The 50773-nt window shown below is 67.9% G+C and carries 44 protein-coding genes and 7 pseudogenes; 21 read left to right on the plus strand and 30 right to left on the minus strand.

Annotated elements, in window-relative coordinates; translation table 11 throughout:
* The coding region (locus tag ACIRQP_RS37135) for an IS481 family transposase (RefSeq protein WP_403898716.1) at positions 1-744 on the plus strand (744 nt) is incomplete at its 5' end.
* On the opposite strand, the gene ACIRQP_RS37140 is transcribed toward ACIRQP_RS37135, so the two are convergent.
* Positions 741-1556, minus strand: a complete 816-nt coding sequence (locus ACIRQP_RS37140) for a helix-turn-helix domain-containing protein (RefSeq protein WP_403898719.1) — start codon at positions 1554-1556, stop codon at positions 741-743. The genes ACIRQP_RS37135 and ACIRQP_RS37140 overlap by 4 nt on opposite strands.
* Before the next feature lie 102 nt (positions 1557-1658).
* Between ACIRQP_RS37140 and ACIRQP_RS37145 the strand changes: the two genes are divergently transcribed.
* Positions 1659-2492: an SDR family oxidoreductase gene (locus ACIRQP_RS37145; protein ID WP_403898722.1), complete on the plus strand. Its 834-nt coding sequence runs from the start codon at positions 1659-1661 to the stop codon at positions 2490-2492.
* Positions 2493-2883: 391 nt separating this feature from the next.
* Here the strand turns inward: ACIRQP_RS37145 and ACIRQP_RS37150 are convergent, their stop codons facing one another.
* Positions 2884-3498, minus strand: a complete 615-nt coding sequence (locus tag ACIRQP_RS37150) for a hypothetical protein (protein WP_403898724.1) — start codon at positions 3496-3498, stop codon at positions 2884-2886.
* Positions 3499-4694: 1196 nt separating this feature from the next.
* Here ACIRQP_RS37150 and ACIRQP_RS37155 point away from each other — a divergent pair.
* Positions 4695-5618: a sigma factor gene (locus ACIRQP_RS37155; RefSeq protein WP_403898727.1), complete on the plus strand. Its 924-nt coding sequence runs from the start codon at positions 4695-4697 to the stop codon at positions 5616-5618.
* A 379-nt stretch (positions 5619-5997) separates the two neighbouring features.
* Here the strand turns inward: ACIRQP_RS37155 and ACIRQP_RS37160 are convergent, their stop codons facing one another.
* Positions 5998-6480, minus strand: coding sequence for a nuclear transport factor 2 family protein (locus ACIRQP_RS37160; protein WP_403898729.1), 483 nt, complete (start codon positions 6478-6480; stop codon positions 5998-6000).
* Between the two features lie 651 nt (positions 6481-7131).
* Here ACIRQP_RS37160 and ACIRQP_RS37165 point away from each other — a divergent pair.
* Positions 7132-8052 carry an RNA polymerase sigma-70 factor gene (locus tag ACIRQP_RS37165; protein ID WP_403898836.1) on the plus strand — a complete coding sequence of 307 codons (921 nt, stop codon included), beginning with the start codon at positions 7132-7134 and terminating at the stop codon, positions 8050-8052.
* 501 nt (positions 8053-8553) lie between these two features.
* Here the strand turns inward: ACIRQP_RS37165 and ACIRQP_RS37170 are convergent.
* On the minus strand, positions 8554-9132 hold the full coding sequence (locus tag ACIRQP_RS37170; RefSeq protein WP_403898732.1) for a TetR/AcrR family transcriptional regulator: 579 nt from the start codon (positions 9130-9132) through the stop codon (positions 8554-8556).
* Positions 9133-9217: 85 nt separating this feature from the next.
* Here ACIRQP_RS37170 and ACIRQP_RS37175 point away from each other — a divergent pair, with 85 nt between their 5' ends.
* Together ACIRQP_RS37175 and ACIRQP_RS37180 are read left to right on the plus strand one after the other, a co-directional pair.
* Positions 9218-10099, plus strand: a complete 882-nt coding sequence (locus ACIRQP_RS37175; RefSeq protein ID WP_403898735.1) for an SDR family oxidoreductase — start codon at positions 9218-9220, stop codon at positions 10097-10099.
* Positions 10100-10442: 343 nt separating this feature from the next.
* Positions 10443-10637 (plus strand): annotated as a pseudogene (locus ACIRQP_RS37180) (cytochrome b N-terminal domain-containing protein); the annotation flags it as partial.
* 275 nt (positions 10638-10912) lie between these two features.
* On the opposite strand, the gene ACIRQP_RS37185 reads toward ACIRQP_RS37180, so the two are convergent.
* The 3 genes from ACIRQP_RS37185 to ACIRQP_RS37195 all read right to left on the minus strand — a co-directional run bounded on the left by ACIRQP_RS37185 (position 10913) and on the right by ACIRQP_RS37195 (position 14535).
* A complete protein-coding gene (locus tag ACIRQP_RS37185) occupies positions 10913-11512 on the minus strand; it encodes a YceI family protein (protein ID WP_403898738.1) in 600 nt (199 codons plus the stop codon).
* A 249-nt stretch (positions 11513-11761) separates the two neighbouring features.
* Positions 11762-12508 carry an SDR family oxidoreductase gene (locus tag ACIRQP_RS37190; RefSeq protein WP_403898741.1) on the minus strand — a complete coding sequence of 249 codons (747 nt, stop codon included), beginning with the start codon at positions 12506-12508 and terminating at the stop codon, positions 11762-11764.
* Between the two features lie 326 nt (positions 12509-12834).
* Positions 12835-14535, minus strand: coding sequence for an L-aspartate oxidase (locus ACIRQP_RS37195; protein WP_403898743.1), 1701 nt, complete (start codon positions 14533-14535; stop codon positions 12835-12837).
* Positions 14536-15183: 648 nt separating this feature from the next.
* Between ACIRQP_RS37195 and fdxA the strand changes: the two are divergent.
* Positions 15184-15569: pseudogene (gene fdxA / locus ACIRQP_RS37200) on the plus strand (ferredoxin).
* Between the two features lie 11 nt (positions 15570-15580).
* Here the strand turns inward: fdxA and ACIRQP_RS37205 are convergent.
* Together ACIRQP_RS37205 and ACIRQP_RS37210 are read right to left on the minus strand one after the other, a co-directional pair.
* Positions 15581-16078, minus strand: coding sequence for an Ohr family peroxiredoxin (locus ACIRQP_RS37205; RefSeq protein WP_403898746.1), 498 nt, complete (start codon positions 16076-16078; stop codon positions 15581-15583).
* Between the two features lie 261 nt (positions 16079-16339).
* Positions 16340-17236, minus strand: a complete 897-nt coding sequence (locus ACIRQP_RS37210; protein WP_403898749.1) for an RNA polymerase sigma-70 factor — start codon at positions 17234-17236, stop codon at positions 16340-16342.
* A gap of 643 nt (positions 17237-17879) precedes the next feature.
* Between ACIRQP_RS37210 and ACIRQP_RS37215 the strand changes: the two genes are divergently transcribed.
* Entirely contained in the window at positions 17880-18266 is a 387-nt protein-coding gene (locus tag ACIRQP_RS37215; protein WP_403898839.1) for a cupin domain-containing protein, read from the plus strand.
* Between the two features lie 69 nt (positions 18267-18335).
* Positions 18336-18977: a DUF5134 domain-containing protein gene (locus tag ACIRQP_RS37220; RefSeq protein ID WP_403898752.1), complete on the plus strand. Its 642-nt coding sequence runs from the start codon at positions 18336-18338 to the stop codon at positions 18975-18977.
* 137 nt (positions 18978-19114) lie between these two features.
* Here ACIRQP_RS37220 and ACIRQP_RS37225 read toward each other — a convergent pair whose 3' ends face one another.
* The 6 genes from ACIRQP_RS37225 to ACIRQP_RS37250 all read right to left on the minus strand — a co-directional run bounded on the left by ACIRQP_RS37225 (position 19115) and on the right by ACIRQP_RS37250 (position 24247).
* Positions 19115-20506, minus strand: coding sequence for an aldehyde dehydrogenase family protein (locus ACIRQP_RS37225; protein ID WP_403898755.1), 1392 nt, complete (start codon positions 20504-20506; stop codon positions 19115-19117).
* Positions 20506-21606: a phenazine antibiotic biosynthesis protein gene (locus tag ACIRQP_RS37230; RefSeq protein WP_403898758.1), complete on the minus strand. Its 1101-nt coding sequence runs from the start codon at positions 21604-21606 to the stop codon at positions 20506-20508. Before ACIRQP_RS37230 ends, ACIRQP_RS37225 begins: the two co-directional genes overlap by 1 nt.
* A gap of 135 nt (positions 21607-21741) precedes the next feature.
* Positions 21742-22224 carry a cupin domain-containing protein gene (locus ACIRQP_RS37235; RefSeq protein WP_403898761.1) on the minus strand — a complete coding sequence of 161 codons (483 nt, stop codon included), beginning with the start codon at positions 22222-22224 and terminating at the stop codon, positions 21742-21744.
* 135 nt (positions 22225-22359) lie between these two features.
* Positions 22360-22557, minus strand: coding sequence for a hypothetical protein (locus ACIRQP_RS37240; RefSeq protein WP_403898764.1), 198 nt, complete (start codon positions 22555-22557; stop codon positions 22360-22362).
* Positions 22558-22638: 81 nt separating this feature from the next.
* Positions 22639-23403, minus strand: coding sequence for an SDR family NAD(P)-dependent oxidoreductase (locus tag ACIRQP_RS37245; protein ID WP_403898767.1), 765 nt, complete (start codon positions 23401-23403; stop codon positions 22639-22641).
* Positions 23404-23773: 370 nt separating this feature from the next.
* Positions 23774-24247 (minus strand): carboxymuconolactone decarboxylase family protein, encoded by a 474-nt coding sequence (locus tag ACIRQP_RS37250; RefSeq protein ID WP_403898770.1) that lies wholly within the window; start codon positions 24245-24247, stop codon positions 23774-23776.
* Between the two features lie 163 nt (positions 24248-24410).
* Here ACIRQP_RS37250 and ACIRQP_RS37255 point away from each other — a divergent pair, with 163 nt between their 5' ends.
* Positions 24411-24761 (plus strand): ArsR/SmtB family transcription factor, encoded by a 351-nt coding sequence (locus ACIRQP_RS37255; protein WP_403898773.1) that lies wholly within the window; start codon positions 24411-24413, stop codon positions 24759-24761.
* Positions 24762-25233: 472 nt separating this feature from the next.
* Entirely contained in the window at positions 25234-25974 is a 741-nt protein-coding gene (locus tag ACIRQP_RS37260; protein ID WP_403898776.1) for an alpha/beta fold hydrolase, read from the plus strand.
* A gap of 269 nt (positions 25975-26243) precedes the next feature.
* Here the strand turns inward: ACIRQP_RS37260 and ACIRQP_RS37265 are convergent, their stop codons facing one another.
* The 3 genes from ACIRQP_RS37265 to ACIRQP_RS37275 form a co-directional block, all read right to left on the minus strand.
* A complete protein-coding gene (locus ACIRQP_RS37265) occupies positions 26244-27083 on the minus strand; it encodes a helix-turn-helix transcriptional regulator (RefSeq protein WP_403898779.1) in 840 nt (279 codons plus the stop codon).
* 301 nt (positions 27084-27384) lie between these two features.
* Positions 27385-28818, minus strand: coding sequence for an aldehyde dehydrogenase family protein (locus ACIRQP_RS37270; protein ID WP_403898782.1), 1434 nt, complete (start codon positions 28816-28818; stop codon positions 27385-27387).
* A 502-nt stretch (positions 28819-29320) separates the two neighbouring features.
* A complete protein-coding gene (locus ACIRQP_RS37275; protein WP_403898785.1) occupies positions 29321-30022 on the minus strand; it encodes an NAD(P)-dependent oxidoreductase in 702 nt (233 codons plus the stop codon).
* A 111-nt stretch (positions 30023-30133) separates the two neighbouring features.
* Between ACIRQP_RS37275 and ACIRQP_RS37280 the strand changes: the two genes are divergently transcribed.
* Positions 30134-30853: a TetR/AcrR family transcriptional regulator gene (locus ACIRQP_RS37280; protein ID WP_403898788.1), complete on the plus strand. Its 720-nt coding sequence runs from the start codon at positions 30134-30136 to the stop codon at positions 30851-30853.
* Positions 30854-31347: 494 nt separating this feature from the next.
* Positions 31348-31857: pseudogene (locus ACIRQP_RS37285) on the plus strand (amidohydrolase); the annotation flags it as partial.
* Between the two features lie 129 nt (positions 31858-31986).
* On the opposite strand, the gene ACIRQP_RS37290 reads toward ACIRQP_RS37285, so the two are convergent.
* A complete protein-coding gene (locus tag ACIRQP_RS37290) occupies positions 31987-32385 on the minus strand; it encodes a VOC family protein (protein ID WP_403898791.1) in 399 nt (132 codons plus the stop codon).
* Positions 32386-32475: 90 nt separating this feature from the next.
* On the opposite strand from ACIRQP_RS37290, the gene ACIRQP_RS37295 reads away from it, so the two are divergent.
* From ACIRQP_RS37295 to ACIRQP_RS37305, 3 genes are all read left to right on the plus strand, one after another.
* Positions 32476-33465: a helix-turn-helix transcriptional regulator gene (locus ACIRQP_RS37295; RefSeq protein WP_403898794.1), complete on the plus strand. Its 990-nt coding sequence runs from the start codon at positions 32476-32478 to the stop codon at positions 33463-33465.
* Between the two features lie 400 nt (positions 33466-33865).
* Positions 33866-34411, plus strand: a complete 546-nt coding sequence (locus tag ACIRQP_RS37300; protein WP_403898797.1) for an AAA family ATPase — start codon at positions 33866-33868, stop codon at positions 34409-34411.
* Positions 34412-34975: 564 nt separating this feature from the next.
* A complete protein-coding gene (locus ACIRQP_RS37305; RefSeq protein ID WP_403898800.1) occupies positions 34976-35569 on the plus strand; it encodes an AAA family ATPase in 594 nt (197 codons plus the stop codon).
* Between the two features lie 232 nt (positions 35570-35801).
* Here the strand turns inward: ACIRQP_RS37305 and ACIRQP_RS37310 are convergent, their stop codons facing one another.
* Entirely contained in the window at positions 35802-35999 is a 198-nt protein-coding gene (locus ACIRQP_RS37310) for a hypothetical protein (RefSeq protein WP_403898803.1), read from the minus strand.
* A 420-nt stretch (positions 36000-36419) separates the two neighbouring features.
* Here ACIRQP_RS37310 and ACIRQP_RS37315 point away from each other — a divergent pair, with 420 nt between their 5' ends.
* Positions 36420-37289, plus strand: a complete 870-nt coding sequence (locus tag ACIRQP_RS37315; protein WP_403898806.1) for an alpha/beta fold hydrolase — start codon at positions 36420-36422, stop codon at positions 37287-37289.
* 103 nt (positions 37290-37392) lie between these two features.
* Here ACIRQP_RS37315 and ACIRQP_RS37320 read toward each other — a convergent pair.
* Positions 37393-37642, minus strand: a pseudogene (locus ACIRQP_RS37320) (transposase); the annotation flags it as partial.
* A gap of 177 nt (positions 37643-37819) precedes the next feature.
* On the minus strand, positions 37820-38428 hold the full coding sequence (locus tag ACIRQP_RS37325) for an alpha/beta fold hydrolase (RefSeq protein ID WP_403898809.1): 609 nt from the start codon (positions 38426-38428) through the stop codon (positions 37820-37822).
* Between the two features lie 399 nt (positions 38429-38827).
* Between ACIRQP_RS37325 and ACIRQP_RS37330 the strand changes: the two genes are divergently transcribed.
* Positions 38828-41686 carry an AfsR/SARP family transcriptional regulator gene (locus ACIRQP_RS37330; RefSeq protein WP_403898812.1) on the plus strand — a complete coding sequence of 953 codons (2859 nt, stop codon included), beginning with the start codon at positions 38828-38830 and terminating at the stop codon, positions 41684-41686.
* 158 nt (positions 41687-41844) lie between these two features.
* Here the strand turns inward: ACIRQP_RS37330 and ACIRQP_RS37335 are convergent, their stop codons facing one another.
* From ACIRQP_RS37335 to ACIRQP_RS37350, 4 genes are read right to left on the minus strand one after another with little or no spacing between them, the layout of a single operon-like run.
* A complete protein-coding gene (locus ACIRQP_RS37335; protein ID WP_403898815.1) occupies positions 41845-42729 on the minus strand; it encodes a JmjC domain-containing protein in 885 nt (294 codons plus the stop codon).
* Positions 42726-43166, minus strand: a complete 441-nt coding sequence (locus ACIRQP_RS37340; protein ID WP_403898818.1) for a lasso peptide biosynthesis B2 protein — start codon at positions 43164-43166, stop codon at positions 42726-42728. The genes ACIRQP_RS37335 and ACIRQP_RS37340 overlap by 4 nt, the downstream gene beginning before the upstream one ends.
* A complete protein-coding gene (locus ACIRQP_RS37345; protein ID WP_403898821.1) occupies positions 43163-43423 on the minus strand; it encodes a lasso peptide biosynthesis PqqD family chaperone in 261 nt (86 codons plus the stop codon). Before ACIRQP_RS37345 ends, ACIRQP_RS37340 begins: the two co-directional genes overlap by 4 nt.
* Positions 43424-43446: 23 nt before the next feature.
* A complete protein-coding gene (locus tag ACIRQP_RS37350) occupies positions 43447-44823 on the minus strand; it encodes an asparagine synthase-related protein (protein WP_403898824.1) in 1377 nt (458 codons plus the stop codon).
* On the opposite strand from ACIRQP_RS37350, the pseudogene ACIRQP_RS37355 reads away from it, so the two are divergent.
* Together ACIRQP_RS37355 and ACIRQP_RS37360 are read left to right on the plus strand one after the other, a co-directional pair.
* Positions 44822-45652: pseudogene (locus tag ACIRQP_RS37355) on the plus strand (hypothetical protein). The gene ACIRQP_RS37350 and the pseudogene ACIRQP_RS37355 overlap by 2 nt on opposite strands.
* 134 nt (positions 45653-45786) lie before the next feature.
* Positions 45787-46248: a pyridoxamine 5'-phosphate oxidase family protein gene (locus ACIRQP_RS37360; protein WP_403898827.1), complete on the plus strand. Its 462-nt coding sequence runs from the start codon at positions 45787-45789 to the stop codon at positions 46246-46248.
* Between the two features lie 218 nt (positions 46249-46466).
* On the opposite strand, the pseudogene ACIRQP_RS37365 reads toward ACIRQP_RS37360, so the two are convergent.
* The 4 genes and pseudogenes from ACIRQP_RS37365 to ACIRQP_RS37380 form a co-directional block, all read right to left on the minus strand.
* Positions 46467-47170 (minus strand): annotated as a pseudogene (locus tag ACIRQP_RS37365) (transposase); the annotation flags it as partial.
* Between the two features lie 25 nt (positions 47171-47195).
* Positions 47196-47633, minus strand: a complete 438-nt coding sequence (locus tag ACIRQP_RS37370; RefSeq protein ID WP_403898842.1) for a VOC family protein — start codon at positions 47631-47633, stop codon at positions 47196-47198.
* Between the two features lie 60 nt (positions 47634-47693).
* A pseudogene (locus ACIRQP_RS37375) lies at positions 47694-47966 on the minus strand (IS1380 family transposase); the annotation flags it as partial.
* Between the two features lie 770 nt (positions 47967-48736).
* Positions 48737-49480: an SDR family oxidoreductase gene (locus ACIRQP_RS37380; protein WP_403898830.1), complete on the minus strand. Its 744-nt coding sequence runs from the start codon at positions 49478-49480 to the stop codon at positions 48737-48739.
* A 213-nt stretch (positions 49481-49693) separates the two neighbouring features.
* Between ACIRQP_RS37380 and ACIRQP_RS37385 the strand changes: the two genes are divergently transcribed.
* On the plus strand, positions 49694-50563 hold the full coding sequence (locus ACIRQP_RS37385; protein ID WP_403898833.1) for a helix-turn-helix domain-containing protein: 870 nt from the start codon (positions 49694-49696) through the stop codon (positions 50561-50563).
* Positions 50564-50773 lie beyond the last annotated feature (210 nt).

A 50773-nucleotide genomic window follows, 5' to 3' on the forward strand; every position in this document is an offset into this window, starting at 1 on the left:
CCGACCCGCACCGAACGCCGGATCATCAAGGTCCGCGTGCCGCGCCGGTGGGGACCGGCCCGCATCGCCTACCTCCTCGGGCTGAACCCCGCGACCGTCCACCGCGTCCTGACCCGCTACCGGCTCGCCCGCCTGACCCATCTGGACCGTGTCACCGGCCGCGTCATACGCCGCTACGAACGTGAGCGCCCCGGCGAACTGGTCCACGTCGACATCAAGAAACTCGGCAACATCCCCGACGGCGGAGGCCACAAAACCCTCGGACGCCAGGCCGGCCGCAAGACCCGGTCCGGAGCCGGCTACAGCTACCTCCACAACGCCGTCGACGACCACTCCCGCCTCGCCTACAGCGAGATCCTCACCGACGAGAAGAAGGAGACCGCCACCGGATTCTGGCACCGCGCCCACGCGTTCTTCACCCAGGCCGGGATCACCGTCGAACGCGTCCTGACCGACAACGGCGCCTGCTACAAATCCCACCCCTGGCGCGACACCCTCGCCGCGGCCGGGATCACCCACAAACGAACCCGGCCCTACCGGCCCCAGACCAACGGGAAAGTGGAGAGGTTCAACCGCACCCTCCTCGACGAATGGGCCTACGCACAGCCCTACCGGAGCGAGACAGAGCGACGCGAGGCATACCCCGCCTGGCTCCACAACTACAATCACCACCGCGGACACACCGCACTCAAGGGCCAACCACCCGCCAGCCGCGTCCCCAACCTCACGGGTCAGTACACCTAGTCCGCTGTGACCAGCGAGGCCAGCGTCGCTAGGGCATCGGCCGAGCGAGTACCGGGTTCGGCGTGCAGGAACAGCGCTTCCAGCCCGTCGGCACCGACTACGGAGAACTTCTCGACCAGCAACTCCAGGTCGCCGACCCGCGGATGCCGTATCAGGAAGTTCCCACCGCGGGCCGTGCGTACGTCGTGGCGCGCCCACAGCTGCCGAAACCTGTCGCTCTTGAGCGACAGCTCGCCGATCAGCGCGTGCAGGCGCTCGTCCTCGGTTTCCGTGCCGATCTGGGCGCGCAAGTGGGCCACCGCGATGGCCGTATACCGCTCCCAGTCGGGCTGGTAGTCCTGGGCCGCCGGGTCGGTGAACAGCGCCCTCAGCCGGTTCACGCCCGGCACCATGCCTGGCGACAGCTCCTGAGCCAGCGGGTTGGCGGCCAGTACATCGCTGTACTTGTTGAGGACGATGGCGGGCACGTTGGTCGTCCGGAGCAGCAGGACGAGGCCCGGGGGCACGCGCTCTTCTCGCCGGGCGGGGTGACGATGAGTCCTCGGGCCGGCGAGCGCCATCAGGTACGCGGTGCTCTCCGCGTCCAGCTGGAGCACCCCGGCGATCGCCTCGATCACCTGGTCTGAGGGGCTGCGGTCGCGGCCCTGCTCGAGGCGCACGTAGTACTCGGCGCTGATCCCGGTCAGCATGGCCACCTCCTCGCGGCGCAGCCCGGGCACCCTGCGCAGGCCGTTCCCGGGTGGCAGGCCCACTTCCGCGGGCGTGACCAGCTCACGCCGCGCGCGCAGGAAATCCCCGAGGTCGTTGTGCATGGGGCAACGATATGGCGCAGCGACGGCCGGATGGGTATCCCTCCTACTACCAGGAACACCAGGGGCTGCCGGGCGGCACTTGTGCTCGCGAAGATCGGGAGTATGACAACTCGCACATGGTTCATCACCGGGGTCAACAGCGGTTTCGGGCGGGAACTGGCCGAGCAGCTTCTCGCACGCGGCGACCGGGTCGCCGGGACGGTCCGACGAGAGGGCTCGGTCGATGATCTCCGGGCCCTGTACGGCGACCGCTTCTGGCTCGGCCACCTCGACATCACCGACCTGCCGAGGATCCGCGAGGTCGTGGACGCCGCCTTCGCCGACCTCGACCGTCTGGACGTCGTGGTCATCAACGCCGGCTACGGACTCTTCGGCGCGGCCGAGGAATTCACCGACGAGCAGGTCCAGCATCAGATCGCCACCAATCTCCTCGGCTCGATCCAGACGGTCCGGGCGGCGCTGCCCCACCTGCGCGCCCAGGGCGGTGGCCGATTGATCCAGCTCTCCTCGGTCGCCGGTCTCGCGGCGCACGCGGGCGCCTCGCTCTACCACGCGAGCAAGTGGGGCGTCGAGGGCTTCATGGAGGCCCTCGCCCAGGAAGTGGCCCCGTTCGGCGTCGAGGTGACGTTGATCGAGCCGGGCGGCGCAAGCACCGCGTTCGCCCGCGGCAGCCTGCAGCTCAGCGAGCCGCTGTCCGCCTACGACGAGACGCCGGCCGCGTTCGTGCGCCAATTCAAGGAAACCCCCGTCCCACTTCGCGGTGACCCGGCGAAGATCGCGGCTCGCATCATCGACAGCGCGGCGCAGCAGCCCGCCCCGCTGAGGCTGGTGCTGGGCAGCGACTCGTACCAGGCGGTCACCACCGCCCTGCGCAACCGCCTCGCCCAGGTGGAGTCCCAGCAGGCCACCGCCGCAGGGACCGACGCCGGTTCCTAGGAGCTGTCATCAAGTGGTCTTGGGCAGTGGATCATGACGGGGCGATACGTCGTCATGAACTGTCCGATGCGGAACGGGAGTTCGTCCGTCCGTTGCTGCCAAAGGACGGACGACGCCGCGCGAGGAGGCGGGCGAGGCTACCGCATTATCGGTACGCCTGGAGGACCGTGTGGTCGGAACGAGTGAATTTGGCATGCTGAACACAACGTTCACGACATTGTGTTCGACACGGTTCCCGTGACAGATGTCCGAACGTGTTGGTACCTGCGGCCCAGAGCCGAGCAGGTGTGGCGTTCCGGGCACCGCCCTTCCCCCGTGGGCGGTCCCCTGAGCGGATTGCCCGTCCGGGCATGCGGCGTCGGAAAGGCCACCGTCCTGGAAGTGGCGCTCTTCAGGACTTCCGGGCGCGGTACAGACCCCGGCCCGTTCTGCGGATCCGGGAGGTGCCGACCAGGCGGTCGAGGGTGCTCCTGACCGCGTTGATGCTGCTGCTGTCGGTGTCCCGGCCGAGCGCTGCCGCGACATCGCGAGCGCGCACGTCGACGTTGCCGACTCCGGCGAAGTACTCCAGGATCTGTTCGGTGAGTTCGCCGTACTTCCTTTGCCTGTCGGCGTCGGCGTGGGATCCCGGCGCCGGGCTGTCCTTGGCAGGCGCCGCCGCGGAAGCGGACTCCTGTACGTCCGACCGGCTTGCCGTCTGCCGGGCCCGGAGCCCTGTCGTGTCCGATGAGCCCGCCGACTCGAAGGACGGCAGCTCCGCCTGCGGCGCCACGTCTGCTGGAGCCGGACCCCGAGGCGCCCCTGCGGCGTCGTTCGATGTGGGGCCGGACTGGGACATCACTGCCTGGAGGGCACTGAGAGCTCGCTGGACGGAATCGAGATGGGCAACGATCGCGGCCAGCTCCCTCTCCAGCGCCTGCTTCTGGATTGCCAGGCGGGCCAGATCTTCCCGGAGACTCTCAGCGGCGATCTCAATGTTATGTGCTGTGTGGGTTACAGAGACCATGTGTTCCTCTCGTCCTCAACCCTTGTTCTCGCGTCCTCGCCCGGCTTACCCGCGATGTCGTTCGGCCCGCGGGCCGAGCAGACACCACTGAACATCATATGCAGGAGCGTGTTCCACTCGGAGAAGGGCCAGGTTGACCACATGTGGCTCTGACGATGAACTTTGTTCATTCCATTGTCGCCACTGGCCAGAGGGAAACGCAACGGGTTAGAGGCAGCGTGCACACAGGAGCGGGCGAGGCATCTCCGCCGGGCGCCGGCCATGTCACCGCCGGCGGGCAGGGCAGGGCGCCCGACTCGTCAAGGGCGGCAGGTGATGGAGCCGTTGAGCTACGTGAGGCATGCGTCGACTGAGTCGGAAGCGGCACTGTGATGGCTCGGAGAGCCGACGTGGGCTCCACGCTTTTCCGCCTCCGCGGCCCGGTCACTGACGGTGGTCCGGGAAAGGGCTTGTATCCATTCGCCGGGATGCCCGAAGAAAGTGTGATACGGCCTCGCGTCCTTCGGCCGGAGGCGAGAGATCCCGGTGCTCTCGCTCTCCCGCCGGTGTTCTCGGCGCCTTGCCGTAGTACGCGCTCCTGTTCCGGTGGCGCGCAACGCCATGGCGAAGGCGAAGCCGTTCGTTGCCCTGGCGGATGAGAGCGCAGCAGGGTCGGGAGCCGATATGAGGGACACGGCACCTGCAGACAATCTTCACCGAGGAGCCGTCTGAAACCAGCTGACCCGGGAGCAGAAGTGCTCCGGACCCGGCGACGGAGGGACGGAGGGACGGACCAGTGTCCGCGAGAGCAATGTCACAACGTCCGCGATTGTCCGGTCTAGCTGACGAGACGATAGAAATCGAGGACACCGTGCGCGAGATCCTGTGCCATCGGATGTATCTGCCCAGCAGAGTCCGAGAAGGGACCAGGCAGGGGAGCTGCACCTTGCAGCCACCATTGCGCCCGCCCGTAGGCGACATGGCCGCTCTCTCACCCCTGCTGCCGAGGGGTGTTCACAAGCTTGCTCGAAGCCCTGTCTTCAGCGGTGAGCGGGACCACCGGTGCGGCGTCTTCGTACACGGAGGAAGCGTCTTCTCGGCACGTGCCTTCGCACTGCCGCTGAGGAACGGTGTCGGCCATGATGCGGGGACCGGCCATCTGAAGGACCGCCGCAACGAGTGTGTTGCGGGGTGCCGTTGGAGAGGGAGGCTGCGGTATGGAGCATGCCGATGACGCGGTGCCGATCGCGGACCTGCTGGAGGAGCGACGGCATCTGCTGGATGTCGCCTACTGGATGCTGGGCAGCGGTGATGCGGCCGAGAGCGTGATTGATGAGACCTACCGGCGGTGGTATGAGCTGTCGGAGTCGGCGCGGGCGCAGATCACGGACCCGCGGGCCTGGCTGGCGAAGGTCGCGGGCGGCATCTGTCTGGACCGACTGGCCCTCCCCGACCGAGGGAAGCCCTTGGCGGCCGGTAAGGAGGCCGGTGAGGTCGACGCGGGGCAGTACCGGATGCTGGAGCAGGAGATCAGTGCGGTACTGCTCAAAGCGTTGGATTCGTTGTCTCCGGCTGAGCGGGCGGCGTTCGTGCTCAACGACGTCTTCGGGATGGCGCCGGGTGCGGTGGCCGACATCGTGGGACAGCCGGAGCGGGAGTGCGCCGATCTGGCCGAGCGTGCCCGCCGGAGTCTGCGGGCCCGCCGCTCGCGGCCCACGACACCGCGGCAGCACGACGCGGTGGCCCGCGCGGTACGGCAGGCATGCGCGGCCGAGGACGCCGAGCGGCTGGCGTCCCTGCTGGCACCCGACGCCACAGCCTTCTTCGACGGCGGCGGCAAGGTCCGGGCCCTGGCCAGGCCCGTGCAGGGCAACGAACAGGTCGCCCGCAGCCTCCTGACCCTGCTGGCCCGGCGCCCGAGCACCACCGTGCACACCCACTCCGTCAACGGACGCACCGGCCTCGTCGTCCGGTACGACCATCAGGTCGCCGCGGTCATCAGCCTCGACATCGCCGGCCCGCAGGTCGTCCAGGTCTGGGCCATCCTCAACCCTGACAAACTGCGCTCCTGGAATCGCCTCGGCGCCCCGCCAGACCCGCCGACGGGACACAGCAATCCAGCAAAGACATACGGCGAATGAGACCCGACATTCACACGTTGTGAGGAGGTGGGGCTGACTCCGCTCGGCGTAGGCACCTACGCTCGGCGTGGGCACCTACGTATCTCCGGTACACCACGACCGTGAGTCTTGGAACGCCTTACGCAGCGACCGGTACACCGGTGCTGGCTCGGCGCGCCCCTTCACCAGGGAAGGTCCCCGGACAGCGGCGGTGCCGGGTTGGATCGCCCAGCCTGGCCGTTTGCGGCGGGCGCCCTTGGCGGCCACTGCCCGGTGCCTCAACGTGGAAGCGGTCGTGGGCCGGCGGCCTCGACTGGTGCCGCATTGAGGAAATGGACGGTGGTGTCAGCCAGGGTGAAGGACGGGCGTTCGTGATGGTGAGGGGGCACACAGCTGGGAGTCACTTCGATCCCGGGATCGTAGCCGCAGGGCCGCCGAGCTCGGTGCACGCCTCGGCTATCGACACGCTGTTCTCGTAGAGGTGGTGGCGGGTGATCCGCCCCTCTTCGACGGTGAGCCGCAGCGCGAAGGGGCCCGCGAAGGACCTGCCGGTCGCGCGGACAGTGCCCGAGAGGTGCCCCATCAGCACGGCGTCTGTGCCGTCGACCAGGAAGGTGTCAACGCTCGCGCGGGCGTCCTCGGGCACGGTGTGCTCGGTCAACTCCGAGAATTGGGCGGCACATTCGGCGGCGGTGGAGCGCGGCCGAATCCACGGGACGGCGGGGTTCTCGGCGAGCAGCCAGTCGACCTCGTCGGCGAACAGCGTGGTGAGGCGCTCGGTGTCCCCGGCCATACGGGCGGCAAGGAACTCCTGGACCACGGCGCGGGTGTCCTGCGCCGGTCCGGCGGGACCCGCGTTGGCGGCGGGAAACGTGGCGGTCATGAAGCTCTCCTCGGGTGGCCGGATCGGGTGTGCTTGATCCTGCCGGGGCGGCGGAAAGCGGTCGATTACCTCTCGGGTAATGAACGAAGGACCCTCCGCGGAAACCGGTTCCGGCGGGCAGCCCGGCGGTATCGCCGTCGTCACGGTCCCGCACGCGCTCATCGCGCCGCGTGGCCGCGAATAACGGCCGTTGCGGCCGGCCTTCCGCCGAGGCAAGCGGGCGCGTGCCGGTGGACAATCGCAACGCGCCACTGGTCGGACTGCGTGCCCGCTCGGTACCAAACACTCTCAAATCGCCGTCTCAAGGCCCCGGCCGGAGGGGCTTATGGACATGTTCACTTCCTCATGGGAGCGCTGGGCGGAGAGTGACACGTCACAATCTCGACTTCCTATACGTGTCAACAACAACTCGGCACGGCAGACCTGTCACAGAACGGGGGCGGTCGTGGTCAATGAAGCAGACGCGATGGGAGCAGCCGTGAATTCTCAGTGGTCACCGCTCGTGGGCGGCCCGGGCCGCCCGCCCCGGAACACCCGTCGGTCGGTACACCCCTGTCCCAAAGCCCTTGCCTGAGCGGCTGTTCAGCCGATGGCCGCATGATCGCGCCACTCAACTGCATCCATGTCCGCAGGAACGGAGACAGCAGGCTCGTGCATCCCGAGTCATCCCTCACGGAAGGCACCCTGGACGATGCCGTTTCTGTCTTCGTGGAGCTCCGACCACGTCTTTTCGGCATCGCCTACCGCGTACTGGGAAGCACGGTCGAGGCCGAGGACGTGGTCCAGGAAGTGTGGCTGCGCTGGCAGAAGACCGACCGTTCAGCAGTGGTGAGCCCCGCGGCGTTTCTGTCGACTGCCACCACCCGGCTTGCCATAAACGTGGCCCAGTCCGCCCGGGTCCGCCGCGAGACCTACATCGGCCCATGGCTGCCCGAACCCATCGACACCAGCAGCGATCCTGAGGCCGGCGCCCAGCGCGCCGAGGCACTGGAACTCGCGCTGCTCCTCGTGCTGGAAAAGCTGACCCCCACCGAGCGGGCCGCATACGTCCTGAGAGAGGCGTTCGACTACGCCTATGCCGATATCGCCGGCATGCTCCAACTCAGCCTTGTCAACGTCCGGAAGATCGTGAGCCGGGCCCGCAGGCATCTGATGGCCGAGCAGCGGGAGAACGTGGACGTGACGGAGCACCGGCGACTGCTGGAAGCTTTCGTCTCGGCGGCCCGGACGGGAGACATCGCCTCCTTGGAGGCACTCCTCACCCCGGACGCCGTCAGCCTTTCCGACGGTAACGGCATGCGCGGCGCCGCTCGCGTTCCTGTTCTCGGCCGCGCACGCGTGGCGAACCTGTCGACCGCCTACCCAAGGTTCTGGGGTGCGGTGGAGGTCCGGCCCGTCGAAGCCAACGGTCGCAGTGGAGTGATGCTCTACCGGGACGGCCGGCCCTCGATCTTCATGACGATTGCAGCCTCACGCGAGGGCATTCGCAGGGTGATGTGGGTGTTCAATCCGAGTAAAATCACTGCCTACTTCAACTCTCGCTCCCGGTACGCGACCGCGCCCGGCGCCTGAAGGAGCGTTCCCCAAGACGCCGCCGACGAGTGCGATCCTCCCGCAGGAGAACGGGAGGCAAGGCCGTCTCACTCCAGAGACGTGTCTGGATGGATCTCACCCCCCGCAGCCGTGTCCGTGACCATGGCCACGCCGCCTCGGCCCTGTGCTCGTATGGCTACGGTCAGGTGGCGTGTAGCGCTGAGTGACGGCCCTGGTTCGTCGTTCCCCGTGCCGGTCGTCTCATTGAGGTGAGCGAGTGATGGCGGGTGGGGTGGAGGAGCGCGGGTGTCGCGCGACCGGCTGGCGGCCGCGGTGGCGGCCCGCTGCCGTAACGACCGCATCGAGCCCCCGGCGCCGGGGTAGGTGTGGTGATGCCGACGTCGTGGTCATCGACGGTTGTCGGCCGCTGCCGCCACGCGGACAGCAGCAAGCGGTTCGACGCCCGTGAGCGTCCATAGGTGAGCCCGACGAGCGATTGGTCGATGCGCAAGCAGCCGATGAGCGGGTGAGGTTGTGCGGTCAGCCCAGCGATGCGCTCGCCGCACGCAGCTCGTCCAGGGCCGCCAGGGCGTACCGGGCGAGCTCGTCGTTGGCGCCACGGTCGCCCTCGGACCATTCGGCGTACCCCCGTTTGAAGGCGAGGACGCCCAGCTCGCCCGCGAGAGCCGCGGTCGGATCGGGTACGCCGCGGGCGACCAGAGCGGTTGTCATCGCGGCCGCGAGGCTGACGCTCTTGAGGGCGTCACGCGCTTGAAGCTCGGCGCTGGCGGCGACGGCGGCCTTCAGGCGAGGGGCGAGCTCTCGACTCATGGAGCCCATCGCGCTCGAGGCGCGCTCGAGACCGGCGGCGACCGCTTCGAGCGGGCCGGCGTTACCGGGCGCCTCGGCGATCCCCTCGGCCAGCAGCCGACTCAGCGTCTCCTGTCCGGCCACCAGCAGCTCGCGCTTATCGGGGAAGTGCCGGAAGAAAGTGCTTTTGGTTACCCCGGCACGCTCGGCGATCTGCGCGACCGTCGTGGCGTCGTACCCCTGCTCGGTGAACAGGTCGACAGCAGCCACGACGAGGCGTTCGCGCGCCCCTGGTTCCCACCGACTCATGGGTCCATCATATGCGATGGGACTCTTGTCCCGTCACCCTGGTAGAGTGATGGGACAAGAGTCCCATCACTTGTAGGAGAGTTCCATGCGCGTCTTTGTCACCGGTGGCACCGGTCTGATCGGTTCCGCCGTCGTCGCCGAACTGCTCGGCAACGGCCACACCGTCCTCGCGCTCGCCCGCTCCGACGCGTCCGCACTGGTCGCCGAGGCGGCCGGCGCCGCGCCGCTCCGGGGAGGTCTCACCGATCTGGACATCCTTCGCGACGGCGTTGCTCAGGCCGACGGCGTGATCCACCTGGCATTCGCCAACGACTTCAGCACCCCCGATGCCCTCGCGAGGGCGGTCGCCGAGGAAAGTGCCGCCCTCGCGACCCTCGGCGAGGAACTCATGGGCAGCGACCGCGCCTTCGTCACCGTCTCGAGTACGCCCTATACGCCGGGCCGCGTCTCCACCGAGGCCGACCCGCTGTCGACCGACGGGCCGGTCGGTGGTCGCGGTCGCGCGGTCACGGCGGTCCTGGGCTTGGCCGCGCGCGGGGTCCGGAGCACGGCCGTACGCTTGCCGCGCACGGTTCACAACCAGGGCACGGGCGGGTTCGCCGGTTTGCTGACCGGCATCGCACGCCGGACCGGAGTGTCCGGCTACCCGGGCGACGGCGCACAGCGTTGGCCGGCCGTGCACGCGCTCGACGCGGCTGTCCTCTTCCGGCTCGCCCTGGAGCAGGCTGAAGCCGGTACCTCTTGGCACGCCGTGGCCGACGAGGGAGACACGGTGCGTGACATCGCCGCGGTCATCGGCCGACGGCTGGGCCTGCCGGTCGAGCCGGTGCCATCGGAGACCTATGGCCCTCTCGGCCCGATCTTCGCGACCGACCAGCCCTCGTCCAGCACCCACACCCGGCAGGCGCTCAGCTGGGAGCCGAAGCACCCGCGCCTTCTGGAAGACCTCGAGAACATCCAGCCCTGACCGAACCGGGCCACTCGCACCAGACCCACACCATCCACGGGTCCGAGTCCCTGACCCTGCGACGCCAGGTCGAGCACATCGGCGAGGCCATCGACCGCCACATCCGGATTGAACACGTCTCCGACAAGCAGGCTCGCGCGGAAGTCGGCAGGACAACGCATCCGATCGTGGCCGAGGCGATCGTGAGTCAGTGGGCCGCCGCCAACGGTGTCCCGGCCGTGACCTCGTCATCGTCGAAAAGATCGCCGGCGCGCCGACGCACACCTACGCCCAGTGGGCCGTCGACCACGCCGACGGCTTCCGCTGAACTTGTCGTTCAACCTGCAGTGGTCGGTGGCGACCCGAGGCCCGTGGCGGTCTGCTGATCCGACAGGTCCACCACTGGGCGGCACTGATCTTCGTCGCAGCCACGTTCGTGCACATGATGCGGGTCTTCTTCACGGGAGCGTTCCGCAAGCCGCGAGAATCCAACGGGGTCTTCGGCTTCCTGCTGCTGATCCTCGGCATGCTCCGCGGCCTGACCGGATACGACCTGCCGGGCGGCCCCGACACGGGGGATTCGGCGCAGCGCGTCGGACACGGACCGCATCCGCTCGTCGAGCTGTGCGAGCTCCTGGCGCAGGTTGGCGGCACGGTTCCCGAGCTCGGTGGCCTGGGCGGTCAGAGACCGTACGGTGGCCGCGACCGTAAGGAGAGTTTCAGGGATGGGGGTTGAGTTCATCACTCGTCCTGCGTCGGTGGAGGCGGAAGAGGTCAGACGGGCGCGTCGGACACCACTGAGAGACGTTCGACGCGTGGGCATTTGTCCCGTTGTCAGGCGGCCGCCGCCTGGTTGACCTGGACTGCGGAGATGTCGAGGATCAACGTCACCTTGTCGCTGACGAAGACGCCGCCTGTTTCCAGCGCGGTGTTCCAGGTGAGTCCCCAGTCGGAACGCTTCAGGGTGGCCCTGCCTTCGAAACCGACCCTGTTCAGGCCGTAGGCGTCCCGGCCGGCTCCGCCGATCTCGATGTCGATCTCGATGGGCAGTCCGATGTCCTTGATCTTGAGGTTGCCGACCAGGCGGAACTCGTCGTCACCGACGGGGACGATCTTGGTGGAGCGGAAGGTCATCAGGGGAAACGTCGAGGAGTCGAAGTAGTCGGGGCCTTTGAGGCGTGCGTCCCGGTCGGTGATCCCCGTGTCCAGGCTCTCGGTCTGGACGCTCACATGTGCCTCGGACCAGGCCGACTGGGACCCATTGAGCTTCAGCAGACCTCCGAAGGAGTCGAAAATGCCACGCACATCGGAGATCACGGCGCGTCGGACGGAGAAACCGATCATGCTGTGGACCGGGTCAATGGTGTAGACACCGGTCAGTTCCTCGTACGGGCTGACGCCGGAAACAGTGGTCTCGTTCTGTTTTTTGAGCATGGCGAGCCGCTTCCTTCGTGTTGGGGATGTCGAATGGGACGAGAATCCGGCACCGCGCGGACGGACGGCTGAAATAGCAGGACACTGCTCCCTCGGGCTCTGCTGGTGAGGGCACATGGACGCCGGATATCTGACGCGAACCCGGCTCGCCGTTCCGCGGTACGCAAGGTCGCCGCGGTATTTTCGGGCGGCGGGGGAGGGAATGGCCGAGGCGGGGTGGCCCTGACGACAGGGCCACCCTGTAGGGACTCAGTCCTGCTGTGCGAGCCAGTCGGTGAAATGGGTCCCGGCGATGTGCGCGTCGGGGCCGGGAAGGAGCGTGGTCTCCTGCAGCTCGGCGCCGAAGTACGTGGCGTACGGATCCGCCACGACCGTGCGCGGGTCGTTCTTGGCCGCGAGGCCCTCGCGGATGAGTTCGTTCAGCTGGAACGTGTCGGGGCCGGCCACCTCCACCACACCGTTGACGGGGGTGCCGACCGCCGTGCGGCCCACGGCGGCGGCCACGTCGTCGGAGTAGATGGGCTGGATCTTCGCGGGGGCCAGACGTACGGTGTGGCCGTCGGTCGCCGATGCCGCGATGCCCTTCATGAACTCGAAGAACTGCGTGGCGTGGACGATGGAGTACGGAATTCCGGAGTCCTTGATCAGCTCCTCCTGCACCTGCTTGGCGCGGAAGTAGCCGCTCTCCTGGAGCCGTTCGGTGCCGACCACGGAGAGCGCGACGTGGTGGGTCACACCGGCGTCCGCCTCGGCCTTGAGGAGGTTGGTGGTCGAGGTACGGAAGAACTCCATGACGGCATCGTCCTCGAACGAGGGGGAGTTGGACACGTCGACCACGACCGAGGCACCCTCCAGAACCTCGGCAAGGCCCTCACCCGTCAGCGTGTTGACGCCGGTGTTGGGCGCGGCCGGCACCGCCTCGTGGCCGTGCTCGTAGAGCTTGGCGACCAGCTTCGAGCCGATGAGTCCGGTACCACCGATCACTACAACCTTCATGATGGGAAAGCCTCTCCTGGGTATTTTTCTGGTTCGTCTGATGCCCGCGGTCGGTCTGATCGGCCCGCTCGCTTGCACCGGTCGATTTCGTCTGTACTAGGGAAGACAGGATGGTCACGGGGTTTGTGACAGGGGGCCCGGGTGAATCTCGGGAATTTTCATTCACGAGACGGGCGGGTTTCCGCGCCACGCCATGACGGTGCACCGCGCGGTGCGGTGAGGGGAATTACCCGCAGGAAACGCGGGCAGGGAACGGCGGGCGGGAAACGTGGGCAGGAAACGCGGGCAGGGAAGACGCCTGTCGGCGGAGAGCGAGGGCCGGAAGATTACTCGGCGAGCTTGCCCTCGGTGGAGACTTCCTCCATCAGGGAGGCGATCTCGTCCGGGATGGGAGGAATGCTCTCACGCGTGATACCCGTCGCCGGCGACCACACCAGATTGACCTGCAAAGCCGGGTCAAGGTCCGGATAGTCGCTGCGATTGTGGCAGCCGCGGGTCTCACGGCGTTCGAGTCCCGCTTCCAGAGTGGCCCGAGCCGCCAGGGCGGCGGACTTGAGGTCGAAGGCGTGCGCGAGATCCTGGTATCCGGCGATGTCGGGATGGATCCCGACGTTCTCCATCCGCTTCTCGATCACCTCCAGTTCCGCCAGCCCGGCGCGCAGCCCCTCCTCGTCGCGTACCACGCCCGCGTGCTCGGTCATGGTGTTGCGGATGGCACGTTGCAGCGCACGCACGTTCTCAGGGCCGTCTGCTGCGAGCAGTTCGTCGACCTCCGCACGGGCCCCGGCCACCGCCGACGCCGAGCGCGGCTGCGCGGTCAGCGACTCCGAGTGGGCGGCGGCTGCCTGCCCGGTGATCCTGCCGTAGACGAGCAACTCGATGAGACTGTTGCCGCCGAGCCGGTTGGCGCCGTGCAGGCCGCTCGCCGCCTCCCCGATAGCATACAGGCCGCGTACGTCGGTGCTGTGGTCCTCCGGCCGGACCCAGACCCCGCCCATCGAGTAGTGCGCCGTGGGCGCGACCTCGATCGGTTCACGGGTGATGTCCAGCATCTGCAGGTCCAGAAGCGTCTGGTACACCCGGGGAAGGCGGTTCATGATCGTCTGCCGGGGGAGGTGGGATACATCGAGCCACACCCCGCCGTTGGGCGTGCCGCGGCCTCCCTTGATCTCCGTGTAGGAGGCGAGGGCCACCCGGTCGCGGGTGGACAGTTCCATGCGCGCGGGGTCGTAGCGGTTCATGAACCGCTCGCCGAGGGCGTTGCGCAGGATGCCGCCCTCGCCTCGCGCGGCCTCGCTGACGAGCGTGCCGGCCGCGTTCTCCGGCTCGATGATGCCCGAGGGGTGGAACTGGACCAGCTCGGGGTCGCGCAGGCGGGCACCGGCCTCCACGGCCAGCCGGAAGGAGTCACCGGTGTTCTCGTCGCGCCGTGACGACGTGCGTCGCCAGATGCGGGTGTGGCCGCCCGCCGCGAGGATGACGGCGTCCGCGTGGATGAGGTAGCGCGTTCCGTCTCTCAGGTCGAAGCCGTAGGCCCCGAACACGGCGCCGTCGTGCGTCAGGAGCCGGGTGATGTACACGCTGTCGAGCATGGGGATGTCCAACTGGCTTGCGCGCCGGATGAGCGTGCGCTGGATCTCCAGGCCGGTGTAGTCGCCGGCGAAGGCGGTGCGCCGGAACTTGTGCGCGCCGAAGAAGCGCTGGGAGATACGGCCGTCCTCCTCCCGGGCGAAGGCCATGCCGTAGCGCTCGAGGTCGTCGATGCCCAGGGCGGCTCCCCGGGTGACCATTTCGGCGGTGCGGGGATCGCCGAGCAGGTAGCTCTCCTTGAGTGTGTCAGCGGCGTGCTGCTGCCAGCTGTCCTCGGGATCCATCGTGGCCAGGGCCGCGTTGATGCCGCCGGCGGCGAGGGACGTGTGGGTGTCCTCCTTGGGGCGCTTGCCGACGGCGAGGACGTCGGTACCGGCCTCGGCCAGCTCGATCGCCGCCCGCAGGCCGGCACCGCCCGTACCGATTACCAGCACCATGGTGGAAAGACGTTTTTCGGTGGCAACCACGATTGCTCCGATCGCTTGGATGGTCACTGACTCTGACCGGACCCTCGGGGTGTTTGTGACACTCCCGCTGCCGACTGCCGTCCCCGGAACCGCCTGTGGGGAACCATGTCTCCGGCCGACAGCGGGCGGACCTGCGGATGTGCGCGCGTTGGGCTGAGGCCAGGGGAGAAGACTGTCCAGAGGAACGGTGGGGACGGTGGGGTCGGCGAGGAGGGTGTCGTTGGTGTCCGCCCCGGGTTCGATCAGGGCACGGACCGTGTCGATGACATCCCACACGTTGACGTTCCTCCCCGCGACGACGCGGTTCTCCGACATCAGACGCTTGTCGGTGGCGATGCCGTTCCGCACGTCTGGGCCGTGATCCTCGTGGAGGCCGGAGTTCCTCGTCTCCGGTGTCACGTGTGCGAGCAAGGCTGGGACAGTCACTCAACAGACCGTGTGATCAGGTGACTTGTGACGTCCGCGGCGGAGCGAGGTAGCGGGCCACCCCCGTAGGCTCCGGTGGAAGGCTGCTGTCACAACCTCACAGGCCTCCTGGTCATAACGGCTAGCCGTACGGACGGGCTGCACCGCGCATCTCTCGGTGCACGACTCCGTTGACGGCGAAGGAGAATGAAGATGACGTACGTCATTGCGCAGCCCTGCGTCGACATCAAGGACAGGGCCTGTGTGACGGAATGCCCGGTGGACTGCATCTACGAGGGAGAACGCACGCTCTACATCAACCCCTCGGAGTGCGTCGACTGTCACGCGTGCGAACCGGTCTGCCCCGTGGAGGCCATCTTCCATGAGGACGAACTCCCGCCGCACTGGGCTACACATCCGTCAACGCCGAGTACTTCGGGCAGCGTTCCCCCGGGCGGGACGGAGAACCGACGGCCGGCCGCGGCGACCACCCTCTCGTCGCCGGACTGCCACCCCAGACCTCGGACAAGAAGGACATCGCCGTGTTCGCCATCCGCAAGGAGGAGGCGGCCGACGCCGACCTGTGGTTCCCGTCCTGACCGGACAGCTCTTAGGAAGCCAGCGCGATCGTCGTCGGCGTTCCGCGCCAAGCCATCCTCGTGTAGGGACACAGAGAGTCGGCCTTCTCCAGCAACGGCGTGGCTTCCTCCGGAGTGACTCCCGGCCACTTCACCACCAGATCGATGCGCAGCAGATAGCCGCCGTCCTCCGGGTCCCGCCCGAAGGCCACGGTCGCCTCCACAGAGATCGCGGCGGGGTCGAGAGCCGCCTGCCGCGCCACCAGGCTCAGGGTTCCGTGGAAGCAGGCGGCGAACCCGGCGGCGAACAACTGCTCAGGGTTGGTACCGTGGCCGTCCCCTCCGAGTTCCGCGGGCATGCGCAGGTCGAGGTCCAGGACCCCGTCGGACGACTGTGCTCTCCCGGATGCCCGCCCGTGCGCGGCCACACCGCCACTGACGGTCACGGTCGTCGTGTAGATGGCGGAGAAGGACTCCCCGTCGAAATCCTTCTCGGTGGAGAGATTGGGCAACGGGATCTGCTCGGTCACAGCATGACTCCGGCGTCGTCGCGGTACGTGCGCCGGCTGGCACCCGACAGCACGTACACAAAGGAGGAGGAAGGGACAGTGCCCGCCGGTGGAGGCATCTTCCCTCGGTGGGCAAGGCCGTACACCCATCGGCAGGCAGGCGGCACTGTGCCGCTCACGACAACGTCACCTTGTTCCGTCCTTCGGTCTGCAGAATCCGGGGTTCCGGGCAACTGGTAGACCGACGAGTCATCGCTCCTGTGACACGTATCCGGTGACGCTTCAGCCGTCCAGGGACGCCACATAGGGCGACAGCTTGGCCGGACTCATCACCCACATGATCCGGTCGATCCCCTCCGTGGACACATCGAGGCACAGCAGGGCGACAGCGTTCCCGCCGGACGAGACGAGAACGGCCGGCCGTCCGTTGGCCTCGACCCACCGCAGGTCCGACTGGGGCCAGAAACGTGGCGCGAACGCCGCCAGGTACTTGGAGACGTGGAGACGTCCGACGACCGGGATCTTGGATGCGCCGCGCACCCCTCCGCCGTCGGAGTAGCTGACGACGTCCGCGGTGAGCACCTCTTCGAGCACCGTCAGATTGCCCGTCTGCGCGGCGCTGAGGAACACCTCCAGAAGGCGCCGGTGTTCGGCCGGACTGGTGCGCTCACGGCGCTCGGCGGCCAGGTGCTTGCGCGCCCGGCTCACCAACTGGCGGGTGTTGGCCTCACTCGTTTCCAGGATGTCCGCGACCTGCCTGTACGGGTAGTCGAAGGCCTCCCGGAGGACGTACGCGGCCCGCTCCACCGGGTTCAGCTTTTCCAGGAGCAGGAGCACCGCCAGCTCGACCGCCTCGGCCCGCTCCGCCCCCACCTGCGGGTCCGCACTGGTGTTGACCGGCTCGGGAAGCCACGGACCGACGTACGACTCCCGCCGTACCCGTGCGGACTGGGCGACGTTGATGGCCAGACGTGTGGTGACCGTGGTCAGGAATGCCGCCGGTTCGAGAACGTCCGCACGGTCCGTGTTCTGCCACCGCAGCCACGAGTCCTGAACGATGTCCTCGGCCTCCACAGCGCTGCCGAGCACCCGGTACGCGATACCGAAGAGCTGCGGACGTACCGCGAGGAAGTCCCTCGTTGCCTGGTCAAGGGAGTTGGCGTCGGCACCAGCGTGCATGGTCGTTCCTTCCGGCCTCGTCGCCTTCATGCTACAAGCCGTCTGAGCAGGGTGCGTCCGCGACCGGGTAGAGATCGGCCGCCGGGTCCCACGGTGGGAATACATGTGCACACTCGTTGTCCACGCGCCGCCTGCTGGGGCGTCACCGGCCACAGACGACCGGGAGCGATCCCAGGGGCACCCTGTGTCCGCAGCTCAGCCTGTGGCGGTCTGGTGCAGGGGGTACCCCCGTGCCGTTCAGGCCACGGGGGAGCATCCTACGGCGCATGGTCGGCGTTGTGGATGGCCCGGCCGTACGTGGACGACTCCGACAACGCGGCGAGGTGCCGTGCCAGGCATCGCGGGCCAGCGAAGGTCGGCTGGACAGGGCCCAGGACAGGGCTCATGCCGCTGTTGTGGTGCTGACCCGCCCAGCATCCGCGTGGCCGGGGCGGCCAGGCAGGGCGGCCATGGTCACCTGTGTCACAGAACCACAAGGCGCTCGGTCAACACTGTCAAACGGTCACGGGATCGCGACCGGGCCTCTGGCGGACAGTGTGCCCGCCCCATGACATGGTGGACCTACGGAAGGTGCGACACAGTGACGGACAAGGATTCAGCGCACGTGCACGGAGCCGATCAGCACGATGCGTCGGAGAGCTGGATGACGGCGGTGAAGGTGCTGCAGGACGCCTCGCCGATCACCATCCCCGAGGGCGCCTCGGCGATGACCATTCACGTCGAGTGGGAGCCCGGCGACCCGGGCACTCCTCCGCACCGCCACTCGGGGCCGGCGTTCGGATACGTCATCGAGGGCGCCGTCCGTTTCGAGCTCGAAGGCGAGCCCGAGCGTGTGGTCGAGGTCGGCGGCACGTTCTGGGAGCCGGGCGGTGACGTGATCCACTACCAGGACGGCAACGCGCTGACGGACGCACGGACCCGGTTCGTGGTGACCATGATGTGTGCGCCGGGCAAGCCCATGCTCGAACTGGTCGACAAGGCGGACCTGGAGAAGCGGGCCCACCTGCGCGCCCCCCGGCCGACCGACTGATCTGCCGCCTGCACGAACACGCCGGTTCCGAACGGAGCCCGTTCGCTCCGTGGGAGGACGCGACAAGGCATGAGTGTCCCTGACGTCCTGTACGTCATGCTGACGGCGCTGTTCGCGGCCGCGGCCCTGCGCGGGCTGCGGCACGGCGTCCTGTCACCACGTTCCGGATGGCGCAGCCGTATCGACCATCTCCTGCACGCCGTCATGGCTCTGGCCATGGCGGCGATGCCTTGGGGCTGGGGGCTGCCGGAGACGGCGCAGACCACGTTCTTTGCGGCCGCCGCACTGTGGTTCCCACTGACCGCTGTCCGCCGCCGCCACGAGTCCAGGCTGGCCGCGACCGCCGGGAGGCTGCCCTACGCGGTCGGCATGGCCGCGATGGCCTGGATGGTCCGGATGCCCCACGCCACGGCGGGCCCTTCGACCCAGACCCAGGCCGGAGGGCTCCCGGCGGCGCACCAGGCCCCGCATCTCGCCCGGTCCGTGGGGGAGTCGAGGGCCGGGGACGTGGTCACCGCGGCGCTGGCGCTGTGCCTGCTCGCGTGCGCGCTCCGGTCGCTGACGCGTGACATGCCCATCCTGCGATCGACCACGGAGACCGTGGACACCGCGGATACCGTGGACCTCTCGACTCCCAGTGAGTCCTACCGGCACTTCTGGGACGGATTCATGGCTCTGGGAACGGTGGTCATGCTGCTCATGCCCCACTGACCGCCGCGGCCACCGGGATCGCGCAGGCGCCGGGTGGGGAACACCTCACAGACACACCGTGCGATCCATCGCAGAACATTGCCACCTGGCAACTGTGTACAGCGCCGTGCGCCGGGAGACCTCGGCCTCCCCATCTGTCACAGCGCGCCGATGACGGCCTTGCTGCGCATCAGAAAATCCGACAGGTAGCTGTCGTGGGGCACACCCGGCGCCATCCAGTAGGTCGGGTGATCACCGATGTACAGATTGGCGATGCTGGGCTCCGCCAGCAGCGCGTCCAGCAGCTCCCCGTTGCGTGTCAGCGCCGACAGGACGAGTGTGTCACGCAACGGAGCGATGCCGTCCGCCCGACTCCAGGGCGCCACCCACACACAGGGGAAGGGGAGTTCGGCCCGCAGTTGCCCGGCGTCGGCACTGTCGACCTGATGGACGGCAGGTCGCAGCACGGCACTGCCGTCACCGAGATCGTCGACGATCCCGTCCCCGCCGAGCCAGGCCCGCGTCCCGGCCGACACCGCCCCCAGATGAGCGCTGAGAGCGACCGCCCGGTCCAACGGGCACACCGGCAGCACCGCCCGCTCATCCTGCGGAGGCAGGCTGGGCAGGACGGACAGACGCGCTGCGACAGCCTCGGCGACGGGCGCCGGATCCCCCTCGACGAGGACCGCTGTGGTGTTGACGCACGCCGTACCTCCCTCGTCACCGATGGAGCCCACGATCGTGTCGAGGTGATCACGCCAGTCGGTGTCCGCGGTGATCAGAATCTTCGTGCGTCCCGGTCCTTGTGGAAGGACCCGTGGGTCGTGCGCGTACCGGGCGACCACATCGTCGCCTCCGTACACCACGGCCCGGTCGGCGCCGCGCACCACCGTGTCAGCGGCCCGGTGGTCGGTGGGCAGCAGCACCAACTGGTCCTCGCCTACGCCGGCCCGGCGCAGCGCTCCGACGAGCCGGTACGGGGTGAACGGCTCACGCCTCGACGGCCGGACGGCTACGCGGTAGCCCAACGCCAGCGCCTCCAGCCACAGTCGGTGCACGCCGGGATGGTTGCCGGAGGCGTTGACGGCGAACACCTCGCCGCACCGCGCCCAGACGCCATGTCCGCCGCGTACGGCCACGTCCCGCAGGTCGGAGACCGAGCCCTGCGGCCTGCCCCGCTCGGCGGAGGCGCGGGCAAGAGCAACGAACCGTGCCGTTCCCTGCGTGGCGGCGCGCACGACCGTCAAGGGAGTGCCCGAGGCCCGGCTCACCAGGTGCTCGTACTCCCGCACGCCCAGGCCGCCGATGGTGCCGGAGGCGAAGGCGTCGCCCGCCGCCGCCAGCAGGGCGTCGAGGCCGGCCGTCGGCACCGGGTCGGCCTTCCGAAGGGCGGCCATCGCCCGCGCGACGTACACCGGTGGCACAAGACTCAGCCGCGCCACCTCGGCGCCGGACACGTCCGGCACCACGCCTGGAACCCGCGTCCGGTACGCTCCCCGGGGACCCAGCGCATCCAGGTACACCGGACCGGCTGCCTGCGTGGCCGCCATCAGTAGACGCCCTCGATCACCTTTTCGCCCTGGACGGTGGGCACCGGTGCGACATCCGCGACGGCATCACCGGCGTGACCATCGGCCGGTGGGACGCGCTGTGCGGTGTCACGTTCCGCGTTGTGTGGTATCAGCATGGACTTGCTGACGTGGCTGACCACGACCTGGCCCCGCTCCCCGACCTCCACGGGCTCTCCGGTGTGGGGATCGACGACCGACAGGAAGACGTACGGGGAGACCGGGTCGAACACGCACGGCTCCGACGCGGTCAGTCCGACGCGTTCCATGAGCGCGGTGAGCATCATCGTGTTGCCGTACATGCCGATGACCGGTACGTCGGGGAAGACATCGGTGCTCAGCAGATGGCGTGTGTCGGGATCCATGTGCGTACCACCCCAGATGATCGCCTTGACCTTGCCGTTGATCGTGTCGAGGAGGTCGTCCTCACGCGCGAAGCGTTCCAGGAGCGCGGTGGTGGCGGCGAGGACGCCGATGTCCTGACCGAGCAGGATGCGCCGACACTGCTCGACCAGATGGTCGGTGTAGGCCTCGACCTCGTCGGCCTTGCCCGCGGCGATCAGCTTCTTCACCCACCGGGGGTCCATGTCGATGCTCAGACCGGGGCCGCCGAGCGAGGCCGCCGCACGTTGCAGCACATCTCCCACGAGGTGCGGACCGGTGGGGGCGACGGTCAGCCACTGGGCGCCGAGGGGCAGTTCGTGGGCCCGGAGGCGACGGTCCACCTGTTCCGTGCTGTGCCGCATCCAGTCGTCGAGCTGCACGACACGCTTGGGTGCGCCGGTCGTTCCGCCGCTGTCGAAGACGTTCAACAGCCTGGGCCGGGAGCCGTAGCCCTGAGGGATCAGATCGGCCACCGGCACGTCCCGTAGTTCGTCCGTCATGTCGGGGAAAAGCACCAGGTCCGCCACACCCCTGACGTCCTGCCGGGGATCGAAGTCGAGCTGCTCGGCCCGGTTGAGCCAGTACCGGGACCCGGTCGCTGGATCGAAGTGCCACTGCATCGCCGCTCTGACGAACTCATCCGGATCCACGCCGTCCGACGGGCCGGCATCCAAAACGGTCGAAGGCTCGTACGGCATGGGGGATGTCCCTTCTCGAAGCCGCGGGGGCCGGTGTCGGCGTGCCGGACAGAGGCCGGGCACGCGGGGGGTGTCGAACGGCCCGGTACATGAACTACGGCCGGGCCGGCACTTTGCCGGTGACAGCGACCCGGATCACTCCACGAAGTAGGAGTCATGCTTGTCGAAGAACTTGGCGCGTTCCTCGTCCGTGGCATCCGCCAGTTGCGACACCTGCTCGAAGTACTCCTCACGCGGCGCGCCCGGCGTGAACAGCAGCAGCATCTCGGCCGGGGCGTCGGAGTCGTTGCGGAAGGCGTGCAGACCACCCTGCGGCACGTGCAGGAAGTCACCCTTGCGCGCATCGATCCACTGCGCGCCGTCGAAGAGGCGAACGGTCCCGTCGAGGATGTAGAAGGACTCCGAGATGGTTTTGTGGAAATGTGTCTTGGGGCCGCCCGCCTTCGCCCTCATCTCGACTCGGTAGAGTCCGAACTCGCCCCGGGTGGTGGTCGTGGTCGCCAGGTAGTGGATGGCGTCCCTGCCGGCTTCGCCGAGGTTGGGCGGGGTGCTCTCCGGACGGAAATCAGCGCTGACCTCACCGCTGTCTCCCCAGTACACCTGATTCGGATACGACATGTTCACCATTCCTTGTCTCTTGTGCTTCCTCGAAGAAAAGACCGAGGAGCGCGGACGCGTGTGACATCCGGGCCGGCCGGGAGGCGCCGGATCGGGGCCCTTCCCGGTTTGGTTATTGGCTGAACAATGCGAACGCTACAGCCGGTTCTCCGCCGAACCGCGCGCTGTGCCCATGGGGGCTCGCGTCAGGAAACGGTGTACGTACGTCTCGGCGTCCCCGTCGGTCAACGCCTCGATGTACGCGCGATGCCGCAGCGGCGACCGCACCGCCTGCTCGAAGCCCCGGTCCGCATGTACCGCGTGTGTGGGCTGGGGCGAGTTGACGACAGCCATCCACGCCCACCCACGCCGAGCCCTCTCCGCCCGCTTCCGGTCCGGTGCCGGGCGGTTCAGGCGGCCGTGCTTCCGGTGGGTTCAGGAGAGTTCGAGCCCTCCGTCGATCGTGAGGATTTGTCCGGTGACGTGCGCGCCCTGTGGGTCGGCGATGCGCAGGATCCAGTCCGCGACGTCCTTGGGGTCGCCGAGTCGGCCTGTGGGGATGCGCTCGCGCTCATTGGCGCGGATCTGGGTGATGGTGTCGTCGGGCAGGCCTGCCGCGGTCAGGACGTCGGTCTCGGTGGGGCCGGGCGCGATGGCGTTCACCCGTACTCCTTCGGGGGCGAGTTCGAGTGCCCAGCTGCGGGTCAGCTGTTCCAGGGCGCTCTTGGTGGCGGCGTAGTGCGCTCCACCGGCCAGGGGGCGGTGGCCGTAGGTGCTCGACACGTTGACGATGGAACCGGAGGAGTCCCGCAGGTGCGGCAGAGCCGCGTGAGCGAGCAAGCTCGGTGCCGTCACGTTGAGTTCGAACAGGTTGGTGATCACGGCGCGGTCCGTCTCTGCCAGGGGCATCAAGGCGGTGACGCCGGCGTTGTTCACCAGCAGGTCGAGCCGGCCCCACCGCTCCACAGCGGTGGAGACGATCCTGTCGGCGGCGTCCTCCTCGCAGATGTCGGACGACAGGACCGCGATCTTGGCGTGTGCGCGAGCGGTCTCCTCCAGAGCCTCCTGCCGCCGCCCCACGGCGAGGACGCTCGCCCCCGACGTCGCCAGGGCGATTGCGGTGGCCCGGCCGATGCCCGATCCCGCGCCCGTGACGATGGCGACGCGGTCCGAGAAGTGCAGGGTTGTAGAGCTGGGCATGACGTTCCTTTCGTTGTTGTTCGATGTTCGTTCTTCAACGAACATCGAACAACGTAACAGACGTCTGCGCGGCTCCATGAAAGTAAAACGTGTGCCATGGTGTGTGAGGGACTTGGTAAGGTGTGTTAGCCGCTACGCCTGACACGCGGGCGAGCGGGCAGGTCGCGCGACGACGGAGTCCGCGGTCGCGCTGTCACGGCTTGTGCCGCGCATGACGCCGGCGGTGCGGCGGGCGGGCTTGATGCCCGAGAAATCCCTCCGGCGTCGGAGGGAGGGCGTGACCGGCCGGGCCGGAAGTCCGTCTCCCCGCCGCCGGCCGGGGAGGGGTGACGCGGAGACGGACGGCACGTGTCCGGCTGTGCCGGAAGGCTCAGCCGAACTGGCCGGGCTGATAGTCCCCGGCGGGCTGCTGGTTGATCACGTTGATGCGGTTGTAGGCATTGATGACGGCGATGAGCGAGATCAGTGCGGCCAACTGGTCCTCGTCGAAGTGCTTGGCGGCGTTCGCCCAGGCCTCGTCGGTGACCCCGCCGGCGGCGTCGGCGAGCCGGGTGCCCTGCTCCGCCAGCTCCAGTGCGGCGCGTTCGGCGTCGGTGAAGGCCGTGGCCTCCCGCCAGGCCGCCACCAGGTTGAGGCGCTGCTGGGTCTCTCCCGCGTGGGCGGCGTCCTTGGTGTGCATGTCGGTGCAGAAGCCGCAGCCGTTGATCTGGCTCGCGCGGATCTTCACCAGTTCCTGTGTCGTGTGCGGCAGCGTTGAGTCCGAAACCACCTTGTTAGCCGAATTGATGTGCTTCAGAACCTTGGCACCAAACGCATTGCCGAAATAGTTGAGACGCGCGTCCATGGTGTGCTCTCCTCGCCGTAGTGCGGATACACACTACTGACCGGGATGACCCGGTGAACTGTGACAGGGCAGGTGCCGTGACGTGCATCACATCGAATGGATGGCCATCCGTCCGTGAGAGTGCAAGTTCGTGAGTTACCGAACAAGCGGTAATATCATCCCCATGCCGGATCACTCATCACTGCACGCGGAGAGCGAGATCACGCTGCCGCGTCTGCTGGGAGCGCTGAGCGACCCGACACGGCTCGGCATCGTCCGAGTGCTGTCCGACGGCGCCGAACTCGGCTGGGGCCAGTTCCGTGCCCCTGTCGCCAAGTCCACTCTGAGCCATCACCTCAAGGTGCTGCGAGAGGCGGGCGTCACGCAGACCCGCCAAGAGGGCACTCGCTGCTTCGTGGCCCTGCGTCGCGCCGGCTTGGAGGCCCGTTTCCCCGGCCTGCTGCCGGCACTGCTGTCGGCGGCCGTCGCCGACGGCGTCGGCGGGCACGTGACGGCGAGCACCGAGGAGGACTGACCGGGCCCGCCCCCGGCCCGTGCCCAGGAACGCATCGGCGGTGCCACCCGCACTTCGACGTGACAACGAACAAGTTGGGCTTACTTCGGCACGAGTTCCTGATGGTGGATCACCGCTTGGGCACCAGCGTCCGCGCAGGGCGCGGCACGATCCGTCTGACGCTGGACCATGGACCGGCCGGCCGCGACAGAACCAGGCGTGCACCGTGCGCGAGGTGTGACCAGCATGTGACATCGTCAGAACACAGTGTGTCAGAATGCCATTTCAGGCGGTACCGTTCAGGCGGTACCGTCTAGGGGACGCCCCGCACACGGTTGCACGAGTCCGTGGTGCACGTGCTGGAACGGACCGGGCGCTGAACGCCGGGAGCGGGTACGCCACTCATGTGCGGTTCCGCTCGGCTGACTCAATCGGGAGATCCGCCGTCCCCGGCCTCCGGCGCGCGACCTCTGACGACAAAGGACCTCGATTCATGCCTGCGATCCTGATTCACGGTGTTCCCGACACCCACCATGTGTGGGACGGCGTCCGTCGGCATCTGACCCGGACCGACGTGGAAGCCTGGGACCTGCCCGGGTTCGGCGTGCCGCGGCCGGACGGCTTCGGCTCCACCAAGGAGGAATACGTCCACTGGCTCATCGAGCGGCTGGAGCGGGTCGGTGAACCCGTGGACCTGGTCGGCCACGACTGGGGCTGCATCCTCACCGCTCGCGTCGCCTCCCTGCGGCCCGATCTGGTCCGCACCTGGGCCGGTGGCAACGGGCCGGTCAGCGCCGCGTATGTGTGGCATCCGCTCGCGAAGATCTGGCAGGACCCGATCGAGGGCGACCGCTTCATGAGTGAACTGGAACCGGAATCGTTCACCGATGATGTGGTGGCGGGTTTCGATGTCCCCGTTGACCTGGCCAGGGAGATGGTCAGCGGCGTGGACGAGCCCATGAAGGACAGCATCCTCAGGCTCTACCGCTCCGCCCTGACCATGGGGGCGGAGTGGGAGCCGGCGCTGTCGCAGGTGTCCGCGCCGTGTCTGGTGTTCTGGGGCGTGCTCGATCCCGCCTGCCAGATCGAGTTCGGTGAGAAGCTCGCAGCCTCACTGCGTGCTCCGGAGGTCGTGAGGCTCGACTGCAACCATTGGCCAGTACTGCAGAGGCCCGCCGAGGTCGCCACGGCCATCGAAACACACTGGAGCAGGCACGCGGGTGCAGTCAGGTGAGAGGCGAGGCAATGAGTGATTCGCTCTCGTGTCCGACGGGCGCGTGTGACACGTCGGCCCGGTGAGATCGTAGGCGGACAGCCCCCGTTGGCGCAGCTGCCAGGAGAGACAACGGCAGGTGCCGCCATACCGGTGGGCTGTGGCACCTCGACGGATGGTTCCGGTCGCCGCTCCGCGGACAACCGGCTGACCGGACGTTGGGTAACCCTCCTTATGCGGAGGGGTCCGTGACCACCGACGTTCTGTGCTGACCAGCGGATACGCAGCCATCAGGTCTGAAGAGACTGGCCGAGGACGGACAGGAGTTGGAGGCTGGTGTGGCTCTCGGTGCCCGGTACCGCGGTGTAGACCAGGAGCCGCTGGGACTGGTCCGGGTCGACGAGCGTCTGGCAGTCCAGTTCCAGCGTCCCCACCTGCGGGTGCCGGAAGCGTTTGGAGGCGCAGTAGGGCCCCAGCACCGGGCGCTCACGCCACAGCCCGGCGAACTCGGGGCTTTCCTCAAGCAGCGCGTCGACGAGTTCGGCGGCACGCGAGTCGCCGCCGTCGTGGGTGTAGGTGCCGTGGAGGTCCGCCACCATCAGACGGCTCTGCTCGGCGTGGTCGCTCTCGGGGCGGACCAGACGGGAGGCGGGATCCGTGAACCAGCGGTAGTGCGCGCTGCGCGCCGGCCCGGTGCAGGCTGTCTCGTCACCCAGCAGCGCCACCGCCGGGCGCGTCTGCTTCAGCGTCTCGCCCAGGTGGTTCATCACCTGCGCGGGAGTGTCCTCCAGCCGGTCCAGGATGCGCATGATCCCCGGGTTGATGTGGTCGCCGCGCCGCACCCTGCGGGGCAGGGCGTGCCCGGCGAGCTGGAACAGATGGTCCCTCTCCTCCAGCGACAGATGCAGACCGCGGGCGATCGCGGCGAGCATCTGCTCCGATGGGTGGGGCCCTCGTGGCTGCTCGAGCCGGCTGTAGTAATCGACCGACATGTCGCACAGCGCCGCCACCTCCTCGCGGCGCAGCCCGCCGGTACGCCTGCGGCGCCCGCGGAGCAGCCCGACGTCCTCCGGCTGAAGGGCCTCACGGCGCGCCCGCAGAAAGGCCGCCAGGCCTGCTCGGTCCGCCATAGCTGTCCTTTCTCTCGGCTGGTGATGTTCCGCGACAGGATCTGTCGGTCCTGGACGGTTCCCGCGATACTTGATGACGCGCCCTGCTGGGAGGGATGCCGCCGCGTCGGCCGGGGCCGTCGCTCAGGACCGCGATTGCTGGAGCGACGCGGGCCGACCGCTGATTCCCCGGGGGAGTGTGCTGTCCAGCACCATACGTGCACGGGCGGCCGCGGACGAGGGGGACGTCCACGGCCGCCCTGGGCCCGGAAAGCCCGGACGGGGTTCCGGGCCGCTTTCCGGGGTCCGGCGGCGTGGTGGGTCAGCGGGTGATCGCCTTGGTCTCCAGGAACTCCTCGATGCCGGCGCGGCCCATCTCCCGTCCGTTGCCGGACTGCTTGTAACCACCGAACGGGGCCTGGAAGTTGTGATTGCCACCGTTGACGTCGACCTGGCCGACGCGCAGGCGCCGGGCGATCGCCATGGCGTGTTCCTCGTCACCGGTGATGGCACCGCTGAGGCCGTAGACGGTGCCGTTGGCGATCCCCACGGCGTGGTCGTCGTCGGTGTAGGGGATCACGACCAGGACGGGGCCGAAGATCTCCTCCTGGGCGATGACGGATCCGGGGTCGACGTCCGAGAAGATCGTGGGCTTGACGTAGGCGCCGGTCTCGAAGCCCTCCGGCCTGCCCGGGCCGCCGACCACGAGCGTGGCGCCGTCGGCGATACCGCGCCGAATGTAGCTGTCCACACGCTGGCGCTGAGCCTCCGAGGCGACCGGACCGATCCGCGTGGTCTCGTCGGCGGGGTCGCCGACCGTGTACTCCGCGGCGGCGGCGCGCAGCTTCTCGATCACGGTCTTCTGAAGGTCCTCAGGCACGAGCATGCGGACGTAGGCGCCGCAGGCCTGACCGCCGTTGGCCCAGGCGTAGGCCAGTCCGCGCTGGACGGCGAAGTCGAGGTCGGCCTCGGGCAGGACGATGTGGGCCGCCTTGCCACCCAGCTCGAGCGCGACCCGCTTGACCGTGTCGGAGGCGGCGACGGAGACGCTCTTGCCGGCGCGGGTGGACCCGGTGAAGGAGATCATGTCGATCTTCGGGTGCCGGGAAATGGCCTCGCCGACGACCGGGCCGCTGCCCTGCACGACGTTGAACACACCGTTCGGCAGACCGGCCTCGGTGGCTATCTCGGCGAACATCCGGGCGCTCAGGGGAGAGATCTCCGACGGCTTGAGCACCACGGAATTGCCCGCCAGCATCGCCGGGACGACCTTGGTCACCAGCTGCTGGAGCGGGAAGTTCCACGGGGTGATGGCGCCCACTACGCCGATCGGCTCATGGATGACGAGCGAGTTCTCGATCACCTCCGTCCACTCGTACTTCTCGGCCGCGGTGATCGCGGCGAGTGTGGACGCCACGGGGAATCCGGCCTGCGCCTGCCGCGAGAAGCCGATCGGGGCGCCCATCTCCAGCGTGATGGTGGCCGCGAGCTCCTCGGAGTGCTTCTGCATCCCCTCGGCCAGGCGCCGCATGACGGCGATGCGCTCCTCGGGCGACGTCGACGACCAACCAGGAAAGGCGGCGAGCGCGGCGTCCACCGCGTTGTCCACGTCCTCGACCGTGCCCTCGTGCACGGAAGCGATCACGGACTCGTCGGCCGGGTTCACGACGTCGATCAGCGGCCCGGAACCCGCGACGGCGCGGCCATCGATCCAGTGGGACGGAGTGGGAAAGGGAACCTCATGATGTGCGTTCATGTCGTCAAGGGAACATCAGCCGGCGCATGGCATCCATGTTCCGCCATGCCCATGATCTGGCTCACTCCGCCGCCCTGCATCGCCGGTCCGTGCGCAGTGCCGCACCGACAACGCATAGAGCCTCCACTGATCCCGGATCGGTTCACCCCCACTTCGTGTTCGGTCCGATGCGCGGGAGCGATCAGCCCCTACCGGCTTGGCCCACGAGGCCGTTGTGAAGGATCAAGTGCGACCTGATCTCCGCCGCAAGCCAGGCATCGCACTGGTGCTCGCCCGACAGACGGCCTGCTGATCAGCCACCAGCCACCGGAGATACGAACCCAGTCGCGTACGAGTCCATCGTGCACCGCCGCGTATGGACTTATGTGCTCAGCCGTTTGTCGCGCAGATAGGTGCAGTTGGGGTCCCCGGTAGCAGGACAGGCACAGGTCCGGGCGATCATGGAGTCGCGAGGCTCTGTGATCACCCGGGAGACCTGTGCCTTTTGGTCCGCCGGCGTCGGTCAGTAGCCGATTGTGAAGCGGCGTTGGACGAAGCGCGGCAGCTCCGCCTCGTCGACGAGGGCGACGGCGGCGTCCTCTATGGAGATCCGGCTGCGCCCGTCCGCGTCGAGGACCGGCTGGTCGCCGCCGATCCTGAACCGGCCCGTACGCTCACCTGGCGCGATGTCCTCCGCAGGGCTGAAGTAGGTCCACAGCCGGTTGGATGTGCGCAGCACGTTCAGGGCGTCCCGGTGGCCGCGCACCGCGGCGGCGTACTCCTTCGGCAGGCCGATCGCATCCAGGGCCTCGTGCAGGAGTTCGTCGGAGTCTGCCCGTACGACTCCGGGTTGGATCTCCAGGCTGCCGGCGCCGCCGATGACGATGAGCCGGGTCCGTGGGTGGCTCTCCAGCGCCTTGAGGAGTGCTCGCGCGGCGGTGACGTACACCGTGGGATCGGCGATCGAGCGGGCCACAGTGTCGGCGATGTCTTTGGCGGCGTTGCCGGGCTGGAATCCGCTGATCAGCACGTCCAGGCCGGGTATGCCGGCGGCGACACTGTCGACGTCGAGAACGTCGACGCTCTTCCAGACAATGTTCTTCCTGTCCTCCTCTATCCGCGTGGCGTCACGGCTGAAGGCCGTGACGTGGTGCCCCCGTTCGAGAGCTTCGGTGACTACGCGACTGCCGATACCGCCCGTGGCCCCGATGACTCCAATGTGCATGGCTCCCCTTGGTAGCTGCTCATATTGCCGTCTCTTCACGGCGCGCAATAACTATACGCCGTGCAGTTTCAATACGGACGAAAATATAGTGACGCTGTACAGTGAGCGGTCATGGGAAGCGAGGGAACTATCAAGGGCCGCCGTGAGCGACTGCGGGCGGAGACAACCGCCGAAATCAAGAAGGTCGCGCTGGAGCTGATGGCCTCGGGCGGGCCCGACGCGATCACGCTGCGAGCCATCGCGCGCGAGATGGGCATGACGGCCAACGCCATCTACGGCTACTTCGCCACCCGCGACGACCTGGTCACCACGCTGATCAACAACGTCTACACCTCACTGGCCGACACTGTGGACGCCGCCTGGGACGCCGCCCCCGTCCAGGACCCGGCCGCCCGGATCGAGGCATGGGCCCACGCCTTCAGGAACTGGGCACTGGCCAACCCGGAGGGCTTCCGCCTCATCTACGGCGACCCTGTCCCCGGCTACCGGTCCCCTGAGGGCGGCGCCGCCCCGGAAGCCGCCCACCGTGTCTGCACCGGCATCACCGCACTCGCGGCCGTGGCCTGGAGCCACGCTGAATCCCGTTACAGGGACAGCGACTTCGTGTGGTCTGACTTCGACCCCGGTCTGCTGGACAAGGTCCGTCCGGCCTTCCCCGACCTGCCTCCGGCCGCCGTGGCCCTTGCCCTGCGTATCTGGAGCCACTTGCACGGCCTGGTGTCCTTGGAGATCTACGGCCACCTGCAGACCCAGGCCCTCAGCCCGGAAAAGCTCTTCCGTGAAGAACTGACCCAGCTCATCCGCTCCTTGGGCATCACACCGCAGAGCTGATGGCCCGAGCGAGGGGCTACCTGGAGGGCCGCTGACTGACCCGCGCAGGCAAATCAACCATCGCCGGTGCATCGATCGGCTTGCCTGTCCTGGTCAGAGCCCATGCCCGGATCCTGACGATGGACCCGTTGATCGGGGCGATGGCCGGCGCGGATGTGCCCCCTCCGGCCACACTTGTGTCCCGGCCGGAGCGGGTCCGGGCGCTGGTCGTGGCCGGTCGGCCCGTGGTGTGAGCCGGTACCGACGCCCCGGGCCGGGCCACCGCCCCCGAGGCGGGCATGCCGGCCGCCGCGGACCTGACCGGCAGCCCGCGGGTCGGCGGCTGGATCGGATACAGGACCAACACCCTGATAGCGACAGTGCGAGCTCGGTGAAAGCCATAGAGGCACCTCGAGGTCGGCGCGACGACGGGCCAGATCCTGGGTGTGTCACACCTGGGGAAACGGCGACCTGGTTGCCGAAGGGGGCGCGGCCGAGGCTGGTGTTCGAGCAGCCTCGGCCGCCTGCGACAGCTCACCACCTCCCTCCGGCCCGAGGACATGTACATCGGCACCAGGCTGGCCGCCCTGACCGCGATCGACAGCGGTATCACGACGATGCTCGACTTCTCCCACAACTCCCGTACCCGCGAGCACTCCAATGCCGCGATCGAGGCCCTGGTCAGCACCGGCATCCGTGGTGTGCACGCCTCGATGGGGCCGCACTTCGGCGACTGGGACCGGCAGTGGCCCGGCGATCTGACCCGAATCAAGGAGCAGTACTCGCTCACCGCGGGCAAGAAGGCCGACCTGCTGGTCATCCGGGCCGAGGATCTCAACAACATGCCGCTCAACGACCCGATCGGCACCGTCGTGCTGGGCTCCGACGCCCGCAACATCAGCGCGGTATTCATCAATGGCGAGCCCCGAAAGTGGAACGGCCAGGTCCTGGACGTCGACCTGGCCGCCCTGCGCAGTGAGGTGCACGCCTCGCGCAGGTACGTGCTGAACACCCCGGCAGCCTGAGCCACTCCGCTGCCTGGGCAGCCCCTTCACCGTCCCCCCGGCTGTCCCTTGGCGCCCCTGGGCTGCTCAGACGCGTTCATCGGGAGCCCTGGGATCACAGGGCTCCCGCGCGGGCGGCTGTGTCTGGCGTCAACGAGCGAACTTCTCGATGGCGGCCGGGGTGACCGGGGTAAAGAAGTTGACGAGGTTGCCGTCGGGGTCGCGGAAGAGCAGCGACCGGTTGCCCCAGGGCATCGTGGTGGGCTCGTTGACGAAGTCGGTGACAAAGCCGGTCAGGTTCCCGTGCAGGCGGTCCACGTCGTCGACGAGGAATTCGATGATCACGCTGTGGTTGTCCGCCGGGCGGGCGGAACCCGGAGCGAACAGTGGGACGGTCCGGGTGCCGGCGATCGCGAGGGTGGCGTTGGGGGTATTGAGTTCGGCGAAGTCCTCGGTGGCCCAGGTCGCCGGCACCCCTGTGGCCTTCTCGTAGAACTCGACGAGGCGCGCGACGTCGCTGGTGATGATGCGGATCGAGACGAAGTCCATGGTGTTCTCCCAGGTTGATGGAGCCGTACCTCCGCAGGCTAGGTCAAATAGTGGACAGAATCTGTCCCGTATTCGAGTAGACTCTGAAATATGTCTCGACCTACCGGGCGCGTGCTGACTCTCTTGGAACTGCTGCAGTCGGGCGGCATCCGGACGGTGGCTGAACTCGCCGACCAGCTCGGCGTCGACGGGCGGACCGTGCGGCGGTATGTGGACCAGCTGATCGACCTCGACGTGCCGGTGGAGGCGGTGCGGGGCCGCTACGGCGGATACCGGCTCGCCTCCGGATACCGCTTGCCTCCGCTCATGCTCAGCGACGACGAGGCGCTCGCTGTGCTGCTCGGCCTGGTCGCAGGCCGCCGAGGAGGGCTGATGACGACGGCGGATACGGCGAGCGAGACGGCTGCGGCCAAGATTCGCAGGGTGCTGCCCGAGCGCTTGGCCCGCAGGCTCGACACGGTCCTGGAATCCCTCGCATTCACAGCTCCGCCCGGCCAGTTCGCAAACCCGGACGCTGAGGTACTGCTCACCGTCGCCGATGCGGTACGCCACCGACGACCGGTCTCGATCAGATACACCGACCGCGACGGCCGACGCAGCGAACGCCCGCTGCACGCGTACGGGATCGTCGCCCATTCGGGCCGGTGGTACGTCACGGGCATGGACCCCGAGATCGGCGAGGACCGGACCTTCCGGCTCGATCGCATCGCGGGCGCGAGGACCCTCCCCGGCTCATTCGAGGCGCCCGCCGGACTTGATCCGGCACAGCGTATGTTGTCAGGGTTCGCCACGGCTGAGTACCGGTATGAGGTGACCTTGCGGATCCACGGAACGGCCGATCAGATCCGCGCCCGCCTTCCGGCCGGCGTTGCGAGCCTGGAGGAGCCTGCGCCCGCGGCAGGCGCGGATCCGGCGACCGAGCGTTGGCTGCGAGTCGAGCTGCGGGCGGAAAACCTCGACTGGTTGCCGCCGGTACTCGCCTCACTTGACCGGCCGTTCGTCATCGAGCGCCCCGATGAACTGCGCAACCTCGTCACCGCTCTCGCCGACCGCCTCGCGTCCTCCGCCCGTCAAACCTGACAGCAGGGACCCAATGTCGGGGCAGCGGGGGCAGCGGCGAAACAGATCCCGTTCAGGGTCGAGTAGCCGCTGTCCTGCCCCAGACTCATGCGCGGTACGGAACCCTACCGGGAAACCTGAGCACCACCCGGTGGCGAGGTCGATTGTGGGGGCGATGAACACCCCTGATCACGGTAGAGGCCGGGCCGCCGCCCGTGCGAGAGGTGAACGGCCAACTCTGCGGAAAAGTAGGGGGTTGAGACTGCTAGAGGGTCGTTGATCGGGTAAGCGGTGTTCCCCGTCGTGGAGCGCTGGTGATGCACCAGTCATCACTCGTTGTAATTCCCGGTCCCGGCGCCGGCTGGTGATCATGCGGGCATAGCGTGGGGGTGCTGCCAGCGGCTGAGGATGGGAGAACTGTGTGATTGTCTGGGTGAACGGTGCCTTCGGCAGTGGGAAGACGACTCTGGCCGAGGAGTTGCACCGGCGCTGGCCTGAAGCCTTGATGTACGACCCTGAGCAGGTTGGTTATGTGCTGAGGGAGATCGTGGATGTGCCGACCGGCAACTTCCAGGACCTGCGGCTGTGGCGGCGACAGGTGGTCACCCTTGCTGTGGGCCTGCTGGAGGAGTACGAACGTCCGATCTTGGCCCCGATGACGCTGGTCAACCCGCAGTACGTAAGCGAGATCTTTGGCGCGTTGGATGAAGCGGATGTGGTCGTTCACCACTTCTTCCTCAAGGTCCCTCCCGAGGTCTTGGCACAGCGGATCGACGCTCGCACTGTCGCGCCGCATGATCCTGAGCGTGACGAGGCTGCTCGGCGGTGGTGCAAGGCTCAGATCGCGGAATGTATGGCTGCGGCGGATGCCTTGCCCGTCGACACCGTCTTCTTGGACGGTGAACGGCCACGAGGTGAACTGGCGCACGAAGTACTGACGCGCGTCGGCGTGAGCTTGGGCTCGTAGACGTCTCTGTTGACTCACCGGGTGTGGTCTCCGGGGTGCGTATCGGCTCCAGGGGATCCCGCTTCCGTGGCTATGCGGGTCGCGCTCTTGTTGTGGTAGCCGAGAGCCTGGGCGACCACGGGCGGTGGGGCTTGAAGGACGAGCCGCCGCATGGCCGCTGTCCGGCCGTGCCCGGACGGGATACCGATGGCTTTCACGGGATGACGGAGGCTGCCTGACGCGATCGGCCGACCAGCGCGACGACCAGGGAATAGCCGTACGCCCGTGATTGTGGCTGGTGTGCTGTCCGGTCGCTGCTCCCGCACCCGCGGGGCGGTGGCCTGCGGGGTGCCGGTGCGTGCGCTACGCCGCTCGTCCCACTCCTGGATCACTGTGCAGGCAGCGCCGCCCCGCAGCCGGACACATGCTCCGCGGCGTCTGCTACGGATCGAGACGGGCGCCATCAGCATCCTCGCCGTTGATGGCGCTCCTGAAAATCCCCACTACTCGCTCAGGGATTCCCAGATCTGCTCGCGTAGTTTCCTCACCTTGAGCTGTCCGGCCTGCCGGCGAACCCTCGTGGAAATGCGGTTGCCGACCAACACGCGTCCTGCAACGCTGCCGGTCATGATCGATGCTGAGAGGTCGAGCTGCCTGATCGTGACGGGGATGCCGGGGGCGGGGAAGTCAACGGTGACCAGGCTGGTCGCCGGCCGGCTACCACGCTCCGCCCGGATCGACGGCTACTTCATCAGCACACTGATTGTCAGTGGTCGCGTCTGGGCTCTTGGCGAGCCTGCCGACGAGGCGGCGCGGCAGGTGGAGCTGTGCAACCGCAATCTGTGCACGCTGGCGAACAACATTTCCGACGCCGGCTTCACACCCGTGATCGACTCGGTGATCCCCGACCGCGAGCAGCTGAACTTCTTCGTCTCTCTCCTGCCGGCTCGGCAGGTCTTCTTCGTCGTTCTGGCACCGGGCATCGAGGTGTGCCGGTACCGCAACACCATCCGTGATCCACGGGAGCGTTTCGACTTCGACGGCTACGAAGCCCTGGATGCCGACATGAAGCGTGAGCTCGGCGATGTCGGCTGGTGGTTCGACACCGCGGACCTCACTCCCGAGCAGACCGCCGATCGCATCCTTCACGAAGCTCCCCACCGAGCCCTGATGAGCTGACTGCCGGCTGGACGGTCCGGCCACTCGTTCACACTCAAATCGAGTGGCCGGCCTGAGCGCACGTGGGGATTTTGAGAGATCCTCATCACTGTCTGGGGCAGAAGTACCTCAGACCTCCTGCACGCATCGGACGGCTTCCCGGCCGTCCCTCGTACGGGAGAGCCTCGCGAATGATTACGCCCGCCCTGTGGAGCAGAGCTGGCGCGGGCAGGGCCCGAGCAGGACCTGGGGGTCAGTCAGGCAGCGGGACACGGATGACGGGGTCGAAGGGATGCTTGTTAAAGCCGGTGCGCAGATTGCGGCAGCCCGATTTCGTGCACATGAAGAACGCTTCGACGTTCTTCTGACCGGTGAGGTTCCTGAGCCAGACCTTCTCGGAATCGGTGATGGGGCGGTGCTCTTCGTCCGAGCCACAGGTGTAGCAGTACATCGCGTGAGGTTGCACGACACCTCCTGAAAAGCAGGCGGACAGGTCAACCAAAACCGTATGAAGGCTGGTTGGGCGATGACAGTAGGTAACCGGCCGTCCCCTGGCCGACGGATATGTCGCAACTTCACTGGAAGTGAATGAAGCCGCACGGCCCAGGGGGCACACTGGTGCCGCTCGTGCAGCAGGTCCGGTTCGTGTGAGCAGCAGCCGCGAGGCCGCCGGCGCCCGTGCACTCGCCTCGCCCGTTGTAGGCGAGTACCGGTAGTTGAGGCGCTGGGCGCTGTGGAAAACCCGTGCGGCGAATTTTATTCGAGGTTCCGGTTCCGCGGGGGCCGGCGGCTGAGGCAGACCGGGCGGCGCCATGGAGCGCCGCGGGCGTAGGGACCGATGAGTTCTCGATGGGGAAAGGGTCTACACCGTATGACTACTCAGATACTCGAGACTCCCGAGGTCGATCTCGCCTACGACGTCCATGGCCCGCTGCCGACCAGCGACGGACGTCCACCGCTGGTCATGATCGGCCAGCCCATGGACGCCAGCGGCTTCGTTGCGCTCACGTCGTACTTCCCCGAGCGCACCGTGATCACCTACGACCCGCGCGGCCTCGGCCGCAGCACCCGCAAGGACGGCCGGGTCGACCATGCGCCCACGACCCAGGCTGCCGATGTGCGTGCCGTCATCGAGGCGCTCGGCGTGGGCCCGGTCGAGATGTTCGCGAGCAGCGGCGGTGCGGTGACCGCGCTCGCCCTCGTGGCGGCATACCCCGATGTCGTGACCACCCTGGTGGCGCACGAGCCGCCGCTCATTCCGCTGCTCCCCGATGCCCTGGCTGCTGAGCGCGCCCGGGCCGGTGTCCGGGACGCGTACGAGGGGAAGGGTTGGGGTGCCGGCATGGCGGCCTTCATCGTGATGACGTCGTGGCAGGGTGAGTTCACCGACGACTACTTCGCCCAGCCCGCGCCGGATCCTGCCGCGTTCGGCATGCCGACCGAGGATGACGGCTCCCGTGACGATCCGCTGCTCTCCGACCGGTCCTGGGCGGTCAGCGGCTACCGGCCCGACGCCGACGCGCTGACCGCGGCGCCGACACGGGTCGTGATCGCGGTGGGCGAGGAGTCCGGGGACGCGTTCACCGGACGCACCTCGGTGGCGACAGCCAAGCTGCTCGGCCGGCGGGCGACGGTGTTCCCGAGCCACCACGGCGGCTTCCTCGACGGCGAGTCCGGCTATGCCGGGCAGCCCGAGGCCTTCGCGCGCAAGCTGCGCGAGGTCCTCGACGATGTCAATTGACGCGACGATGCCAATCGAGTCGCGGTGAAACGGCCGCTCCGGACCGGCGGCACCGGAAGTGTGTCCGTCCGGCTTCTGAGGCGAAACTGTCCAGATAAACGGTGAACAACCGGTCCGGCGAGCATGGCGCGTCCGACCACGGCCACGGCGAGACGTCCACCGCCAGGACCAGTCGCCCGTCCGGGTACCGGGGCAGCGGCAGGCCGGCCGGCACCTGCCGCAGTCGGTCGGCTTCGATCCGGCCCTGGTTGAGGCCGTCGTACATCGCCCCGTGCCCACGCCGGTGCTCAGGCGGCAATGTCAGCTCCACCGGCGAGTGCACCACACGCCGGCGCACACAGCACCGCGTCCGCCGCCCTCGATCCGCGTCAGCGGAAGAGCGAGCCGGAGTGCGAGTGATTCAAGTGCCGACAGAGGGCGGGGATCGTCGGTCCCCCCGAGGAGCTCCGCTCGCGTGGGCAGGTGCGCGCGCAGCTCGGCAATGTGTTCATCGAGCGGGTCCGCGCGTCCTTCCCTGCCAAGTTCGCCGTTCATAGCCCAGTTGATGGGGCGACGACGCCGGCCTCCTGGGCTGCCCAGTGCCACCCGCGTTCGGGATCGGCGTGGTCGGTGAACCAGGCCAGCGTGAGCAGCTCGACCTCCTGCTCCTCCGTGCGGTGCGGCAACTCCTCCAATGCGCGGAGCCGCTCCTGCTGCGCCGCGGACATGCGGCGGTCGCGCTCCGCTCGGTCCCCGGTGCGCCAATCACCGACGAACGGCCCGCACGTCAGGAGCATTGCGGCAACTCGGTCGGAGTGCTTCAGGCGGAACCGGCTCGCCAGGTCGGTGCCGCAGGAGTGTCCGATCAACACGGCCTTGGGCACGTCCCATGCGTCGAGCAACTCGGCGAGATCGTCGACATGCCGGGCGAAGGAATGGCGGCCCCACCACGGGGATCGGCCCGTGCCACGCTGGTCGTACCGGTACACGGGCGCGAGGTCCGCGACCATGGGAGCGACATCGCCCAGATAGTCCGGCAGACCCGGACCGCCATGGAGTATGACCACGGGCGGCTGCCGAGCCGCGTCCCCCAGCACCATCCAACGTAACTGCGCCTCGTCGGTCATCGACGTGAGGCCCTGCGTCTCCACCAAGGTCACAGCGGAGAACCTACCGATGTCAGCGAGGCTCCGCCAAAGGTCAAAGAGCAAGTGTACGTCCAGCAGTCCGGGCGTCACCGCAGCTCAGAAGGGGTGTGAATGATGTAACCGGACGTCAGGCCCAGGATAGCCAGGCAGTGAAAGTCCGGTCCGGGGAGACGCCAGGGTCCTCGGTAGTCGATGAGCCGGTTCGGTGCGCATATGCGGAGCCATTGACCAGCCGAGCACCCGGCGTGAGCAGATGTCCAGGAGGGCGGCGACCCGCGTCGGATCGAGGCCCGGCGACGGACGCTGCGCCGACAGCGACCTCGTCACTGCCGCAGCGGAGTGTCCGGTTCTTGAATTGCAGGTGGCGGATTTGTGGCAGGATGCGGGCGCGACGTGCGAGGGGGCGCGGTGATGATCGGATTCGGTGTGCTGGGGGAGATTCAGGCGCACAGTGACGGCGTTGCCGTGGACCTTGGTCCGGCCCGGCAGCGCACTGTGCTCGCGGCGCTGCTGGTGGACATCAACCGTACTGTGCCGGTAGACAGGCTGGTCGATCGGGTGTGGGGCATCCGTCCGCCGCAGCGTGGCAGGTCGACGTTGTACAGCTATCTTTCCCGGCTGCGGCAGGCGCTTGACACGATGGCGGATGAGACGTGCGCAGACAGGGCGTCCATCGCGCGGCGGCCCGCGGGATACGCGTTTCTCGCCGAACCGGCGGTCGTGGACGTGCACGTCTTCGGCGATCTGGTCGGACAGGCCAGAGCGGCGGACGACGGCCGAGCGGCCGCTCTGTTCGAGCGAGCACTCGGGCTGTGGCGCGGTGAGCCGTTCGCCGGAGTGGACACACCGTGGTTCAACTCGCTGAGGGAGTCGCTGCTCGGGGAGAGGCACGCCTGCCGACTCGACCGTAACGACGTCCAGTTACGCCGCGGGCACCATGCCTCGCTGCTGACCGAGCTCGCTGCCTGTCACGACGCGCATCCGCTGGACGAGCGGCTGGCCGCCCAGTTCATGCTGGCACTCTACCGAAGCGGCCGCACGGCAGACGCACTGCGCTGTTTCGAGCAGGTTCGGCGCGCGCTGGCCGAGGAGCTGGGGAGCGACCCGGGCCTTGAGTTAGGGCGACTGCATCAGCGGCTCCTGGCCAATGACCCGGCGCTCGGCGTGCCCGGCGCCACCGCGGCACCGGCGGCCGGGGCCGCGTCCACCTCCGGCATTCCAACGTCACGGGACCGCGCGCTCCCACGCCAACTGCCCGCCGCCCCCATGTGGTTCACCGGGCGACAGCTTGAGCTCGCTGAACTCGACGAGGCCCTGGGGCAGGCAGGGCAGCCCGGTGGGGCGGTGGCAGTGTGCGCCGTCAGCGGTATCGGCGGCATCGGGAAGACCTCGCTCGCCATGTACTGGGCGCACCGGAACACCGACCGGTTCCCGGACGGGCAGCTCTATGTGGATCTTCGCGGTTTTGCTCCCTCGGGAGAGCCGCTGGCGCCTGCCGCCGCGGTCCGGGTATTCCTCGACGCACTCGGCGTGGATCCGGGCTCGGTGCCGGTGGACCAGCAGGCGCTGGCCGGGCTCTATCGCAGCCTGGTCGCTGAGCGACGCATGCTGATCGTCCTGGACAACGCTGAGGACGCCGCACAGGTGGCTGCGCTGTTACCGGGCGGCGCCGGATGTGCGGTCCTGGTCACCAGCCGTCGCCGGCTGACCGGGCTCGCTGTCACCCACAGGGCGCGCCTCCTGCCGCTGGACGCGCTCACAGCGTCCGAGTCCTGGAAGCTGCTGGGCCGTCACCTGGGCGAGGACAGACTGGCCGTCGATCCCGAGGCCGTCACCGCCGTGCTGGAGCATTGCGCGGGGCTGCCCCTGGCCATCAGCGTCGTCGGAGCCCGCGCGGCCACCAGGACCGGCTCCCCGTTGACCGTGCTCGCCGAGGAACTCCAGGACCAGTCGGCGCGGCTGGACGCTCTGGATGCGGGTGATCTTTCGGCCAGCGTCCGGGCGGTGTGCCTCGTGTCGTACCGTGCCCTCAGCGACGGGGCCGCAGAGGCCTTCCGGCTTCTTGGGGCGGCGCCGGGCCCGGAGATCGGTCTGGCTGCGGCCGGAAGCCTCCTCGGTCGTTCACCGGCTGCAACCCGGGCAGCCCTGCGGGCGCTGGAGACGGTCCATCTGGTGCAGCAACCCGCGGCCCACCGGTACCGCATGCATGACCTGATCCGCCTATACGCTGCCGAGCGGGCCGCCGTGGACCAGAAGGAGGAGTCCCGCGACCAGGCGCTGCGACGCGTCCTGGACTTCTACCTTCACACCGCCTACGCCGGTGATCGAATTCTTACTCCGCTTCAGCATCACGGCTTGGAACTCGAACCGCCCCTGGACGGCGTGACCCCCCAGGCGCCGGCCGACCAGATGGCCGTCATGTCGTGGTTCCGCGCCGAGCACGCTTGCCTGCTCGCCGCCCAGGGCTTCGCCGACCGGCAGAGATGGGACGTCCTGGTGTGGCAGCTGGCCCGGGTTGTGGACGGCTTTCTCTGGCGGCAAGGGCGGCTCCACGACCATCTGGCCCTGTGGCGCACGGGTCTGGCCGCGGCCGAACGCCTCGGTGAAGGGACCGTCCGCGCCTGGGCGCACCGCCGTCTGGCTCATGCCTGCGCCCGGTCCGGCAACCACGACGCCGCCCTCCAGCACGCCAACTTGGCGCTCGTGGCGGCCGAGGATGCCGGTGATCTCTCCGAGCAGGCGCGCATCCACGACGTCGTCGCCTGGTCGTGGGCCCGGCAGGGTGACGACCGACAGGCCCTGACCCATGTCCGTCACACCTTGCGGCTCCAGCGCATGGGCCACGACCCGCTGGCGCGGGCGAACGCGCTCAACGCCGTCGGCTGGTACGAGGCCCGCCTCGGGGACTACGGGCAGGCCCTGGCTCACTGCAAGGAGGGCCTGGAGATCCACGAGCGGCAAGGTTTCCGCGACGGGGAGGCCTGCACCCTCGACAGCCTCGGCTTCATCGCCCACGCGGCGGCCCGTCACGACGAAGCACTCGTCTACTACCGCAGCGCCCGTGCGCTCTTCCACGACCTCGGCAATCTCTACGAGGAGGCCAACACCCTCGCCAACCTCGGCGATGTCCATCTGGCCCTCGCTCAGCCTGACGAGGCCCGCCACAACTGGCGCCAGGCCGTCAGCCTCTACCACTCCCAGCATCGCGCGGAGGACGCCCGCCGCCTCCAGGACAAGCTCGCCCGCAGTGTGAGTCGACGTGACGGCTGATCAACGTCACGACTGATCAATGTCTGATCGGGAGCAAGGTGATCAGTGGTCTGCGGAGCTGGGAAGCTGTTTTGTTGCCGCGCGATGCACCACGCGCGCCCGCGGGCCGTATCTACCGACGGGCCTTTGCCTCGGCGCATGCCCGGGGGTCGCTCCGATCAGTCGAGAGGCGGCTGCCCGGCCTCCATGGCGTCTTTCTCCACCATCTCGAGCAACTCGTCGATATCGAGTTCATGCACGGCCGAAGCGAGCTCGCGTGCCACCATTGCTGCTCGCGTCCTTCGCTCTGTGACCGGGCCTTCCTCGAGCCTGGCTTTGACGCCCTGTGAGGCGCGTTCGAACATCGCGAGCGTGAGGTCCTTGGTCTGCGGTTCCTGGATGATGAACGACACATGGGTACTCGACTCGTTGGTCGCCCGTGCCGTGTGGGCGACCCCCGGGGGCATGTAGAGCGCCTCACCGCGACCGAGGGTGACATGAGCGATGTCGGTGTCGGGACCGTCGGTGACGAGGGCGCCGGAGGTCCACCAGTGCGACGGGGCGTTCTTCTCCACCCGCCATTCCTTCGAGCCGGCGATTTGCACGGCGACCACGTGCTGGCCGTCCCGGTGCCAGCCGAGTCCGGGGTTGCGCGCCGGTGTGTGGAACACGGTTGTGCCGCAGGAGGCGCGCAACGCCGCTGAGATGCGCGCGGCGGTCGCGCTGAGCGGGTCGATCAACTGGTGGGCCTGGTAGACCATTACGGTGGCCCCATGGGTCACCAGGGACCGGGCCTTGGCCCGGTCCAGAAGCCCAGCGTCCGGGTTCGACGACGGCGCCCCTGCGATGATCACCTCACGGTCCGGAAGTTGTCTGCCGTTCAGGGCGAAGGAGATGTTCGGTGGTCGCAGCGCCCTTTCTTCCAGCAGCCGGTCGATCGTGATGTGGTCGAGGGAGGTGAGGAAGGACGGGCTGACGGACAGTGGACTCGTCCGTTTCCCCCAGGCTGTTGTGATGTCCGTACTGTCGGCTGTGAGCAGGTCGAACCCGTACGAGATCGTCATTCCGACGGCTCCTTCCTCGATCGCGGTCGAATGACGACCATTCTGTGGAAGCAATCGATCTGCTCCGTGTCCTCGTCTATCGGTATGCCGTCCACCTGGACCCAGGCATGAGCAGTGAAAGGCTCCGTGCGTACTCCCACGCACCATTCGGGCCAGGTGCCGCAGATGCGGCACAGCAGCGCGGTGGCTACCGACCGTTGCAGACACCACGGTCCCGTGCACATCACGCTGACAAAGAGGACGGCATTGCGGGCCCGGTGGGCTTCGTCCGCGCGACTCGCACGCGCGCCGCGACGCAAGGATTTGAGCAGTGCGAACTGACGCTCGGGTGACAGTTTCGCGATGCCCCGGGCCAGCAGGACCGCGGCTCTCGCCAGCGGGCGGATCCACAGTGGCGGCGGTGAAATCGCCCGCTCGTTGACCATCGAGATGCTCATCGGGCGAGCAGCTTCGCTGCCTGGAGCCGGCCCACCAACGTGTGGACGTCCGACAAGGTCTGATCGGACGCGTCGGGATACTTCTCCTGTAGTCGGCTCGCTACCGACTCCACGGTCTCGCCGCTCAGCAGCAGACGAACAATCTCCGACCCTGTGCCGTTCAGCTGCCAGTACCGTCCGGTCCGTTTGTTGAGGAACACCATTCCATCCTCGGTCTCGGTCATCGTGACGAAGGGGGAGAGGGCTATGCCTTTCATCCAGAGCCTCCTGGTTCGTTGTGTCAATGCGCCTGCGGGCTGCTTTTCGCCGGCAGGGAACGGAGCCATGCCTCGCAGGCCATCGTCTTTTCGAGCGTGCCCATATGCATGGGGTCCGGCATCGTGCTCGAGAGAGCGCGGCGGAAGCCCTCGCGACCGATCAGCCCCAGGTCGACAAGGAGCGACTCCTCACACATCTCCCGCATCTTTGCGAGGTTGCGCTTCCGGCCGGCGTAGACGTCCACAGTGAAATGGCTCTTGGTGGTCCGGTCGAGAACATAATCCGGCACCGTTCCACGCAGGGCGGCCGCCAGGACGGGTTTGTGGCGGCCAACGACGTACCGGTCCGCCATCCGGACGGACAGCGCCGTCTCCACGACCCGATCATCGAGGAACGGAGCTTCGAAACTCACACCGAAGCGCTCCCCGAGCGTGTTCGCAAAGCGAATGATCCCACCGTTGACGCGGATACAGCGCAGGATCTCGTGCTGCGTGGGGATCGACGACATCGGTTGGGGATCCGTTCCCGCCGTACGGGTTATCGCTTCCCGGACCAGTGCGGCAGCTTCCCGGGAAGCCCACGGAGGAAGCCGTGGGGCAGGCTCCCAACCCACCTCCGACTCGACGTCCGGCGGACAGAGCAGTTCGTCCCCGGAGCGATGCAGCCACTGGGCGTAGGGCGGAAAGGCCCGGACGACGCGCAAGGTCGTGGCAAGGGACCAGCGTCGCCGGGCGCGCGCCGCGCGGACCATGCCCAGGGATCCGAGCAGACTCCGCTGGGCCAGGGCGTTCACATAGGTCGTTCCGGTAGCTGCCAGTTCGTCACTGCCGTGGCCCTGAAGGTGCCTGGTGACCCCATGCGAGGCCATGATCCGGGCGACATCTTCCATATGGCTCGCCATGGCGATGAACGGAGGCGGTTCGTCCATCGCCAGATCATCGCGGTCCGGCGATTCGTAATACGGCGAGGCCGTGTCCTTGTCGAGGACGATGTGCTCGGCGGCGGGCAGATCCGCCGCGGCCCGGCCGGCAATGGAATCGTCGCAATTCCGCGGGTCCATGAGCTGGCGTCGTATGGTCACCAGCCTAGGGCCCTGCTCGGCGGCGAGAAAACAAAGACTTGTCGAGTCCATTCCGCCGGAGAGATCGGCACCGATGGCCGAGGATGCGCCCGCTCGCGCCGCGACCGCCGCAACCAGCGCCTTGCGCAACTCGGGAGCGGCCAGATCCGTCGGCAGCTCCGGGGCCGGAGGATCCCACCACCGGATCGGCTCGGCGGTCCCGTTGGGATGCACAGACAAGTAGTGGGCAAAGGGAAGGAGGTCAACCTCCCGCCACACACTGCGCTCGCTCAACGGCCACGGCGGCGTGCGTTGGCGGGAGGCGTTCGAGGTGGCCATGGGCCGGATCGCGGGTCGGTTCGCGCAGGTCGAACCCCGCCTGCGGGCTGGGCGGTTGGTGCTGGGCTTGCTGTCCGACCTGCCGCGCAAGAACTGCTGGACGATCGCGGAGTGGGTCGGGGAATCGACACCGCGTCGGCTGGGTCACGGGTGACGAGGTCTATGGCGGCAACCCGAAACTGTGATCCGCGCTGGAAAACCGCGGCATCGGCTATGTTCTCGCGGTGGCCCGCTCAGCCGAAATGACCACCGGCGCAGGCACGTTCCGCGCTGATGTGCTGGTGAAGAAGGTGCCGAAGAGGGCCTGGCAGAAGCTTTCGGCCGGATGCGGCGCGAAGGGACAGCGGTTCTACGACTGGGCCGTCATCGACCTCGTCGAGGTGTCACTGGGCCACCATCAGCTCCTGGTCCGTCGCAAGCGCACCATCGGTGAACTCGCCTATTACCGCTGTCACTCCACCACCTCGGCATCCCTGACCACCCTGATCAAGGTCGCAGGTTCCAAATGGTGGGTGGAGGAAACCTTCCAAAGTGAGAAGGGGCCGACCGGACTGGATGAGCACCAGGTCCGCCGCTACCCTTCCTGGGCCCGCTGGGTAACCCTCGCAATGCTGGCCCACGCCTTCCGCGCCGTCGTCCGCGCCGACGACCACGCACACCGCCCCACGCCGGGCGACCTGACCCCGCTGACCTGCAACGAGATCCAGCGCCTGTTCATCAGTGTTGTTGCCGGCCCGTTCACGGCCCGGCCCACCGGCTCAGCTGGTCCGCCTGGCGACGCAGCCATCAGGCGCGATCACGAGCCGGCCATTACCGGAGACACGTGTGACTGAGCACTTCCGCTGCCCACCCTGAGCACCGAAGTTGGTCGCCCCGAGCCAAAAGCTGAGGGGTTCATCGGTCGCTGGGAGTAGGCCCTGCGCCTCAGGCGCGCTTGGTGCCTGCTGGCTAGGGTCGGTCCTCATGGAGACCACAGGAATCGTTCGTCGCCAGACGGCGGAGCGTATACGCGACGCTCTGGAGCGGCTCGTTACCGAGCGGGATGTATGGATGTCGACGGCTCACCCTGATCACGGGCCGCACCAGGTGCCGCTGTGGTTCTTGTGGGATGGGCGAGCGGTGTGGATGTGCACCAGCGCCACTTCCGTGACTGCGCGAAACGTCCGCAAAGAGCCGCGCGTGCGCCTGTCGCTACCGGACACCTTCGACGTGGTGCTCCTCCAGGGTGAGGCGGAGTGTTTCCCGGACCAGGAGGTGCCCGGAGGCGCAGCGGAGGCGTTCGCCGACAAGTTCGGGTGGGATCCACGCATGGAAGAGGGTTCCTTTCTGTACGTACGCCTGGTCCCGAGGACTGTGCGCGCTTGGCGCGGCGAGCCAGAACTACGCGGGAGAGTCATCATGCGCGACGGGATGTGGCTGGAATAACGGCCGTCCCTCGCCGACGCGCCTCTCTCGGATCACGATCTACAGCCGGAGAATTAGCCTCGATCTTGCGTGAGGGTCCGTGGACGGAGTCGGTGGACCCTTTCGCGTTCCAGGGCGGGTGGTGGGCAGGCCGGTGGCCCGGCTGTCGCGACGGGTGGGCGCAGGGTTCCACTGCCCGGGGTGGGGTGGTGCTGCCGTCGGGACGGGAGGTCTGCTGGTCAGCCCGGGTTGGGCAGGAGCGCGAGTCGTTCGAGGGCGGCTGTGATCTCGCCTGTCCAGGGCCAGTGGCGGGTGAATCGGAGGATGCGGCGCCGGCCGGTGGTGACGAGTTGGGCGGCCGCGGATAAGAGACGGAACCGCAGTCGGCGGGGTTCCCAGAGCCGGGCTGTGCCCAGTCAGGGCGAGCATGGGCATCCAGGCCAGCAGGTCGAGTGCGATCTGAACGATCTCCAGCCAGACCCTGTTCCGCGCGGTGTGGTGCAGGGGCAGGTTGCGCAGTCCGGTGGTCCTGGCGGCCCGGATCCGGTCTTCCGCTCGGGCGCGCAGCCGGTGACGGAGCTCGAGCTCAGCGATCGGCCGGTCAGGGGTGTTGGTCGCGAAGCAGGTGATCCGCGTGCCGTCCGCGTCCGTGATCCTCAACTGGGCTCCGGGATGCGGTCGTTCCTTGCGGACGATCAACCGCATGCCCTTCGGCCAGCCGTCCAGCAGCTTGCCGGTGACCTCGGCGGCCCAGGCCCCGTCGCTTGGCGAGTCAGGACACGAAGTGGTGAGTGCCGCCGGCGGAGTCCGTGCGGATCAGGGTCTGTCGCCCTCGCCGGTACTTCTTCGGCAGCTGGGCCAGGGCCACTTGAGAGGTGGCGATGTGGTCGGCGGCCGTGTTCGAGTCCGCGTTTCCCGGTCTCAGGAGGGCGGCGACCGGCTGCGAGGCTAATCGACCCGATCAGCCGTCAGTTCTTCTTCAGCTCCTCGGCGAGCATCACAAGGATGCCGCTGGGACCGCGGACGTACGTGAGCTTGTAGACGTCCTCATAGGTCGCCACACCGCGAAGCGGATGGCATCCGTGCTTTGCGGCTGTCTCAAGGGCTTTGTCGATGTCGTCGACTGAGAAGGCGACGCGATGCATGCCAATCTCGTTGGGACGAGTGGGCTCCGACTCGATCGCTTCGGGGTGGATGTACTCGAAGAGCTCAAGGCGACCGTGACCGTCTGGCGTCTGGAGCATCGCAATGTTGGCGTGATTGCCATCAAGGCCGACGGCGGTGTCGGTCCACTCACCACTGACCGTGTCACGGCCGACGACCGTGAGGCCGAGGTCGGTGAAAAAGGAGATCGTTGCTTCGAGGTCGCGGACGGCGATGCCGACGTTCTCAAGTTTGATGGCCATGCGTTGCATGCTACCGAGCCGGGCCGATCGGGTGCTTCCGGCAAGGACGCAGCCGAGTTCCAGGGCACCGTCGAGGTCGACCGTGACCTGTCCACCGGCGTCCGGAGCGTGTTTGCCCGCCAGCGACCAGACCCGGTTACGCACCTCGGACCGTGCGGACCGGATGGCCTGCAGGGCCTTCTCGCCGGAGGCGGTAAGGACGTCGATCAGGCGGGAGACCGTCGGGTCGGAGGCGACCGGGCCGAAGACGGCCGGCTCGCACCGCAGCATCGCGACATCCGCGAGGCAGTCACCGCCGAGCGCGACCGTCAGGGCGACGTCCAGGAGGACCTTGTCTTGCGGACCGTCTCGACCAGCAGTACCGCACCGGCTTGCGAACCACTCCGCGACCGCCGCCCTCGACGCGGACACGCGGGTGGGACCCGATACGCTTCTTCATCTGGAAAGTGCCTCCGACGGTGGCGGGAACAAGGACCTCGGCAATCCTCATTCTCGCTGGTCAGAGGCACTTTTTGCTTTCTTGGCCACCAGTCGGACAGCCCGCCTAAAGCCAGTACGTCGAGGGCCGCCACGAGACCGTACGCGTTCCCGGACACCTGCAACGGCCGAGGTAAACAACCCTCGCCGACCAACTCGCCAGCTCATGCGCCAGCCGACAGCGCGGGCCTGCCCAGGAGCGTCTGTGGGCTTGCCCGCGCCGTCGTTCCGGGGCGTGCCCGGGTCAGGTGCGGGACTGGGGTCCGCGCCGGGCGTGCGGCCGGTACCGCCGCCGGTGTCACCGCGGTCATGCGATGGCTCCCTCGGTGGTGCACACCTCGTCCAGCAGCGCGACCAGCCTGTCGGGCGCGTCGATTAGATCGGACGGCGCACGGCCGGGTGCCGCAACCGGCCGGTGACGCCGACCGCGACCATGCCGCCATAGCTGTGGCCGACCAGCGTCACGAGAGTCTTGCGCCAGCACCACCGCCGTGCTGCGCGCCGGTGCCGGACGCCGCCGACAAGCCGCCGACATCGGGTCTGGTGGTGGGTGCGCCAGGGGGTGCCAGTGCATGGCGGGCCAGGTCCGGGCGGAGCGACCCTGCTGCTGTGGCTGGGCAGAAAGGTCAGTGGCCGCTGAGCATGGCCAGTACGTTGTCGTAGGTGCCGTTGACCTGGGCATGGCGCAGGAACTTGACGTTCTCGACGAGGACTTCGCCAGCGTCGGGCTGGGTGCGCAGGAGGGTCATGACCTCGGAGAGGAAATCCTGCAGTGGCATGGCCCGCTCGCTGTCCTGCTGCCCCATCAAGGTGGTCCGCACGGCCGGCGGGACCAGTTCGATCACCTTGACGGAGGTGTCTGAGAGCTGGACGCGCAGGCTCTCGGTGAAGGAGTGGACCGCGGCTTTGGTGGCGTTGTAGGTCGGGGTGATCGGCAGCGGTACGAACGCCAGGCCGGAGCTGACGTTGATGATGACTGCGTCGTCCTTGGCCACCAGGTGGGGCAGGAAGGCGTGGACCATTCGGATCGGGCCGAGCAGGTTGGTGGTGACGGTGTCCTCGGCGATCTGCAGGGAGTCGGCGTCGAGGAGGGTTTCCGGCAGCATGATGCCGGCGTTGTTGACCAGGACGTTCACCTCCGGATAGGTGCTGGTCACCGTGGTGCGGGCGTGGGCGATCGACGTGGGGTCGGTGACGTCGAGGACGATCGTCTCGATGCCCGGGTGGTCGGTCGTGATCTGGCCGAGCAGTTCCTTGCGCCGTCCGGCGACGATCACCCTGTTGCCGGCCTGAAGAAAGCGCAGGGCCAGACCGAGCCCGATACCCGAGGTGCCGCCGGTGATCAGAACCGTGTTGCCCGTGATCTTCATGGGAATGTTCTCTCTCTTTCGGTGCGGGAGCTGGTACGCCCCGCACCGCCGACTATGCGGGCGCCTCCGGCAGGGGCGGGAGAGGAGCGCTTGTCCACGGATCCGCGATCCCTGCCGAGGTGTGCCGGTGGCGGCTGGCTCCGCCCGCGAGGGGCCGAGCCGGGGATCGGCGGTCCCTGGATGAATGGGCAGGCAGCAGTCACCATGGAGGGCATGGACAAAGAGGAACTGGCGGATTTCCTGCGTCGGCGGCGTGAGACGCTGCAGCCCGGCGACGTCGGACTGGTCGACGGCCCGCGCAGGCGCACCCGGGGACTGCGCCGCGAAGAGGTCGCCGGTCTCGCCGGCATGTCCACTGACTACTACACCCGGCTGGAACAGCAGCGCGGCCCGCAGCCCTCCGAGCAGATCGCAGCCGCCCTCGCCCGCGCACTGCGCCTGACCCTGGACGAACGCGACCACCTCTTCCGCCTCATCGGCCACAACGCCCCGGCCCGCTTCCATCGCTCCGAGCACATCAGCCCGGCTCTGATGCGGGTCCTGGACCGCCTCGATGACACCCCGGCCCTGGTGCTGTCCGATCTGGCCGACACCCTGGTGCAGAACCCGCTCGCGATCGCACTGCTCGGCGACCAGACCCGCCACACCGGTCTGGCCCGCAGCGCCTACTACCGCTGGTTCACCGACCCGGCCGAGCGTAGCCACTATCCGGAAGAAGACCACCCGCGGCAGAGCCGGATCCAGGCAGCCGCCCTGCGGACCGCGCTGACCTCTGACCGCGGCGACCCCAGAGCCGCGCGGATCGTCGCCGAACTACACGAACTCAGCCCTGAATTCGTCCGCGTGTGGGAACGGCACGAGGTCGCCAAGCGCTTCGAGGACCGCAAAACCCTCGTTCACCCGGAGCTCGGCCGTATCGACGTCGATTGCCAGGTCCTGTTCACCGAGAACCTCGCACAGACCCTGCTGGTGATGACCACGCGCCCCGGCACGGAAAGCCAGGGGAAACTACAACTGCTCTCTGTCATAGGGCACCAGCAATTCACGGGGTCTCGTACTGGTGAGCCCGGGATTGAACGCTAAGGCGGTCGCGGTCCCCCGATCCGCGGCGATGCGCCCGGAGTCGCGTCCCGGTTCGATCACTGGCGGGACGGATGGGGCGTCAGGCATTTAGTACTCCAGTTGCAGTTCTCCATACGCCCTGGTCAAGGGGCCCTTTCGGAGTCTAGTTGGCTGACGGACCGTCAGAGTGGCGGTGGTTCGTTACTCACCCGATCGGGGTGCGTGCGACGC

It is taken from the genome of Streptomyces sp. NPDC102274, from assembly GCF_044766385.1.
Classification (GTDB): Bacteria; Actinomycetota; Actinomycetes; order Streptomycetales; family Streptomycetaceae; genus Streptomyces.

Coding starts and splice junctions, on each gene's coding strand:
- ACIRQP_RS37385 (WP_403898833.1), top strand. CDS start 49,694: ATGGACAAAGAGGAACTGGCGGATTTCCTGCGTCGGCGGCGTGAGACG.
- ACIRQP_RS37250 (WP_403898770.1), bottom strand. CDS start 24,247: ATGGACGCGCGTCTCAACTATTTCGGCAATGCGTTTGGTGCCAAGGTT.
- ACIRQP_RS37270 (WP_403898782.1), bottom strand. CDS start 28,818: ATGAACGCACATCATGAGGTTCCCTTTCCCACTCCGTCCCACTGGATC.
- ACIRQP_RS37265 (WP_403898779.1), bottom strand. CDS start 27,083: ATGGCGGACCGAGCAGGCCTGGCGGCCTTTCTGCGGGCGCGCCGTGAG.
- ACIRQP_RS37245 (WP_403898767.1), bottom strand. CDS start 23,403: ATGCCCAGCTCTACAACCCTGCACTTCTCGGACCGCGTCGCCATCGTC.
- ACIRQP_RS37195 (WP_403898743.1), bottom strand. CDS start 14,535: ATGGTGCTGGTAATCGGTACGGGCGGTGCCGGCCTGCGGGCGGCGATC.
- ACIRQP_RS37350 (WP_403898824.1), bottom strand. CDS start 44,823: ATGGCCACCTCGAACGCCTCCCGCCAACGCACGCCGCCGTGGCCGTTG.
- ACIRQP_RS37295 (WP_403898794.1), top strand. CDS start 32,476: ATGTCTCGACCTACCGGGCGCGTGCTGACTCTCTTGGAACTGCTGCAG.
- ACIRQP_RS37150 (WP_403898724.1), bottom strand. CDS start 3,498: ATGGTCTCTGTAACCCACACAGCACATAACATTGAGATCGCCGCTGAG.
- ACIRQP_RS37230 (WP_403898758.1), bottom strand. CDS start 21,606: ATGCCGTACGAGCCTTCGACCGTTTTGGATGCCGGCCCGTCGGACGGC.
- ACIRQP_RS37275 (WP_403898785.1), bottom strand. CDS start 30,022: ATGCACATTGGAGTCATCGGGGCCACGGGCGGTATCGGCAGTCGCGTA.
- ACIRQP_RS37360 (WP_403898827.1), top strand. CDS start 45,787: ATGGAGACCACAGGAATCGTTCGTCGCCAGACGGCGGAGCGTATACGC.
- ACIRQP_RS37330 (WP_403898812.1), top strand. CDS start 38,828: ATGATCGGATTCGGTGTGCTGGGGGAGATTCAGGCGCACAGTGACGGC.
- ACIRQP_RS37190 (WP_403898741.1), bottom strand. CDS start 12,508: ATGAAGGTTGTAGTGATCGGTGGTACCGGACTCATCGGCTCGAAGCTG.
- ACIRQP_RS37160 (WP_403898729.1), bottom strand. CDS start 6,480: ATGACCGCCACGTTTCCCGCCGCCAACGCGGGTCCCGCCGGACCGGCG.
- ACIRQP_RS37145 (WP_403898722.1), top strand. CDS start 1,659: ATGACAACTCGCACATGGTTCATCACCGGGGTCAACAGCGGTTTCGGG.
- ACIRQP_RS37310 (WP_403898803.1), bottom strand. CDS start 35,999: ATGTACTGCTACACCTGTGGCTCGGACGAAGAGCACCGCCCCATCACC.
- ACIRQP_RS37260 (WP_403898776.1), top strand. CDS start 25,234: ATGCCTGCGATCCTGATTCACGGTGTTCCCGACACCCACCATGTGTGG.
- ACIRQP_RS37170 (WP_403898732.1), bottom strand. CDS start 9,132: ATGAGTCGGTGGGAACCAGGGGCGCGCGAACGCCTCGTCGTGGCTGCT.
- ACIRQP_RS37210 (WP_403898749.1), bottom strand. CDS start 17,236: ATGCACGCTGGTGCCGACGCCAACTCCCTTGACCAGGCAACGAGGGAC.
- ACIRQP_RS37305 (WP_403898800.1), top strand. CDS start 34,976: ATGCGGTTGCCGACCAACACGCGTCCTGCAACGCTGCCGGTCATGATC.
- ACIRQP_RS37315 (WP_403898806.1), top strand. CDS start 36,420: ATGACTACTCAGATACTCGAGACTCCCGAGGTCGATCTCGCCTACGAC.
- ACIRQP_RS37185 (WP_403898738.1), bottom strand. CDS start 11,512: ATGCTCAAAAAACAGAACGAGACCACTGTTTCCGGCGTCAGCCCGTAC.
- ACIRQP_RS37255 (WP_403898773.1), top strand. CDS start 24,411: ATGCCGGATCACTCATCACTGCACGCGGAGAGCGAGATCACGCTGCCG.
- ACIRQP_RS37235 (WP_403898761.1), bottom strand. CDS start 22,224: ATGTCGTATCCGAATCAGGTGTACTGGGGAGACAGCGGTGAGGTCAGC.
- ACIRQP_RS37175 (WP_403898735.1), top strand. CDS start 9,218: ATGCGCGTCTTTGTCACCGGTGGCACCGGTCTGATCGGTTCCGCCGTC.
- ACIRQP_RS37220 (WP_403898752.1), top strand. CDS start 18,336: ATGAGTGTCCCTGACGTCCTGTACGTCATGCTGACGGCGCTGTTCGCG.
- ACIRQP_RS37240 (WP_403898764.1), bottom strand. CDS start 22,557: ATGGCTGTCGTCAACTCGCCCCAGCCCACACACGCGGTACATGCGGAC.
- ACIRQP_RS37345 (WP_403898821.1), bottom strand. CDS start 43,423: ATGAAAGGCATAGCCCTCTCCCCCTTCGTCACGATGACCGAGACCGAG.
- ACIRQP_RS37215 (WP_403898839.1), top strand. CDS start 17,880: ATGACGGCGGTGAAGGTGCTGCAGGACGCCTCGCCGATCACCATCCCC.
- ACIRQP_RS37155 (WP_403898727.1), top strand. CDS start 4,695: ATGGAGCATGCCGATGACGCGGTGCCGATCGCGGACCTGCTGGAGGAG.
- ACIRQP_RS37280 (WP_403898788.1), top strand. CDS start 30,134: ATGGGAAGCGAGGGAACTATCAAGGGCCGCCGTGAGCGACTGCGGGCG.
- ACIRQP_RS37290 (WP_403898791.1), bottom strand. CDS start 32,385: ATGGACTTCGTCTCGATCCGCATCATCACCAGCGACGTCGCGCGCCTC.
- ACIRQP_RS37340 (WP_403898818.1), bottom strand. CDS start 43,166: ATGAGCATCTCGATGGTCAACGAGCGGGCGATTTCACCGCCGCCACTG.
- ACIRQP_RS37370 (WP_403898842.1), bottom strand. CDS start 47,633: ATGGCCATCAAACTTGAGAACGTCGGCATCGCCGTCCGCGACCTCGAA.
- ACIRQP_RS37225 (WP_403898755.1), bottom strand. CDS start 20,506: ATGGCGGCCACGCAGGCAGCCGGTCCGGTGTACCTGGATGCGCTGGGT.
- ACIRQP_RS37140 (WP_403898719.1), bottom strand. CDS start 1,556: ATGCACAACGACCTCGGGGATTTCCTGCGCGCGCGGCGTGAGCTGGTC.
- ACIRQP_RS37380 (WP_403898830.1), bottom strand. CDS start 49,480: ATGAAGATCACGGGCAACACGGTTCTGATCACCGGCGGCACCTCGGGT.
- ACIRQP_RS37335 (WP_403898815.1), bottom strand. CDS start 42,729: ATGACGATCTCGTACGGGTTCGACCTGCTCACAGCCGACAGTACGGAC.